Source organism: Hyphomicrobium sp. (genome assembly GCF_003987855.1).
Classification (GTDB): Bacteria; Pseudomonadota; Alphaproteobacteria; order Rhizobiales; family Hyphomicrobiaceae; genus Hyphomicrobium_B.
The window spans coordinates 500,452-555,092 of record NZ_RXIZ01000015.1 but is presented as its reverse complement, the minus strand read 5'-3'; the positions used below and the strand labels follow the sequence as shown (position 1 = coordinate 555,092).

At 61.4% G+C, this 54,641-nt stretch carries 61 protein-coding genes and 1 pseudogene (1 of these 62 running past the window's edge); 10 read left to right on the top strand and 52 right to left on the bottom strand.

Annotated features, from left to right (window positions below):
* A protein-coding gene (locus tag EKK30_RS15615; RefSeq protein WP_290986467.1) for a heavy metal translocating P-type ATPase crosses the window boundary here: on the top strand, window positions 1-2,030 show its 3' portion. The gene continues 403 nt to the left of window position 1, outside the view; only the last 2,030 of its 2,433 coding nucleotides appear in the window; its start codon lies off the left edge, out of view; it ends in the stop codon at window positions 2,028-2,030.
* On the opposite strand, the gene EKK30_RS15610 is transcribed toward EKK30_RS15615, so the two are convergent.
* Window positions 2,027-3,325: an MFS transporter gene (locus tag EKK30_RS15610; protein WP_290986466.1), complete on the bottom strand. Its 1,299-nt coding sequence runs from the start codon at window positions 3,323-3,325 to the stop codon at window positions 2,027-2,029. The two genes, EKK30_RS15615 and EKK30_RS15610, sit on opposite strands and share 4 nt — an antisense overlap.
* Window positions 3,326-3,618: 293 nt before the next feature.
* On the opposite strand from EKK30_RS15610, the gene EKK30_RS15605 reads away from it, so the two are divergent.
* The 3 genes from EKK30_RS15605 (at window position 3,619) to EKK30_RS15595 (ending at window position 7,909) form a co-directional block, all read left to right on the top strand.
* Window positions 3,619-5,406, top strand: coding sequence for a hypothetical protein (locus tag EKK30_RS15605; protein WP_290986464.1), 1,788 nt, complete (start codon window positions 3,619-3,621; stop codon window positions 5,404-5,406).
* Window positions 5,407-5,557: 151 nt separating this feature from the next.
* Entirely contained in the window at window positions 5,558-6,436 is an 879-nt protein-coding gene (locus tag EKK30_RS15600) for an NAD(P)-dependent oxidoreductase (protein ID WP_290986463.1), read from the top strand.
* Between the two features lie 117 nt (window positions 6,437-6,553).
* Window positions 6,554-7,909 carry a cytochrome P450 gene (locus tag EKK30_RS15595; RefSeq protein ID WP_290986462.1) on the top strand — a complete coding sequence of 452 codons (1,356 nt, stop codon included), beginning with the start codon at window positions 6,554-6,556 and terminating at the stop codon, window positions 7,907-7,909.
* On the opposite strand, the gene EKK30_RS15590 is transcribed toward EKK30_RS15595, so the two are convergent.
* On the bottom strand, window positions 7,910-8,902 hold the full coding sequence (locus EKK30_RS15590; protein WP_290986460.1) for a hypothetical protein: 993 nt from the start codon (window positions 8,900-8,902) through the stop codon (window positions 7,910-7,912).
* Between the two features lie 149 nt (window positions 8,903-9,051).
* On the opposite strand from EKK30_RS15590, the gene EKK30_RS15585 reads away from it, so the two are divergent.
* Together EKK30_RS15585 and EKK30_RS15580 are read left to right on the top strand one after the other, a co-directional pair.
* A complete protein-coding gene (locus tag EKK30_RS15585) occupies window positions 9,052-9,813 on the top strand; it encodes a glucose 1-dehydrogenase (RefSeq protein ID WP_290986459.1) in 762 nt (253 codons plus the stop codon).
* A 72-nt stretch (window positions 9,814-9,885) separates the two neighbouring features.
* Window positions 9,886-10,746, top strand: coding sequence for an SAM-dependent methyltransferase (locus EKK30_RS15580; protein ID WP_290986458.1), 861 nt, complete (start codon window positions 9,886-9,888; stop codon window positions 10,744-10,746).
* A gap of 95 nt (window positions 10,747-10,841) precedes the next feature.
* Here EKK30_RS15580 and EKK30_RS15575 read toward each other — a convergent pair whose 3' ends face one another.
* Window positions 10,842-11,021: a DUF1328 domain-containing protein gene (locus tag EKK30_RS15575; protein WP_045835916.1), complete on the bottom strand. Its 180-nt coding sequence runs from the start codon at window positions 11,019-11,021 to the stop codon at window positions 10,842-10,844.
* Window positions 11,022-11,282: 261 nt separating this feature from the next.
* Between EKK30_RS15575 and EKK30_RS15570 the strand changes: the two genes are divergently transcribed.
* On the top strand, window positions 11,283-11,990 hold the full coding sequence (locus tag EKK30_RS15570) for a ParA family protein (RefSeq protein WP_290986456.1): 708 nt from the start codon (window positions 11,283-11,285) through the stop codon (window positions 11,988-11,990).
* A gap of 144 nt (window positions 11,991-12,134) precedes the next feature.
* The gene (locus EKK30_RS15565) at window positions 12,135-12,386 is read left to right on the top strand and encodes a hypothetical protein (RefSeq protein WP_290986455.1); all 252 of its coding nucleotides are present in this window, start codon (window positions 12,135-12,137) and stop codon (window positions 12,384-12,386) included.
* Between the two features lie 82 nt (window positions 12,387-12,468).
* On the opposite strand, the gene EKK30_RS15560 is transcribed toward EKK30_RS15565, so the two are convergent.
* Window positions 12,469-14,001 carry an acyl-CoA carboxylase subunit beta gene (locus EKK30_RS15560; protein WP_290986453.1) on the bottom strand — a complete coding sequence of 511 codons (1,533 nt, stop codon included), beginning with the start codon at window positions 13,999-14,001 and terminating at the stop codon, window positions 12,469-12,471.
* A gap of 125 nt (window positions 14,002-14,126) precedes the next feature.
* Window positions 14,127-14,834, bottom strand: a complete 708-nt coding sequence (locus tag EKK30_RS15555; protein ID WP_290986452.1) for a DUF2750 domain-containing protein — start codon at window positions 14,832-14,834, stop codon at window positions 14,127-14,129.
* 267 nt (window positions 14,835-15,101) lie between these two features.
* On the opposite strand from EKK30_RS15555, the gene EKK30_RS15550 reads away from it, so the two are divergent.
* Window positions 15,102-16,403: a hemolysin family protein gene (locus EKK30_RS15550; protein WP_290986450.1), complete on the top strand. Its 1,302-nt coding sequence runs from the start codon at window positions 15,102-15,104 to the stop codon at window positions 16,401-16,403.
* Here EKK30_RS15550 and EKK30_RS15545 read toward each other — a convergent pair.
* The 14 genes from EKK30_RS15545 to EKK30_RS15480 all read right to left on the bottom strand — a co-directional run bounded on the left by EKK30_RS15545 (window position 16,396) and on the right by EKK30_RS15480 (window position 28,284).
* On the bottom strand, window positions 16,396-17,199 hold the full coding sequence (locus EKK30_RS15545) for an ATP12 family chaperone protein (RefSeq protein ID WP_290986449.1): 804 nt from the start codon (window positions 17,197-17,199) through the stop codon (window positions 16,396-16,398). The two genes, EKK30_RS15550 and EKK30_RS15545, sit on opposite strands and share 8 nt — an antisense overlap.
* Window positions 17,196-17,876, bottom strand: coding sequence for an HAD-IA family hydrolase (locus tag EKK30_RS15540; RefSeq protein WP_290986447.1), 681 nt, complete (start codon window positions 17,874-17,876; stop codon window positions 17,196-17,198). The genes EKK30_RS15545 and EKK30_RS15540 overlap by 4 nt, the downstream gene beginning before the upstream one ends.
* A 37-nt stretch (window positions 17,877-17,913) precedes the next feature.
* Window positions 17,914-18,225, bottom strand: a complete 312-nt coding sequence (locus EKK30_RS15535) for a DUF1272 domain-containing protein (protein WP_290986445.1) — start codon at window positions 18,223-18,225, stop codon at window positions 17,914-17,916.
* Window positions 18,222-18,740: a DUF6790 family protein gene (locus EKK30_RS15530; RefSeq protein WP_290986444.1), complete on the bottom strand. Its 519-nt coding sequence runs from the start codon at window positions 18,738-18,740 to the stop codon at window positions 18,222-18,224. Before EKK30_RS15530 ends, EKK30_RS15535 begins: the two co-directional genes overlap by 4 nt.
* Before the next feature lie 15 nt (window positions 18,741-18,755).
* On the bottom strand, window positions 18,756-19,751 hold the full coding sequence (locus EKK30_RS15525; protein ID WP_290986442.1) for an RluA family pseudouridine synthase: 996 nt from the start codon (window positions 19,749-19,751) through the stop codon (window positions 18,756-18,758).
* A gap of 137 nt (window positions 19,752-19,888) precedes the next feature.
* Window positions 19,889-20,578 carry a VIT family protein gene (locus EKK30_RS15520; RefSeq protein ID WP_290986441.1) on the bottom strand — a complete coding sequence of 230 codons (690 nt, stop codon included), beginning with the start codon at window positions 20,576-20,578 and terminating at the stop codon, window positions 19,889-19,891.
* 19 nt (window positions 20,579-20,597) lie between these two features.
* On the bottom strand, window positions 20,598-21,245 hold the full coding sequence (locus tag EKK30_RS15515) for a ParB-like protein (RefSeq protein WP_290986439.1): 648 nt from the start codon (window positions 21,243-21,245) through the stop codon (window positions 20,598-20,600).
* A 96-nt stretch (window positions 21,246-21,341) separates the two neighbouring features.
* Window positions 21,342-22,664 (bottom strand): replication-associated recombination protein A, encoded by a 1,323-nt coding sequence (locus EKK30_RS15510; protein WP_290986438.1) that lies wholly within the window; start codon window positions 22,662-22,664, stop codon window positions 21,342-21,344.
* A gap of 105 nt (window positions 22,665-22,769) precedes the next feature.
* Window positions 22,770-23,324 carry an AAA family ATPase gene (locus EKK30_RS15505; RefSeq protein WP_290986436.1) on the bottom strand — a complete coding sequence of 185 codons (555 nt, stop codon included), beginning with the start codon at window positions 23,322-23,324 and terminating at the stop codon, window positions 22,770-22,772.
* Window positions 23,324-23,974, bottom strand: a complete 651-nt coding sequence (locus tag EKK30_RS15500; protein WP_290986435.1) for a polymer-forming cytoskeletal protein — start codon at window positions 23,972-23,974, stop codon at window positions 23,324-23,326. The genes EKK30_RS15505 and EKK30_RS15500 overlap by 1 nt, the downstream gene beginning before the upstream one ends.
* A gap of 130 nt (window positions 23,975-24,104) precedes the next feature.
* Window positions 24,105-25,538: a Do family serine endopeptidase gene (locus EKK30_RS15495; RefSeq protein WP_290986433.1), complete on the bottom strand. Its 1,434-nt coding sequence runs from the start codon at window positions 25,536-25,538 to the stop codon at window positions 24,105-24,107.
* Window positions 25,539-25,638: 100 nt separating this feature from the next.
* Window positions 25,639-26,667, bottom strand: a complete 1,029-nt coding sequence (locus EKK30_RS15490) for an NAD-dependent epimerase/dehydratase family protein (RefSeq protein ID WP_290986432.1) — start codon at window positions 26,665-26,667, stop codon at window positions 25,639-25,641.
* A 44-nt stretch (window positions 26,668-26,711) separates the two neighbouring features.
* A complete protein-coding gene (locus EKK30_RS15485; protein ID WP_290986431.1) occupies window positions 26,712-27,455 on the bottom strand; it encodes an acetoacetate decarboxylase in 744 nt (247 codons plus the stop codon).
* Window positions 27,456-27,501: 46 nt separating this feature from the next.
* Window positions 27,502-28,284 carry a 3-hydroxybutyrate dehydrogenase gene (locus tag EKK30_RS15480; RefSeq protein ID WP_290986430.1) on the bottom strand — a complete coding sequence of 261 codons (783 nt, stop codon included), beginning with the start codon at window positions 28,282-28,284 and terminating at the stop codon, window positions 27,502-27,504.
* 199 nt (window positions 28,285-28,483) lie between these two features.
* On the opposite strand from EKK30_RS15480, the gene EKK30_RS15475 reads away from it, so the two are divergent.
* On the top strand, window positions 28,484-29,665 hold the full coding sequence (locus EKK30_RS15475) for a patatin-like phospholipase family protein (RefSeq protein ID WP_290986428.1): 1,182 nt from the start codon (window positions 28,484-28,486) through the stop codon (window positions 29,663-29,665).
* A 202-nt stretch (window positions 29,666-29,867) separates the two neighbouring features.
* On the opposite strand, the gene rplQ is transcribed toward EKK30_RS15475, so the two are convergent.
* The 33 genes and pseudogenes from rplQ to EKK30_RS15310 form a co-directional block, all read right to left on the bottom strand.
* A complete protein-coding gene (gene rplQ / locus EKK30_RS15470; protein WP_290986427.1) occupies window positions 29,868-30,293 on the bottom strand; it encodes a 50S ribosomal protein L17 in 426 nt (141 codons plus the stop codon).
* A 159-nt stretch (window positions 30,294-30,452) separates the two neighbouring features.
* Complete coding sequence (locus EKK30_RS15465; protein WP_290986426.1) at window positions 30,453-31,475, bottom strand: DNA-directed RNA polymerase subunit alpha; 1,023 nt, start codon at window positions 31,473-31,475, stop codon at window positions 30,453-30,455.
* Between the two features lie 106 nt (window positions 31,476-31,581).
* Window positions 31,582-31,983, bottom strand: coding sequence for a 30S ribosomal protein S11 (gene rpsK / locus EKK30_RS15460; protein ID WP_290986424.1), 402 nt, complete (start codon window positions 31,981-31,983; stop codon window positions 31,582-31,584).
* 100 nt (window positions 31,984-32,083) lie between these two features.
* On the bottom strand, window positions 32,084-32,461 hold the full coding sequence (gene rpsM / locus EKK30_RS15455) for a 30S ribosomal protein S13 (RefSeq protein ID WP_290986423.1): 378 nt from the start codon (window positions 32,459-32,461) through the stop codon (window positions 32,084-32,086).
* A 190-nt stretch (window positions 32,462-32,651) separates the two neighbouring features.
* Window positions 32,652-33,245, bottom strand: coding sequence for an adenylate kinase (locus EKK30_RS15450; protein WP_290986422.1), 594 nt, complete (start codon window positions 33,243-33,245; stop codon window positions 32,652-32,654).
* Entirely contained in the window at window positions 33,242-34,585 is a 1,344-nt protein-coding gene (gene secY, locus EKK30_RS15445) for a preprotein translocase subunit SecY (protein ID WP_290986421.1), read from the bottom strand. Before secY ends, EKK30_RS15450 begins: the two co-directional genes overlap by 4 nt.
* Before the next feature lie 131 nt (window positions 34,586-34,716).
* Window positions 34,717-35,271, bottom strand: coding sequence for a 50S ribosomal protein L15 (gene rplO / locus EKK30_RS15440; RefSeq protein ID WP_290986419.1), 555 nt, complete (start codon window positions 35,269-35,271; stop codon window positions 34,717-34,719).
* 65 nt (window positions 35,272-35,336) lie between these two features.
* Window positions 35,337-35,525: a 50S ribosomal protein L30 gene (gene rpmD, locus EKK30_RS15435; protein WP_290986418.1), complete on the bottom strand. Its 189-nt coding sequence runs from the start codon at window positions 35,523-35,525 to the stop codon at window positions 35,337-35,339.
* Between the two features lie 62 nt (window positions 35,526-35,587).
* Window positions 35,588-36,163 carry a 30S ribosomal protein S5 gene (gene rpsE, locus EKK30_RS15430; RefSeq protein ID WP_290986416.1) on the bottom strand — a complete coding sequence of 192 codons (576 nt, stop codon included), beginning with the start codon at window positions 36,161-36,163 and terminating at the stop codon, window positions 35,588-35,590.
* A 25-nt stretch (window positions 36,164-36,188) separates the two neighbouring features.
* Window positions 36,189-36,551: a 50S ribosomal protein L18 gene (gene rplR / locus EKK30_RS15425; protein WP_290986415.1), complete on the bottom strand. Its 363-nt coding sequence runs from the start codon at window positions 36,549-36,551 to the stop codon at window positions 36,189-36,191.
* An 11-nt stretch (window positions 36,552-36,562) separates the two neighbouring features.
* Window positions 36,563-37,105 (bottom strand): 50S ribosomal protein L6, encoded by a 543-nt coding sequence (gene rplF / locus EKK30_RS15420; protein ID WP_290986413.1) that lies wholly within the window; start codon window positions 37,103-37,105, stop codon window positions 36,563-36,565.
* 42 nt (window positions 37,106-37,147) lie between these two features.
* On the bottom strand, window positions 37,148-37,546 hold the full coding sequence (rpsH, locus tag EKK30_RS15415) for a 30S ribosomal protein S8 (protein WP_290986412.1): 399 nt from the start codon (window positions 37,544-37,546) through the stop codon (window positions 37,148-37,150).
* Between the two features lie 12 nt (window positions 37,547-37,558).
* Window positions 37,559-37,864 (bottom strand): 30S ribosomal protein S14, encoded by a 306-nt coding sequence (gene rpsN / locus EKK30_RS15410; RefSeq protein ID WP_290986410.1) that lies wholly within the window; start codon window positions 37,862-37,864, stop codon window positions 37,559-37,561.
* Window positions 37,865-37,907: 43 nt separating this feature from the next.
* Window positions 37,908-38,594 (bottom strand): 50S ribosomal protein L5, encoded by a 687-nt coding sequence (rplE, locus tag EKK30_RS15405; RefSeq protein WP_290986409.1) that lies wholly within the window; start codon window positions 38,592-38,594, stop codon window positions 37,908-37,910.
* A 3-nt stretch (window positions 38,595-38,597) separates the two neighbouring features.
* The gene (gene rplX, locus EKK30_RS15400; protein WP_290986408.1) at window positions 38,598-38,924 is read right to left on the bottom strand and encodes a 50S ribosomal protein L24; all 327 of its coding nucleotides are present in this window, start codon (window positions 38,922-38,924) and stop codon (window positions 38,598-38,600) included.
* Window positions 38,924-39,292 carry a 50S ribosomal protein L14 gene (rplN, locus tag EKK30_RS15395; protein ID WP_013215056.1) on the bottom strand — a complete coding sequence of 123 codons (369 nt, stop codon included), beginning with the start codon at window positions 39,290-39,292 and terminating at the stop codon, window positions 38,924-38,926. Before rplN ends, rplX begins: the two co-directional genes overlap by 1 nt.
* Before the next feature lie 163 nt (window positions 39,293-39,455).
* On the bottom strand, window positions 39,456-39,686 hold the full coding sequence (gene rpsQ / locus EKK30_RS15390) for a 30S ribosomal protein S17 (RefSeq protein ID WP_290986406.1): 231 nt from the start codon (window positions 39,684-39,686) through the stop codon (window positions 39,456-39,458).
* A gap of 14 nt (window positions 39,687-39,700) precedes the next feature.
* The gene (gene rpmC, locus EKK30_RS15385; RefSeq protein WP_290986405.1) at window positions 39,701-39,907 is read right to left on the bottom strand and encodes a 50S ribosomal protein L29; all 207 of its coding nucleotides are present in this window, start codon (window positions 39,905-39,907) and stop codon (window positions 39,701-39,703) included.
* A gap of 15 nt (window positions 39,908-39,922) precedes the next feature.
* The gene (gene rplP, locus EKK30_RS15380; RefSeq protein ID WP_290986403.1) at window positions 39,923-40,333 is read right to left on the bottom strand and encodes a 50S ribosomal protein L16; all 411 of its coding nucleotides are present in this window, start codon (window positions 40,331-40,333) and stop codon (window positions 39,923-39,925) included.
* An 18-nt stretch (window positions 40,334-40,351) separates the two neighbouring features.
* Window positions 40,352-41,188, bottom strand: coding sequence for a 30S ribosomal protein S3 (rpsC, locus tag EKK30_RS15375; RefSeq protein ID WP_290986402.1), 837 nt, complete (start codon window positions 41,186-41,188; stop codon window positions 40,352-40,354).
* A gap of 1 nt (window position 41,189) precedes the next feature.
* Window positions 41,190-41,630: a 50S ribosomal protein L22 gene (rplV, locus tag EKK30_RS15370; protein ID WP_290986400.1), complete on the bottom strand. Its 441-nt coding sequence runs from the start codon at window positions 41,628-41,630 to the stop codon at window positions 41,190-41,192.
* A complete protein-coding gene (gene rpsS / locus EKK30_RS15365; protein ID WP_290986399.1) occupies window positions 41,630-41,908 on the bottom strand; it encodes a 30S ribosomal protein S19 in 279 nt (92 codons plus the stop codon). Before rpsS ends, rplV begins: the two co-directional genes overlap by 1 nt.
* A 24-nt stretch (window positions 41,909-41,932) precedes the next feature.
* On the bottom strand, window positions 41,933-42,757 hold the full coding sequence (gene rplB, locus EKK30_RS15360) for a 50S ribosomal protein L2 (RefSeq protein WP_290986397.1): 825 nt from the start codon (window positions 42,755-42,757) through the stop codon (window positions 41,933-41,935).
* A gap of 9 nt (window positions 42,758-42,766) precedes the next feature.
* Window positions 42,767-43,063: a 50S ribosomal protein L23 gene (locus EKK30_RS15355; RefSeq protein ID WP_290986396.1), complete on the bottom strand. Its 297-nt coding sequence runs from the start codon at window positions 43,061-43,063 to the stop codon at window positions 42,767-42,769.
* Entirely contained in the window at window positions 43,060-43,677 is a 618-nt protein-coding gene (rplD, locus tag EKK30_RS15350) for a 50S ribosomal protein L4 (RefSeq protein WP_290986394.1), read from the bottom strand. The genes EKK30_RS15355 and rplD overlap by 4 nt, the downstream gene beginning before the upstream one ends.
* Window positions 43,677-44,378 (bottom strand): 50S ribosomal protein L3, encoded by a 702-nt coding sequence (gene rplC / locus EKK30_RS15345; protein WP_290986393.1) that lies wholly within the window; start codon window positions 44,376-44,378, stop codon window positions 43,677-43,679. The genes rplD and rplC overlap by 1 nt, the downstream gene beginning before the upstream one ends.
* A gap of 62 nt (window positions 44,379-44,440) precedes the next feature.
* Entirely contained in the window at window positions 44,441-44,749 is a 309-nt protein-coding gene (gene rpsJ, locus EKK30_RS15340; protein ID WP_013215045.1) for a 30S ribosomal protein S10, read from the bottom strand.
* 78 nt (window positions 44,750-44,827) lie between these two features.
* Window positions 44,828-46,036 (bottom strand): elongation factor Tu, encoded by a 1,209-nt coding sequence (tuf, locus tag EKK30_RS15335; protein ID WP_290986389.1) that lies wholly within the window; start codon window positions 46,034-46,036, stop codon window positions 44,828-44,830.
* A 115-nt stretch (window positions 46,037-46,151) separates the two neighbouring features.
* The gene (fusA, locus tag EKK30_RS15330) at window positions 46,152-48,242 is read right to left on the bottom strand and encodes an elongation factor G (protein WP_290986387.1); all 2,091 of its coding nucleotides are present in this window, start codon (window positions 48,240-48,242) and stop codon (window positions 46,152-46,154) included.
* A gap of 28 nt (window positions 48,243-48,270) precedes the next feature.
* On the bottom strand, window positions 48,271-48,741 hold the full coding sequence (gene rpsG, locus EKK30_RS15325) for a 30S ribosomal protein S7 (RefSeq protein WP_290986386.1): 471 nt from the start codon (window positions 48,739-48,741) through the stop codon (window positions 48,271-48,273).
* Window positions 48,742-48,812: 71 nt separating this feature from the next.
* Window positions 48,813-49,184 carry a 30S ribosomal protein S12 gene (gene rpsL, locus EKK30_RS15320; protein WP_290986384.1) on the bottom strand — a complete coding sequence of 124 codons (372 nt, stop codon included), beginning with the start codon at window positions 49,182-49,184 and terminating at the stop codon, window positions 48,813-48,815.
* A 496-nt stretch (window positions 49,185-49,680) separates the two neighbouring features.
* Entirely contained in the window at window positions 49,681-53,901 is a 4,221-nt protein-coding gene (gene rpoC, locus EKK30_RS15315) for a DNA-directed RNA polymerase subunit beta' (RefSeq protein WP_290986383.1), read from the bottom strand.
* A gap of 109 nt (window positions 53,902-54,010) precedes the next feature.
* A pseudogene (locus tag EKK30_RS15310) lies at window positions 54,011-54,641 on the bottom strand (DNA-directed RNA polymerase subunit beta); the annotation flags it as partial.

Genomic DNA, 54,641 nt, shown 5'->3' with positions numbered 1-54,641 from the left:
CTGAACTGGTAAGCGCAGAGCCTGAGCCCGATGGCGAGCTGCAGGACATGACGCGGCGGCTCTGGGTCGGCTTGGCGCTCGCGCTGCCGGTCTTCCTACTCGAGATGGGCGGGCACATATTCAACCTTCATCACGTCATCAGCCCCACGGTTTCGAACTGGGTGCAGCTTGTGCTCGCGACACCTGTCGTACTCTGGGCCGGTTTTTCGTTCTTCGAGCGCGGTTGGAAATCGGTTCAAACACGCAACCTCAACATGTTCACGCTGATCGCGCTCGGAACGGGCGTGGCGTGGGGGTATAGCGTCGTCGCGACACTGGCGCCGGGCATGTTCCCCGCAAGTCTTCGCAGCATGGATGGCGCGGCGCCGGTCTACTTCGAGGCCGCGGCAGTCATCACGGTTCTGGTTCTTGTCGGCCAGGTCTTGGAGCTGCGGGCGCGCGCGCAAACGAGCGGAGCGATCCGGGCCCTTCTGAAGCTTGCTCCCAAGACTGCGCGTCGGCTGAAGCCTGACGGCTCCGACGAAGAGGTGGCGATCGATGCCATCGCCGTCGGTGACAGACTCCGCGTTCGACCGGGTGAGCGCATCCCGGTCGACGGCGATGTGGCGGAGAGCAAAAGCAACGTGGATGAATCTATGGTGACGGGCGAACCCATGCCCGTCAGCAAGAGCATTGGCGCGAAGGTCATCGGCGGAACGATCAATGGCTCGGGTGCGCTCATCATCGAAGCGCAGAAGGTCGGCCGCGATACGATGCTGTCGCGCATCGTGCAGATGGTTGCCCAATCCCAGCGTAGTCGCGCACCGATCCAGCGTCTCGTCGATCGTGTCGCGGGTTGGTTCGTGCCGCTGGTCATCGGCGTCGCGGTTCTCGCGTTCGTCGCGTGGATGATGTTCGGGCCGGAGCCGCAGTTCTCCTACGCTTTGATCGCCGCGGTTTCCGTGCTCATCATTGCTTGTCCGTGCGCGCTCGGCCTCGCGACGCCGATGTCGATCATGGTCGGGGTTGGACGCGGCGCGCAATCGGGTGTGCTGATCAAGAACGCGGAAGCGCTCGAGCGCCTCGAAGCCATCGACACGCTCGTCGTCGACAAGACCGGCACGCTCACCGAAGGCAAGCCCAAAGTCGTTACAATCCGAGCTGCCTCCGGCATTGAGGAAGCCGAGCTGCTGCGCCTCGCGGCAAGCCTCGAGCAGGCGAGCGAGCATCCGCTTGGCGCCGCCATCGTCGCATCGGCGCGCGAACGCAAGCTGAGTCTTTCGTCCGTCACGAATTTCGCCGCGCCTTCCGGCAAGGGCGTTTCGGGGCACGTCGACGATCGCGACGTCCTCATCGGCAACGCCAAGATCTTCGATGAAGCGGGGATAGCCACTGGTTCTTTGGAGGCGGACGCGGACAAGCTACGCTCGGATGGATCAACAGCGGTCTACGTTGCTATCGACAACAAAGCAGCCGGTCTCATCGCCATCGCCGACCCCATCAAGGCGACGACGCTTTCGGCCTTGCGGAAGTTGAAAGAGCGTGGCGTGCACGTGGTTATGCTGACCGGCGACAATGCCACCACCGCGCAGGCTGTCGCAAAGAAACTCGGCATCGACGATATCAAGGCCGATGTTCTGCCTGAGGACAAATCCCGCATCGTCGAAGATTTGAAGCGTCAGGGCCATGCTGTCGCCATGGCGGGAGACGGCGTCAACGATGCGCCGGCGCTGGCGGCCGCGGACGTCGGCATCGCGATGGGCACCGGCACCGATGTTGCAATCGAAAGCGCGGGCGTGACCTTGCTTCGAGGCGATCTCGAAGGCATCGTGAAAGCACGTAGGCTTTCGGAAGCCACGATGTCCAACATCCGGCAGAACCTGTTCTTTGCCTTCATTTACAACGCCGCAGGCGTTCCGATCGCAGCGGGCATTCTCTATCCGGTCTTCGGCCTTCTGCTGTCGCCGATCATCGCTGCGGCGGCGATGGCGCTGTCTTCCGTGAGCGTGATCGGAAACGCCTTGAGACTTCGCACGGTCGATATCGACTAGACAGTTTTGGCGTCGAGAACCGCCATTCGCGGGGCTTTTTCGAGCGAAAGCACCAGCACCGCCGCGACGATGCAGGCGACCCCGGCGGCAAAGAACGCAGGAAGATAGGTCGAGAATTCCGTGCGCGTGAAGCCGGCGCCGTAGGCTGCTGTCGCGGCGCCGAGCTGGTGACCAGCGAAGATCCAGCCGAACACGACGTTGGTTTTCTCGGCTCCAAAATAGCGCGTCGTCAGCTTGACCGTCGGCGGCACCGTCGCGATCCAATCGAGGCCATAGAACATCGCGAAGAGCGACAGCCCGTAAAAGGTGAAGTCGGTGTACGGCAGGTAGAGCAGCGACAAACCTCGCAGGCCATAATACCAAAACAGCAGCCAGCGATTATCGAACCGGTCGGACAGCCAGCCCGATCCGATCGTGCCGAAGAAATCGAACATGCCCATCATCGCGAGCACGCTTGCAGCCGTTACCGACGCTAAGCCATAATCTCCGCAGAGGGCGATGAAGTGCGTCTGGATGAGCCCGTTGGTGCTCAACCCGCAGATGAAGAACGTCGCGAACAAGACCCAGAACGCGGCCGTTCCCGCCGCTTCTTTCAGGACCACCAGCGGCGTCGCCAGAAGCACGGTGAAGCTTTCGGAATGTGCGGGCGTCGGCACGACATCCTTTGCGCCGTACGGCGGAAGACCGATATCCGCGGGCCGATCGCGCATCAGAAAAAACACCACGGCCGCCGCAATAGCGATCATCAGACAGATAAAGCACAGCGAAACCCGCCAGCCGTAAAGCGCCGTCATCTTGGCGAGCAGCGGCAGAAAGATAAGCTGGCCGGTCGCGGTGCTGGCAGAAAGCATGCCCATCACCAAACCTCGGCGCTCGGCGAACCATCGCGTCGCGACCGTCGCTCCCAGCACCATGGCGGTAAGTCCCGTGCCGAGACCGACGCCGATGCCCCATAGCAGAACGAGTTGCCAGAGCTGCGCCATCGCGAGCGAGGCGGCGAGCACCGTGGCGACAATCGTCAACGCCGTCAGAACGATCCGGCGCACGCCGAAGCGGTTCATGAATGCGGCCGCGAACGGGCCCATCAGGCCGAACAGAACAAAGCGGATCGCGAGTGCAGAGGAAATCTCGGACGTCTTCCAGCCGAACTCCTTCTCCAGCGGCACGATGAACACGCCCGGCGCGCCAACCGCGCCCGCAGTGACGAGCATGGTCAGGAACGTTGCCGCGACGACGACCCAGCCGTAGTGGAGGTTTCGCTTCGCAAAGGCAGAAACAAACGGCGATGCCATCATGGTCAGGAGGTCCGAGGGATGAATTTCGATGCGCGCCTTATATGATGATCATAATTAAAAACCAGCGCGACCGAGCGATACGAGCCATGCTCGTGGCGCAGTCGGAAAAACGCCGGAGCGCCTGCCGCTTCCGCCCGAACCAAATTCTTTAACAATGTCATAAGCTTCCTTTGATACTGGCAACATCGGCTTCCTTTGCGGTCCAAACTGAAGGCATTCTAGCATCGCCTCAGGAAGCGGGGATAAGTTCGCGTCATTTTTAATGTTGGGCCGCCGGCGAGAGCACACGACAGATGATTTGGAAGCGGGTTCTGCTCTTCGGGTTGGTGGTCTGGGCGCTCGCGATGATCGTGCCGGATTTCGCACGCGTCGTTCGCCCGCTCGGCTCATTCGGCTTTTACGCCGACAGCAACGGGCTGATCTACGACGTTGCGGGTCCATTTCTGGTCGAGGATAAATCGCCCGCATGGAAGGCCGGAGTGCGCGAGGGCGATCGCATCGATTTCTCGCGCATGCGTTGCATCCCCTATGACCGCGAGGTTTGTGCGGCGACCATTTCGGCCGTCGGCGGGAATGAATACGTGCTCCCCGGCGTCGAGGCGACATTCGATCTACTGCCGAATGGCACCGAAGCTGCGCGGCAAGTTCATCTCACCGCCGCTCCGCGACCGACCAGTCTGCTTGTGAAGATCGTTCTCGCCCTGCAGCAGCTGGCGGGTATCGCTGTCATTTTCGGCGCCGCGTGGCTCGTGTGGACGAGGCCCGGCGTCATGAGTTGGTCCTTCTTCCTCTACGCGATCTGGTTCAATCCCGGTCAGGCTTATGAGTTTTATGCGCACTTGCAGCGCTGGCCGATCCTGCTCATTGCTCAAAACGCTTTCGGCTGCATCATTCAGGCTGCGGGCTATGTCGGATTGCTCATCTTCGCGATCCGCGCCCCGACCGGCACTTTGCAGCCGGAATGGGCACGCACCGAGCGGGCGCTGCCTTGGCTCGGCGGCGTTCTCGCGGTGGCGCTGATGGCGTCGTATGGCAGCGCGTTCGGATACCCGACGGAGCTGCTGAGCCGCATCACCATCCTGTTCGGCATCGCAGTCAGCGCGGCGGCGGTGACGATACTGCTGATGCGGCGTCACACGCTATCGCCGAAGGACAACCAGCGTTTGCGATGGGTGATGTGGGGATGCCTGATCGGACTGCCTGCGTTCGTCATCGCCGACCTCAATGAATACACGACCCTGCTTACCGATTGGGACGGGCTGTTCCTGCCGGAGGACGTCGCGGGACTGCTCTACCTCGTCAACGGCGTGCTCTGCCTCTTCGTCGTCGAAGCGGTTCGGCGGCAACGGGTCGTCAGCGTGGCGATCCCGTTGCGTCGCGTCACGCTCCTGGCGCTGATCACCAGCTTGCCGGCTCTGCTCCTGCATGAGCAGACCGAACATCTGCACCATCTCGTCGAGCTGCCAAGCTGGGCGTGGCTACTCGTCGGCGCAGCCATCCTCTTCGTGATCAGCCGGCTGCATGAATGGTCGGTCGAGGTCGCCGACGAATTCTTCAATCGCTCGCTCGACCGGGCGGAAGAGCTTCTCGATGAAGCCATACGCGAAGCAAAAACCAGCGACGAGATCGACCGCATTCTGTCAGCAAGGCTTGCGGGCCTTCTCAAGCTGTCATCGGCGGCGACGTACCGGCGTCACGACGATGGCTTCAGCCGTTATGTGCCCGGGGCGCACTGGAGCGGGGGCGCGAATGACCTAAAACTCAACGATGCCGATCTCGGCAATCTGCTGCGCGGCGTTCCCTGCGTGATCAACGAGGCCGCGGCCAAAGACGCAGGCCTGCCGGCAGGTCTCGACATGCCGCTCCTCGCCATTCCGGCCGCGAGCCGCGTGCATTGCTTCGCCATTACGTTCTACGGCCCGCACGAGTCTGGAACCGCCATCGACGCCAACGAGAAGCGTACGATGCAGAACCTTGGCCGGCATGCCGCCGATGCCTACGCACGTCTCGAAAACGCGGAGCTTCGCAGAGCGGTCGCCGAACTCAAAGGTCAGGCCGGCCTGCGCGGCGCAATCGCCTAGCACCGGTCGCATCATCTCCGGTGATGCTGAAAGCGATCGGTATTTCGTATTGGAACGTTCGCCGTCCGGCAGGCATGTAAGGGCAGCAGGAATACTGTCGCTCCATATGAGCTATAGTTCGTTCCATCAATGCGAATGAGTGTGAGGACGCATGAAAGTCGGGTTCATCGGCCTGGGCCAGATGGGTACAGGCATCGCCACAAATCTCATCAAGGCGGGCCATGAAGTCACCGTCTACAATCGCACGCGCGCAAAGGCTGAGGCTCTCGCGGCGATTGGTGCAAAAGTTGGCGCGACTGTCGCAGAGGCGTGCAAAGCGGATGCCGTCTTCACGATGCTGGCAGACGACCAGCCCGTCGAAGCCATCGTGTTCGACAAGGGCGGCGTTATCGAGAGCTTGCCTGCCAATGCCGTCCACGTCTCTTTGAGCACCATCAGCGCCGCGCTGTCGAAGCGGTTGGCGCACGCACATAGCGAAGCGGGTCAAGGTTACGTCGCAGCTCCGGTGTTCGGACGCCCCGACGCCGCAGCCGCCGCGAAACTGTTTGTGGTCGCCGCAGGGAAGCGCGAGGCTATCGAGACGGTGTCGCCATTGCTCGATGCGATCGGACAGAAGACGTTCGTAGTTTCCGATGACGCGCACGCCGCGAATATCGTCAAGCTAAGCGGCAACTTTCTCATCGCATCGGTCATCGAGTCTCTAGGCGAGGCGATGGCTCTGGTTGGCAAAGCCGGCATCGACAAACACGCGTATCTCGAAATCCTGACGTCGACGCTGTTCGGCGCGCCCGTGTACAAGACGTACGGCAATATGATTGCGGGCGGGACGTTCACGCCTGCGGGTTTTGCCGCGCCTCTGGGATTGAAGGACATTCGGCTGGCGCTCGCAGCGGGCGAAGACCTTCGCGTTCCGCTTCCCCTTGCCAGCCTTTTGCGCGACAGATTTTTGACGCTGCTCGCCAACGGGGGTGACGAACTCGATTGGTCGGCAGTCGGAGGACTGGCTGCGAAAGACGCGGGTACGAACTGAACGCGTGTCTCCTCGCGTGACAGCTCGCGCGCTTTCCGCATAATTGGTTGTGTGCAAATCTGAGCGCCCTGCTTTCGTCTGAATTGCCAGATCAGCTTCGGATTTCGAGGCCGCGAGATGAGCGTTTCGATTGCCACCTTGAGCGAGCGTCTGCCACCGGGGCCAAAGGGCAGCTGGATCTACGGCAATCTCGCTCAAATCGGCCCGCGTCGCGTCGACTTCTTTCATGATCTTGCACGCACCTATGGACCGGTCGCAAGTTTCCGCATCGGGCGCTGGCGGCTGTTTCTCGTCAGCGATCCTGAGCTGATCCAGCAGGTTCTCGTCACAGATGCGCGAAGCTACATCAAGCACTTCGGCGCGCGCACCTTCAAGCCGCTCCTCGGCAACGGACTCGTCACAAGCGAAGGCGATTTCTGGCTTGCCCAGCGCCGCCTTTTGCAGCCGGCTTTCTTGAAGGCGCAGGTGCTGTCGTACGCGCCGATCATGTCCGAGCTGACCGAAGCCATGCTCGAGAGGTGGACGCCCGGCCGTTCCGTCGACATCGAATTCGAGTTCAGCTCGCTGACGAGCGCCATCGCGCTGAAGACGCTCTTCGGCCTGGATGATCATGGCGATCGCGCGCGTATCGACGAGAGCTTGCGCAAGGCGATCGAACTCCTCACTCACCGGCTCGACATAGCCGTGCAATGGCCGCTTTGGCTGCCCACACCGGCGAATTACCAACTGCGGCGCTCACTCGACCGGCTGAACGCCGTGGTCGACGGATTCATTGCGGAAAAGAAAAGGCAGCCGCTCGGAAATGACCTGCTGTCGACGATGATCGCTGCTCAGCATGAAGACGGCACGCGCATGAGTTCGCAGCAGCTGCGCGATGAAGCCATGACGCTGTACCTCGCGGGTCATGAAACGACGGCGCTCTCTCTCACGTGGAGCTGGTATCTGCTGTCGCAAAACCCGCAGGTGGAGGCAAAGCTTGTCGAGGAGTGGCGGCGTGTTCTCGGCGGCCGCGCGGCGCAGGCAAGCGACATCGCGTCTCTTCCCTACACGAGCGCGGTCATCAACGAATCGATGCGTCTTTATCCGCCGGTGTACGTCATCGGCCGCGAGGCGACGGAAGATCTGGAACTTGGCGGCTACGTCGTCAAGAAAGGCTATACGGTGCTGATGAGCCAATGGGTCAGCCACCGCGATCCGAAGTATTTTCCGGAGCCGGAGCGCTTCCTGCCCGAGCGATGGCTCGACGGTCTCGCGACGCGCCTTCCGAAGTTTGCCTATTATCCGTTTGGGGGCGGGCAACGGCTTTGCATCGGCGTGCATTTCGCGCTGATGGAAGCCGTGATTGTTCTTGCGACGGTCGGTCAGAAGTATCGGTTCACGCTCAACGCCGATGCTGTGATCGACATCATGCCTCAAATCACGATGCCGCCAAAGTACGGCATTCCGGCCACCCTGACGCGGCGAGATGATTGATCATGCCGGGACGGCTGCATCCTCCCGCTGCCGGCGGAACGAAAAGCGCCGCTTCACGGCCGGCTCCCCAACCGAGGCAAGAGAAGAGATCAGATCAGCCGTGCCGCGAATGACGCGCCGGTTGTTCCAATATCCGGTGTGCGCGCGATAGGCGGCGAGCGGCTGCGACAAACGTCCAACGCCGCGCATGAGCCAGCCTTCCGAGGCGACCTCGATATCGTCGAGCAGCGCCTCGTTGGCGTAGGCCTCGTTCAGCGGCTTCAAGGGATAGCCGAGCAGATCGTTGCGACTGTAATAGTTTAGCCATCGGGCGCGGGCGCGCATGCCGAGATCAAGGTTTCTGCCAGGAAATGCCGGCGGCGTGCCCGGGTCTCGCGATGAGGTGATCGGCATGATGCGGCTCGGGCCGAACGTGAATGTGAAAAGCGGCATGTTGGAGCCCATCATCACGAGCCCTGCGAGCGTATCGAGACGGCGAAAGGCTGAACCGTTTCGTAAGTAGTCGGAGAACTCGCGGATCTCCTCGCCTTCCAGCGCCAAACGCGCCTCGTCCCAGCTTTTGATCGTATTCACGTCCCAGATGAAGGACGAGATGATGTGGCAGCCCAGCGAATGACCAACGAAGATCAGCGGGCGGTTCGGAAGGTTGTCCGAGTCGAGACTTTCGAGAACCGCGCGCACGTCGGACTGAATTTCGTAGTAGCAGGAATTGCGGAAGCTTTTGGTCTTCTGGTAGGCGGCCGCATCGCCCAGCCCCTGCACGACCAGGCTGCGATACGCCGTCACCGGAAAGAGGCGCTTCTCGGAAACCGCATCGAGGTATTCCTTCTGGCGCTGACGGACGCGTTCAGCCCAGAAAACGGAGCGGAAGGTGACAAGATCGCGAACCCGCTTCGGCAGCCTGGCTTCGATCGCATCCTGCATCCGGGCGTGATAGCCGGGTGCGAACGTGTGGATGCCATGCACGAAAACGACTGCGACGGGTTGCGCCATTCTTTCCCTCCCCGGCGCCTGCGCTGCGACCTGCCGCAGGTGCTGGCATGGCTATCGTCGGAGGTTGCGGCGTTTAGATGGCGCGGCTACGACAGGCGTTCGCGCGCCGGTGGTTTCCGCCGCCATCACACGCTTATCGGGACATCGTCATGACGGAAAAGATCGTTGCTGTGACAGGCGGGGCGCAGGGTATCGGCAGGGGGATCGCCTATGCCTTTGCGGAGGCCGGATATGCGGTGTCGATTGCCGATACCGTGCGCGATGCCGGAGACGAAGCGCTGACGCATATTCAGAAGCTCGGCGGCAGGGCGCTTTATGATCACGTCGACGTCTCCCGGCCAGACGACGTGCAAAGATGGATTGCACGCACGGTCGACGAGCTTGGCTGCCCGAGCGTGCTTGTCAACAACGCGGGCATCAATGCGAACGCGCCGTTCTTGGACCTGAAGGTCGAAGACTTCGATCACGTTCAAGCGGTGAACGTGCGGGGCACGTTTCTTTGCTCGCAAGCCGTCGCGCGCGAGATGATCAAGCGACACCAAGGCGGCGCTATCGTCAATATCGCGTCGACCCGGGCATTCATGTCGGAGGCCGATACCGAAGCCTACAGCGCCTCCAAGGGCGCCATCGTCGCGCTGACACACGGTATGGCGATCAGCCTTGGTGGCACGGGTATCCGGGTCAATTCGATCAGTCCGGGCTGGATCGAGACCAGCGACTGGCAGTTTTCCGGCCGCGCGAAGGCGCCGCACCACTCCGACGCCGACAAGTCCCAGCATCCCGTTGGGCGCGTGGGCGTACCGGACGACATTGCGCGCGCGTGCCTGTTCCTTGCTGACGACGCGGGCTTTGTTACGGGGCAGAACATCATCATCGATGGCGGCATGAGCGTAAAGATGATCTACGTGTGAGCGGCGTCGCGGGGGTGACGCAATCGCTGCTTTAGGTCTTTTCACATCCAATCACTCGCGGGAGTTTGTTTCGTGACGAACGTTACGATCGAGAACGTGTCGGATACCGCATTCTGGGTTGCGCATTATCGCGGCGTAGAGGGCAAGCAGAAGTCGCCTTTGTTCGAGGATCCACTCGCAGCCGTTCTTGCGGGAGAACGCGGGCGGCGGATTGCGGAGTCGATGCCGCGGCCGTTCATCACGGCGTGGGTCATTTCGGTCCGTACGCGTCTCATCGACGACCTCATCCGGGGTTGTCTCGCGCGCGGCGTCGATACCGTCCTCAATCTCGGCGCCGGACTCGATACGCGCGCCTATCGCATGGACCTGCCTTCGACGTTGCAGTGGATCGAAGCGGATTACCCGGCAATGATCGAATACAAGGAACGGCTGTTGGCGAAGGAGACGCCGCGGTTTCAGTTGACACGCGTGAAGTGCGATCTTGCAAACGACGCAGAGCGGCGCGCGCTCCTTGCCGACGCCAATGCGAAATCAGGAAAGATGCTGGTCCTGACGGAGGGCGTCATCCCATATCTCACCAACGACCAAGTGGGAACGCTCGCTGACGACCTTCGCGTCCTTGATCACGCGGCGTTCTGGATCGTCGATTATTTCTCGTCGGAGCTGTTGAAGTTTCGTCACCGGACGATGTCAAAGAAAACCGAGAATGCGCCGTTCCTATTTCAGCCGGCGGATTGGACTGAGTTCTTCCGCCAGCATCGCTGGTCTTGCGAGAAGATGCTCTACTTGGGTGAGCAAGCCGAGCGTTTGCAACGGAAGATGCAGCTTCCCGTGTTGGCTGGCGTGGTGATGGCGATGCGCGCTCTCTTCGTCCCCGCAGAGCGGCGGAACTTCAAGAACGACGCGGGCTACGCGCTTCCCGTTCCGGATTGATGCCGTGCAGGCAAAACAAAACCCCGGCGTGGCTGAGCGCCGGGGCTTGCGCGACCCTTTTGAGGGAGCCGCCATCTTGGCTTGCGCCAAGATTTTTAGACACCGCGTCGGAGTACGCCAGCCAGAAGTCCGACAACGATGAACACAACAGCGACCATCAACAACAGGTGGGCGCCTGAGATGGCCGTACCGGCAACGCCACCAAAACCAAGTGCTGCAGCTACGATCGCAACGATAAGAAAGACGATCGCGTAATAAATGAGATTACCACCCATGTGGTCCTCCATCCTCATATGTCGTTGCGGACCAAACGCGGTCAGGAGTCCTTCGGTTCCGTGTGTTGGTAGGCGCTGCGATTATTCTGCATCGCGAAACGGCCCAGTTGCCACACCAGCTCATTTGGCAATGCCGGCCGGCTCCCGAGGGCGGCGCGTCGGCGGGGTCTCGATATTCTCGCCCCTGCGCGAAGATTAACGCTCAGAGCGCACCGCGGGCGGATCAAACCACTTGGCCGCCCCGCTTCCGAGCGGTAGCGTGTGACCAGCGTTGATCATCTTCGTTGCCCGCATTGGTTCACTATGCCCGTCGTTCTATCCGTTATTGGCCAAAAAGGCGGCGTCGGGAAAAGCACGCTGGCGAGAGCCATATCGGTTGTAGCAACCCAGGGCGACCTGCGGGTGAGGCTTGTCGATCTCGACATCGGCCAGCAGACGTCGGTCCGCTGGTCCACGACGCGGGCGTCCATGCGCGCCAAACACCCGGTCGATGCCCAGGCATTTTCGTCCGTACGCGATGCGCTTGCGCAGGCTGAAGACTTCGATCTCGTCGTGGTCGATACGCCCGGTCATCTCTCGCCTGAGACTTTCGAAGTCGCGCGCGCGTCGGACCTCATCATCCTGCCAACCGGCACGAGTTCGGACGATCTCCACCCTGTGACCCTCCTGCTCTACGAGCTCGAGCAGATCGGCATTCCCAAAGACAGGCTGTTCGTTGCCCTCTGCCGGATATTGGATCCGAAGGAAGAACGGTGGGCGCGGCACTATCTCGACACGACCGGCTTCGAGGCTCTCGAAGGATCGCTTCCCGAACGGCTCGGCTACCGGCGCGCGCATAACCGCGGCAAGTCGGTGACCGAGACAAACGAGCTGGCGCTCAACGAGCGCGCGAACCAACTCATGGCGAGCGTGCTCAAAAGGGTTTTGCGCCATGTCCGCAGGGCGAATGGCGTGTACTCATCGCGTTGAGCGTGACGTTTTCTAAGTGGCGAGCAATTCGCCACGAGGCCAAGCTTCGCTTTCTTACAAATCGGTCAAAGAGAATCGCGTTGGGAAACTATCCCGCCGCGAGCTTGTTTTCCTGCCGCCGTAAGCAACAAGGAGGAAAGCCCGATGAAATTTGTCACGACGGCTGCGCTACTCGGAGCAACCATGCTCGGGTTCACTGCGACGACGGCCTCCGCCGATATCGTATGCAACGGCGAAGGCGATTGCTGGCACGTCCGGCACCGGTACAATTACGATCCCGGCTTCGGCGTCGTCGTGCATCCCGACAACTGGCGTTGGCGCGAGGCCGAGCATTATCGCTGGCGCGAACATGAAGGACGCGGTTATTGGCGCCGCGGCGTTTGGATCGGCTTCTGAGAGCCGCGCCGAGGTTTAGACTCGGCGCCACATTACGCATCACACGGCGGCTAGGTTTGGACCCTGCCGCCGTTTACTCCGCTTAAAGCGGAATATTGTCGTGCTTCTTCCAGGGATTTTCGAGCGTCTTGTTGCGCAGCATATTTAGTGCGCGGCATAGCCGCTTACGCGTCGCGGAGGGCGTGATGACCTCATCGATATAGCCGCGTTCGGCGGCGACGAAGGGATTGGCAAAGCGCTTCTTGTACTCGTCAATGCGTGCCTGGATCTTTACGGGATCCGACAGCTCCGACCGATAAAGGATCTCCGCCGCGCCTTTGGCGCCCATCACTGCGATCTCGGCGGTGGGCCATGCGTAGTTGACGTCACCGCGAATGTGCTTGGAACTCATCACGTCGTAGGCGCCGCCATAGGCCTTGCGCGTGATGACCGTAACCTTCGGCACCGTGGCCTCGGCATAGGCGAACAGCAGCTTCGCGCCGTGCTTGATTAGGCCGCCGTATTCCTGCGCCGTACCAGGCAGGAAGCCCGGAACGTCAACGAAGGTCACGAGCGGAATGTCGAAGCAATCGCAGAAGCGAACGAAGCGGGCCGCCTTGCGCGACGCGTCGCTGTCGAGCACGCCTGCAAGCACCATCGGCTGATTGGCGATGATCCCGACGGTAGAACCTTCCATGCGAGCAAAGCCCGTCACGATGTTCTTGGCGAAGGCTTCTTGAATTTCAAAGAAATCCGCTTCATCGACGACTTTGAGGATCAGCTCCTTGATGTCGTATGGCTTGTTCGGATTGTCCGGAATGAGCGTATCTAGCGAGTGATCGATGCGCTCCGGACTGTCGTTGGTCGGGATGATCGGCACGCCGGCCTGATTGCTCGAGGGCAGAAAATCCATCAGACGGCGCATCTGCAGGAGCGACTCGAGATCGTTCTCGTAGGCCTTGTCCGCAATCGAAGATTTTGTGGTGTGAACCTTGGCGCCGCCTAGCTCTTCGGCGGTCACTGTCTCGTTCGTCACCGTCTTCACCACGTCAGGTCCGGTCACGAACATGTAGCTCGTGTCTTTCACCATGAAGATGAAGTCGGTCATGGCAGGCGAGTAGACGTCGCCGCCCGCGCACGGTCCCATGATGACCGAGATCTGCGGGATGACGCCGGAGGCCAGCACGTTGCGCGTGAAGACTTCGCCATAGCCGCCGAGCGCGTCCACGCCTTCCTGGATGCGGGCACCACCGGCGTCGAACAGGCCGATGATGGGGGCGCGGTTCTTCAGCGCCATGTCCTGGATCTTGGTGATCTTCTTTGCGTGCGTCTCCGAAAGCGAGCCGCCCATCACCGTGAAGTCTTTGGCGAAGACGTAGACGACGCGGCCGTTGATCGTGCCCCAGCCCGTGACGACACCGTCGCCCGGAACCTTCGTCTTCTCCATGCCGAAGTCGGTGCAGCGGTGCTCGACGTACATATCGAATTCTTCGAACGAGCCATCATCCATCAAGAGCTCGATGCGCTCGCGCGCCGTCAGCTTGCCCTTGGCATGCTGGGCGTCAATGCGGGCACGTCCGCCACCGAGACGGGCATTGTCGCGGCGCTTTTCAAGCTCATCGATAATGTCTTTCATGGAACCCCTTGCCTGGCTCGGGCGAAATCTGCCGGAAGGGCTCTCTAGCATGGCTCCCATACGGCGCAAACGGTGAGTTGTCGCAAAGCGGAACCGGACCCTTAACCGCTTTCAAATGCCGGGAATCAGGCGGTTTTTATTACGCCTTCGGCTGCGTCTTCGGTGAGCCGGGTGGTCAGCTCAGGGGGCTTCACCTCGAGGAAGCCTGCGCCACGGATCGGCTCGATCATAACGGGGTACTTCCCCGCGGCTGCCCAGGGCAAGGTCGCCCCGATGAAATTGGGCAGCGGATCGACGATCACGCGTTTACCAGAGATCTTCTTCATGTGCGCTTCGGCGTCGGCGCGCGTGGCAAACACATGCAGCCGCTCCGGCGTGCGCGGCTTCTGGCTGCCCGGCGTCAGCATCGGACCTTCGGCATTGCCGACAAGGTAAACTTCGCGGCGCTCGCGGGCGGCGTTTGCATAATGAGGGATTGCTTCGGTTTTCAGCCGGATCAGAAGGTCACGGGGGTCAATCTCGGCTTCGATCGGATCGGACACCCAATCGGTGCCAACGAAGCCCTTGGCGGTCGCGATGCCCGGCAGGAGGTCGGTCGCAAAGACCTCGAGCGAGAGATCCTGCAGCTCTCGGTTGCCTGCCAGCGCCTCCGCCCAGCGGCCAGCCTCGATCGGGCTCGACCAGAAGAGCTGGACCGTGCGACCGGCGACTTTCTGAGACGGTACCGAGGCATTCTCCTCGTCCGCCAGCGTCAGCACGCGCCCTTCGGCAACCGCCCGGCGCACGAACCGGTCGCGTTGCGCTAGCTCAGGAATGCGCGGCGCGTTGAGCATTGGTCATCGACCTCGAATCACTTCGAAAGTGTTCTTGATAGTCAGCGGCAGGGCAAGTGAGAGCAAGCGGGAGGGCTCTGCTATTTGCTGCGAAGAGTGCAAGGTCGATACATCAGGGACCAGATTCCAGACTGAACGCCCCTTAACTAAGGAAAGCCTCGATTTTGCGAGGCCGGCGACGGCCTTGATTTGATCATGGCGAACCCCTAGCATTGGAATCTCAATAACTTGGAGTGGCTAGGACGCGATCCGTCGGCCGCGAATGTCGTGACCGAAGTCCTTATCGTCCTGGCTCTCATTCTGCTCAACGGCCTTTTTGCGCTTTCCGAGCTGGCAGTCGTGTCCGCGCGCCGGCCGCGGCTCAAGACAATGGCTGCCGCTGGCAGAGCCGGTGCCAGCAGCGCGCTCGCCCTTTCCGCACAGCCCGGTCGTTTCCTTTCAGCTGTTCAGATCGGCATCACGCTCATCGGCACTATCAACGGCGCCTATTCCGGCGAGACCTTCGGCGAGGACGCCTCCGGCCATCTGCAAGGCCTGGGGTTCAGTCCTCAGGTCGCCGACCCGCTCGGCTTCGGCATCGTCGTTGCGGTCATCACTTATCTCTCGGTCATCATCGGCGAATTGGTACCCAAGACGCTGGCGCTCCGAAATGCCGAGACGATCGCCTGCGTGGTCGCACCGATCATGACGGCTTTCGCAACTGCCGCGAGCCCACTCGTTTGGCTGCTCGAAGCCTCGACCAACCTGGTGTTCCGGTTGCTCGGGCTTTCGCAGGAGAACGCGAGCAAGGTCACGGACGAGGAGATCAAGACCCTCATCGCCGAAGCTGAAACCGCGGGCGTTCTCGAAAGCGGCGAAGGGGAACTCATTTCCGGCGTCATGCGTCTGGCGGATCGCGCCGTCGTCGGGATCATGACGCCGCGCACCGACGTCGTTTGGATCGACGTGACCGCTCCGGCCGAAGTCATTCGCGAGCGCTTGATTTCGACGCCTCATTCGCGCCTGCCTGTTGGCGAAGGCTCAGCCGACAAGCTGGTCGGCGTGGTGCAAACGCGCGAGCTGTTATCGAGTGTGCTGAAGGGCGAGGCGTTGGACATCAAGCCGTTCGTTCGCCGGGCGCCAATGATCCCGGAGACCGCGGCCGCGCTCGATGTCTTATCGGTACTGCGCGACGCCGAAGTGCCGATGGCCCTAATTCACAACGAATACGGGGACTTCGAAGGGCTGGTGACGCCCGCCGACATTCTCGAGGCGATCGCTGGCGTGTTCAAATCCGATGCGGAGGGGCTAGAACCTCACGCTGTCGAGCGCGACGACGGCTCTTGGCTCTTGTCCGGCGCTATGCCGGTCGATGAAATGGCCGAGAAGATCGGCATCACGATCCCCGAGAACCGCTCTTACGAGACGGTGGCGGGCTTCGTGCTCGCAGGCCTGCAGCATCTTCCGAAAACGGGAGAACATATCGACATCAGCGGATGGCGGTTCGAGGTGGTCGACCTCGATGCGCGGCGGATCGACAAGGTGCTCGCGAGCCGCCTCGTACCTCTGCGCCGGCGAATTCCTACGTAGGCTTCTCGATCAAAGCGAGAAACTTCACGGCGGCATCGAACTCGGTGCGACGGCCGCGACGCCGTGCGGCGGCTTCGAAATCCTCACCCCAATGGGCGATCTGGTAATCCTCGTCGACGTGCGCGGCGGCCCACGCCACGTCTGGACTGAGCCACTGTCTATCGACGGCGAGTGCAATCAGCGCGGAACCCGTCAACGTGGTGAGGACATGCATGGCCGTCAGGCGCATGGCCTCGTGCGGCAGCAGCGCATGCGCGAAGGACGCGATCGCCTCGCCCGGCTGGGCAACGTGCACGATGCCGAAACCGACCCTGAAGTGCGCATTGAGGGTCTCATTCGCCCACGCGACGATCGGGTCCCAATGCTCGGCCTGAAGTTCGACCAACTTTTCAGGGGCTTCCGCACGGTAGCAAATGAGATCGCTACCAGCGTAGGCGGCAATATCGTCAGCCACCGCATCGAGCGTTTCCACGACCGCATCGATGGCGGTGTTGGCAAAGCGGGTAAGCGGCATATGAGCCGGATTGATCACCTCCGCCTGCGCACGCCACTCTTCGGCAATCGCCTCAGCGAGAGCCTTCGTGGGGAGGGCAAGCGCGCGTTTCTTGGGAGTCTTGATCTGACGGCCGTCGAGCAGGACGTGGAAAGGCGCGCTGTCGCCGATGCTTACCTCTTTGTAGAAGCGGCGCGGAAGCGGCTTCGCAAGGCTGTCGGTCAATGTCTTCCCCGGGCCGCCGGTAGGGCGAGGTCCCCATTCGTCCGAGGCAGGCTTGTCGCTTTCGTTCTCACCCGTCATGCGGCTCGGCTTTCGATTGCGAAGACATCTTCGATCGCTTGCGGCAGGTCCGTGAAGCGCTCGACTATAATATGCGCACCGGCCCCCATTAGATCCGCGACTGTGTGATAACCCCAGGCGACGCCAATTGCCGCTATCCCTGCCGAACGCGCCATTGCCATATCGTAGGTCGTGTCGCCGATCATCACCGCAACTTCCGGCGCGGTATCGGTTTCGAGCATGGCCCGATGGAGCATGGAGGGATGAGGCTTCGAGGGGTGGTCGTCGGCCGTCTGAATGGTCGCGAAGCTGCCGTGCCAGCCTTCACGATCGAACAACCGATCGATACCGCGGCGGGACTTGCCGGTCGCGATGCCGAGCAGATGATCGTCGCGCGCAGCCAGCTGGGCGATGATCTCTTTCGCCTGGGGGAACAAAATTTCCGTTTCGGCCGGGTCGTGTTTCAGCTCCCGGAAGGCCGACTTGTATCGTTCTGCAAGTTCGGCGCGGGTCGCCTTTTCGACGTCGGGAGCCAGTACCGCGAAGGCCTCAGGAAGCGACAGGCCGACGACGGAAAGCGTGGCTTCCCGGGTCGGCGGCGTCATCTGCAGCGACGTGAATGCATGCACCATCGAAAGCACGATGCCGGCCTGGCTGTCGACGATCGTGCCGTCGCAATCAAACACTACGAGTTTCATGAGGGGTATTTAGCGATGCCTGCGACAGTGCGCAATGTCAGCGGCGCTCCGGCGGTATTCCCATGATTTTGGCTAAGAATTCCGCATGCTTCGCGGCGTCGACAGGGCGATGCTTGATGACCGTGCTTGCAGGGTCCTTGCCCAGGTAGTTGTCGCCGTTCCAGTTTACCGATGGACGCACCGGCCTCAGCGCGAACCCGCCTCCGCAATTGGGGCAAACATTCTTCAGAACCTCATCAACGCATTGCGCACAAAACGTGCATTCGTAGGAGCAGATGCGAGCCTCGCTCGAATCTGGGGGCAAGGGGCGATTGCAGTTTTCGCACGTCGGCCGCAGTTCCAGCATCACGGCTCTCCTTTCAGGCTGTAGCGATGCGCCAGCCAGAGCAGAAGGAATCCGAACAGTGGGATCAGAATATCGAGATAGAAAATTACGCCGGCATTGCCGGGTGCGAAATCATGGGCGGTCATCATCTGATAGATGTGCCCCACCGCGGCTCCTAAAGTGAAGATCGCCGGACCAACAATCGCCGCGAGCCGAAGATCGAAGCTGCGAAACGCCGCCAAAAAGCCGACCACCGAAAAGCCGAGGCTCGCCGTTCCGACCTCGAATTGAAACGGACTGTCGGGCCAGCCGATGAATGCAGCCGCCGTCTTGCCGAAAATCGAATGCATCACAAAATTGTAGAAGAAGCAGACGCCGATGGCCCAGAAGACGTGCCAGGAGATCAGCTTCTCGACGACCATCGCGGCCGTCACCGGCTTTAGCGCGCGTGCGATCGCGACCAGCGAGAACAGCAGACCGATCACGAGGAACGTCAGGGTGAAATTTGACAGAATGAACCTGACGATTTCCTCGATCATCAAGGTGGCTTCTTCCTATTCGAACTTCTCTTCGTCGAAGCCCAACAGCTCCCAGCTCCGCCGCATGTGATCCGGCAAGGGCGCCGTAACATCGATCGTCTTGCCGCCTTTGGGATGCGGAATGACGAGACGGCGGGCGTGCAGATGCAGCTTCTTGTCCATGTTCTCGGCGGGCATGTTGACGTCGCCCTCGTACTTGTTGTCGCCGACGATCGGATGACCGATGAGATGCATGTGCGCGCGCAGCTGGTGCTGACGCCCGGTTACAGGCTTCAACGAGACCCACGCCACCTTGTGAGCGGCGCGGTCTACCACCGAATAATGCGTCGTCGCGTGCATGGCGACGTCCTGCTCGCCAGGCTTGGCTTTGCGAACGCGGTCGCCGTCCGGGCCGGAAGCCTTCACCAGCGCTGCTTCGACCTTGCCTTGCGGAGGCTTTGGCACACCCTTGACGAGCGCCCAATATGTTTTGGCAGCAGACCGCGTCTGGAACGTGCGGCCGAGCTTTGCCGCCGCATCGCGCGTCTTGGCGACGAGCAGCACGCCCGTCGTATCACGATCGAGACGATGGACGAGGCGCGGACGCTCGCCGCCGAACCGGTCCGCCATGCCCTCGAGCATGCCGTCGATGTGCTTCTTCGTTCCTGTCCCGCCTTGCACGGCGAGACCGAACGGCTTGTTCAAGACGAGCACGTGCTCGTCCTCGAACAGGATCATTTTCTCGATGGCGTCGCGATCACCCTTGGACACGCCGGGAGGAGCCTGCAAACCGGTGCCTGATTTCTTCGGCTGGCGCACAATTGCCGGCACCCGGATCTCGGCGCCAGCGTTCAAGCGATCATTCGCCTGCGCGCGCTTGGAATCGACGCGCACCTGGCCCGAGCGCAGGAGCTTCTGAAGGTAGGTGTACCCGACCTCCGGAAAATGCACGCGGAACCAGCGATCGAGGCGCATATCGGCCTCGCCATCGGCGACGCGGAGGGTTTCAACCTTGGAAGTCGTGGTGGTCATTACATAGTCCAACATCGGGCAGCCGCGAAAACGTTCGGCCACCGGCGCAATGCGCAAATCATACGAGAAATCCAGTACGGATGCAGTCCGTATAGCTCCGATAGTCCCGGCAAGGAAGTGCGTATGGCAAACGGCCGCTAAACCGTCTGGCCGGAGAGGTGGCCGATCAATGCGGTGATCGCCATTGCCAACGCCCCCCAGAAGGTCACGCGCATCGTCGCGCGCCAGACGTTGGCGCCGCCGGCCTGCGCGCCCACCGCCCCCAATATCGCCAGACAGATAAGCGAGGCGGCGGTAACCAGTATCGTCGCCCGACCCTCCGGCGAGAACAGAGCCACCAGCACCGGAACGGCAGCGCCAACCGCGAACGACGCGGCAGAGGCGAGCGCGGCGGTAATCGGGCGTGCGGTCGTCAGTTCGGAAATGCCTAACTCTTCGCGCGCATGCACGCCGAGCGCATCCCGCGCCATCAGCTGCTTGGCGACCTGCCGCGCAAGCGAGGGCTCGACGCCGCGCTTCACGTAGATGTCCGCAAGCTCCTGAAGCTCGAACTCGGGCTGGGTCGCGAGCTCCTTGCGTTCGCGATCGAGATCGGCGTTCTCGGCATCGCGTTGTGAACTCACCGATACGTATTCGCCTGCTGCCATCGACAGCGAGCCGGCAACGAGGCCAGCGACGCCCGCGATAAGGATTGACTGCTGAGAGCCGTTGGCCGAGGCGACGCCAGCGATCAGGCTCGCCGTCGACAGAATGCCGTCATTGGCGCCGAGCACCGCTGCGCGCAGCCAGCCGACGCGTTCCACCACGTGCTGCTCGACCATGGACATTTCAGAATTCCCATCTCTTCTACGAACGCGGATGCGGTCCGCACCAGCCGGGAAGATACGACGCGTCGGGACTTTTCGCGAATTGCAAAGCCTGCGTCAGCGCAGTCTCGGGATCGCCCTTTGCCGCTTTCGCATCGACGCGCACGCGCAGGGCGTCGGCCCAAAGGAATTCGCTGAACGGCGTCGCGTCCTTGGCGTATCCGCCGGCGTAGCGCAGTTCGCCCGCAAGGCTGCGGTACGGATCATCCTGCAGATCGGCGACCGATTTTGGAAGCTCGCTGCGGGTCTGGCGTTCGCCATTGCTGTCGAACGGATGCATCCAGCCACGATTGTCCATGAAGCGCCAGAATTCGTCTTTGCCCAACGCGCGCAGATCGGCGACAGGCGAGATCAGTATCTGCTCGACACCCTCGTCGTGAAGGGCGCGCGCAAGGTGGTGATGATCGATGACGTAGTAGCGGCTCTTTGGACCTCGCACGACAGGTATCATGTGACGGCCAAGGAAGGTGCCCGTCTTGTTCGATGCGAGCTTTTTCCAATCCGCGCGCTTGCGTTCAACTTCGCGCATGCCCACCGTCATTTGCGTGGGGCGAAGATCGGCGATGGCGATGGCGTGGAGAAGCGGCTGCGGCGATTGCGGGTTGGGTTCCGTCGTTTGCTCTGCCATCTGACGCTCCTCGATGTGGCTTAGGTCCTAGCCCTTCTAGCGGAAAACAGATCGCGTGAGACTTACGAAAAGGTATAACAGAAGGTCGGCAGACGATTATTTCCCCTGCCGCTCGGCGCGAAGCTTGGCCCAATAATCGAGCCGCTTGCGGATCTCGCGCTCAAAACCGCGTTCGGGCGGGTCGTAGTATTGCGGGCGCTTCTTGAACGCATCGGGAAAGTAGTTCTGGCCCGAGAATGCATCCGGCTGATCGTGATCGTAGAGATACTCCGAGCCGTAGCCTTCCTCTTCCATCAGCTTCGTCGGCGCGTTGAGGATCGTCTTGGGCGGCGCCAGAGAGCCGTGCTCCTTCGCGGCGCGCATCGCGGCTTTGTAGGCGACGTAATTGGCGTTCGACTTCGGCGCGGTCGCGACGTAGATCACCGCCTCCGCCAACGCAAGCTCACCTTCCGGGCTGCCGAGAAAGTCGTAGGCGTCCTTGGCGGCGTTGGCAACGACGAGCGCTTGCGGATCGGCGAGGCCGATGTCTTCGACGGCCATCCGCACGATGCGGCGTGCAAGAAACAGGCGATCCTCGCCGCCGTCGAGCATGCGGCAGAAGTAATAGAGCGCTGCGTCCGGATCGGAGCCGCGGACGGCCTTATGCAGCGCGGAGATCAGGTTGTAATGGCCTTCGCGCGACTTGTCGTATAGGGGCGCGCGACGCTGCACGAGTTTGACGAGGGCTTCGCGGTTGAGAGGCTTGCCCTTTCCCTTTGCCGGAACCGCCGCAAACACATCCTCGACGAGGTTGAGGATCGAACGGCCGTCGCCGTCGGCCATGCCTTTCAAGGCGTCGCGTGCATCATCATCAAGCGGCAGCGGACGGCCGACTTCCTTCTCCGCGCGCTCGAGAATGGTCTCGAGGTTCTCGTCCGTGAGCCGGTTCAGGACCAGCACGCTCGCCCGCGACAGCACAGCGGCGTTGAGTTCGAAGGACGGGTTCTCGGTCGTGGCACCGACAAGAGTGATCGTGCCGTCTTCCATGTAGGGCAGGAAGCTGTCTTGCTGCGAGCGATTGAAGCGATGGATCTCGTCGATGAACAGCAGCGTGCCTTTGCCCTGCTCGCGCATGATCTTGGCGCGATCGAAGGCTTTGCGCAGTTCGGCGACGCCGGAGAAAATCGCCGAGAGCTGCTCGAACATGAGGTTCGTCTCGCCGGCCAGAAGTCTCGCGATAGTCGTCTTGCCGGAGCCCGGCGGGCCCCAGAAGATGAGGCTCGGCACGCGCCCGCTCTTGAGCATGCGCGTCAGCGTACCTTCCGGCCCGACAATGTGTTCCTGGCCGACGACCTCGGACAAGGATTTGGGGCGTAACCGGTCGGCAAGCGGCCGCGGCGCGCTTTTCTCCAATCCGGCGGCTTCGAAGAGGTTGGTCATGCGGGCGTTATATAAGCCCAGTGTCTCTTCCGTCCAAATGGTTAGTGCTCGTCCAGGAAGAGCGATCGCCGACCTACACGTCTGTCAGCATGCTGTTCGGATTTGTCACCGAAAACGCTTTGCCAATTCAAACAGAACGAGATCTGCTCGCTTTTCGACGCTGATGCGGGGAAGTTCAATAACGTCATATCCTAGGCGAGGATACGAGCTCTTGAGCCAACTGTACTCGGCAATCGCCTCGGCGAGGGCATGCCTACGCTCCGCATCCGCCGCGTAAATTTCCGGCCACGGAGGAGCCAGAAATACAGTTCGGTTGTAAGGGTGTAATCGCCCAAGTCGCTCGACGACGGACTCTCCAAGCGCGCGCTCCAACGCGACTGCCGCATCGACCAGACCGCGATCGAAGAAAACCCAGCCGGGGAAATCCGCCGCCGCCTTACGATCTTCGATAGACACGGCTATTGCGCGCCGGGCGAATGCCGCCATATCGACCCACGGAAGTGCAGTTCCGCCCGTTTCGGTTTCGACGCGAACAATCCGCCGCCCCGGCTCGTCTACGGTGTTGTGACCGCGCCGACCAAGCTCCGCCAGGAGCGTCGACTTCCCGCCGCCGGAACAGCCCGAGAGAACAACGTATCGCGTCCAGCAATTACGCTCCATCAGCCCCGGACAGCGACGTTTACGGTCTGTGGCGCGCCGGACGTGGCGCCGGAGATGTCGCTCACCTCCACGTCGAAGCGCGCCGTATCAGCGTTCGAGCCGTCGTGGGCGAAGTACACGATGCCGCTTTCGAGGTTGGCCTGCGAGAAAGCGTCCACGGGCCGGGCAGGATCGCTGGAGAGCGCCACATAGCCTCCCGAAGCGTTGGAGATATGGAAGGTGAGGTTTTCCGGCTTGTCATCCGGATCAAGTGCATTGAGGTCGGCCGTCGTGATGCGCACAACGCCGGCTTTCGGCACCGTCAAGTCGAGATCGCCCGCAAGCGTCGGCGGTATGTTGCGGACGTGAGCGGTGAGTTCGCCTCCCTCCTCCATCGACAGGCGACCATATTTGATTTTGCCGGAGGCCTGGCCGGTCCTCTTGATCTGGATCAGCTGCTGGACACGCACGTCTCCTTGGATCGTGCCGCGGATTTCGGCGTTTTCCGAATTGAGGGTACCAAAAAGCTTGCCGCCTTCGTGGACGATGACATCCGATGCCCTCACGCCGCCTTCGACGTAGCCCCCAATCTCGATGCGGTTGCCGTTTTTCACTTCGCCTTTGAGAACGGCGTCTTCGCCGATGATCAACACCCCACGATTGTCGGCCATCGAGCTTACTCCGTTACGCATCACCAAACCCGGCAAGCTTGCCGCAGGGCAACCTCTGCCACGAATTTGTCAGCTTCTCGGCGAGCGCGCGGCCATCGAGCCCGATGGTCGCAAAAAACGAGGTTAACGATCAGCCCGGCACCTGCAATTGAAGCACGCGGTTGCCGCGTTTGACAGAAATCTGCCAGACGCGCTGACGATCGGAAAGCGCGTGCTCGGCTTCATCGACCGTCGCGATTTTCGTTCCGCCGATCGCAACGATGATGTCGCCCGGCTGGAAACCGAATTGCTGCGCCGTCGACCCGTCTCGGACCGAGGTCACCACGACACCTCCGACCTCATCGAGTTCAAACTCGTCGGCAATCGAAGGAAGGATGTTCGATATCCGGGCGCCGTCGAGCGGGTGGTTGCCCGAAAGATTCTTGGCGTCGTTTTTCCCGGGCTTGGGCGCGACGACGAGCGGCAGTTCGATTTCAGCGGCTTTGCCATTCCGAATGACGCTGAGGCGCGCGGTCTGGCCGATGCCCTTCGTCGTCAGCCGATAGTAGACTGCGCGGGCGTCGACGACCTCGACACCATCGACGTGCGTGATGACGTCACCCGCTTGGAGACCCGCAGTGGCAGCCGGTCCCTTATCGTAGAGGCGCGTCACGACCGCACCAGCGACCCGGTTGAGACCGAGGCCTTCCGCGATCTCACGCGACATGGCTTCGAGCTTCGCGCCGAGCCACGGCTTCTCGACCTTCCGCCCGGATGCAGCGCTGTCGGCGTAAACGCGCACGAGGTTCGAGGGAATGGCGAAGCCGATGCCGACCGACCCGCCGGATTGGGAGTAAATCATTGTGTTGATGCCGACGAGACGGCCCGACATGTCGACGAGCGCACCGCCGGAATTACCAGGATTGATCGCAGCATCCGTCTGAATGAAAACCTGATTTTCGGATTGGCCCACTTCCGTGCGAGACAGCGCCGACACGATGCCACTCGTCACCGTCTGGCCGACGCCGAACGGGTTGCCGATCGCCAGCACCTGATCGCCGACTTCGAGAGAATCCGAGTCATCGAAACCCAGATACGGGAAGTTGCCGTCGCCGCCCTCGATCTTCAGGACGGCGATGTCGGCTTTGTCGTCCTGGGCGATGACCTTCGCGTCGTATTCGCGCTTGTCAGCCAGCGCCACCCGAATGGCAGCATCGCTGCCGCCCTTGATGACGTGCGTATTGGTGACGACAAGACCTTCACGATTGACGATGACACCTGAACCCAGAGAACTCATCACGCGTTCGGAGGGCCGGCCGAATGCGCGACCGAAGAACTGGCGAAAGAACGGGTCATTCGCAAAGGGCGAGTCGAACGTCTGCACACGGCTGCGCACATACACGTTGACGACAGCGGGCGCGGCCTTCTTCACGATCGGCGCGTACGAATACTGTACAGCCTCGCGCGATGGCGGGACGATCTTTTCCTGCGCGAAGGATTCTTCGGTCGGCGCGAACACCTTGGGCGCCACGGCGGCGCCGATTGCGATAGCTGCACAGACGAGGAACCACTTTTTCATTGTCATCGATCAGCTCTTCGAATTGAAATCTCGCGACACACCCAAACACCCGCGCGGCCGCCTGTTCGAGGCGAATCCGGCCCGAGAAATATGTTCAGACGTGCGGTCAGATCAACCTAAGGTCTCGTAATGATCGGACAGCAGCGGTGGCCGCTTCATCCGCGCCCCGAAGCGTAAGTCCAAGGTCCGTCTTCACTTTGGCGTTGGAATAGGCCTTCTTCTGTCCGAGTTCCGGCAAAACCGTCTGCAACTTCCTGTCGAAGGTGGCGGCTAAGCGCACGGCAAAGTCGGGGAGCTCGAATTTCGGGACTTTCGACGCCAAGTCCGGGCACTCGCGCGCCAAGATGCGTCCAAGTCCAAAAAGCGTCAGCTGACCCTCCCCGACGAGATAACGCTGGCCGCCGATCCCCGGCCGGAAAGCCGCTTCGACGTGCGCCACGGCAACATCGCGAACGTCGGTCACCGGAAACATTATGCTCGGCGCGGCCGGATAGGTGCCCTTCGCCAATACCCGATAAAGTTCGTGCGAGGTGGAGAGATCGCTATCGACGGCCGGCCCCTGCACAAAGCTCGGGTTGATCGCGACCATCTTAGGAGCGCCGGGCGTGGATTCCGTGAAGTCCCACGCCGCTTTCTCCGCAATCGTCTTCGATTTGAAATAGGCCGTCAGGTCAGGGCGGGTCTCATCCGTGAAATCCTCCTCGGAATAGATGTGCTCCTTCGGCCTTCCGCTCGGATAGAAGATCGCGACCGTCGAGGATGTCAGAACGACACGTGCCACGCTCGCTTTCGTCGCTGCTCGCAATACACGCAGAGTACCGTCGCGCGCTGGAGAAATCAGGATCTCTGCGTCGTCGGGCTGTGAGATGGGAAAGGGCGAAGCCGTGTGTACGACGACGCTGGCTGCGGCGACAGCATCATCCCAACCGGCATCCGTGGTGAGATCGGCGACGGCGAACGAGAGCCTGCCGGGATCGGCACCGAGGCGATTGACGGCGCTGCGTACTGCGTCAGCCTTGCCCATGCTTCGCAGCGTGCCGCGCACCGAGTGGCCGCGACGTAGAAACTCCGCGATAATGTATTTCGCCAGAAAGCCGCTTGCGCCGGTTACGACGACTTGAGGTTCGGATGACATGCGGGCGCACCAATTGTTCTTGCGGTGCGCCCCAAGCGCTCCACCTATTTCAGATAGTCGTGCAGAAGGCGGCCGAATGGCAACGTCAGATCGGCAATAAAATGCCGCGCGCCGACGATTTTCCGCACCGGCAGATCGGCGACGGGAGCGTTGACGTGCGGGACGAGATGAAGCCGTCCCGGCCCCATCCAAGAACCCTTGATCGTTATTTCAGTCAGATTGTAGGCAACCAGCTGACAGATCTCGAGCTTGCCATCGACGCCGGGGATCACCTTGAGGTTTACCTGGGTCTTCGACAGGATGGCGGTCGTCGCCGCCCCGTTCCCGGCCATCGATAGATGCTTATAGCCCATCGTCCCCATGGCGACGAGTTGGCCGGCGTATTCGAGCGTGCCGGTGAGCGTATCCTTCACGACCTCAAGCTTGGGATGTGCGTACTTTTTTGGAAAGCCCCATATTTCCCGGCCGGCGACAATCGGCGGGTCGTCGTCGAGATACATCTGCGCGACGAAGTTCATGTCTTCGCCCTGGTAGCGGCAAGGGATCACCAGGCCGGATTCCGTGTAGCTGCCGAAGCCCGATGAATCCGGCATCGAGATCCATTCATAGTGCACGATGGGCGTGTCGACCGGCTCCAGCGGTTCGGGTAATTGCTCGCGGATGATCTCGCGATCGGTTTCGTAAGAGATGATCATGTACTCGCGATTGACGAAGCGGTACGGCCCGGCCGGATAGCTTGGGCCCGCCAGCGGCATCGAGGGCAAGGATCGGATGTCTTCGGCGCGCATGTCAGTTCTCCCGTTCGCTCGGCGTGGTTGGCTTAGCGCTGCTGCTTCAGTGGGCCGTCCAACCGCCATCGATCGGGATGATCGCGCCGGTGATCGAGGTCGTTTGTTCGTCGGCGAGGAATGCCGCGAGGGCTGCGACCTCCTCCACTTTGATGAAGCGCTTCGTCGGCTGCGCCGCCAGAAGCACATCGCGAACGACCGCTTCTTCCGAGATACCGCGGGCGTGCGCCTGATCGGGAATTTGCTTTTCGACAAGCGGCGTCAGAACGTAACCGGGGCAGATGGCATTGACGGTGATGCCGTGCTCGGCGGCTTCCAGCGCCACCGTCTTGGTCAGACCGGCGATGCCGTGCTTCGCCGAGACGTATGCCGCTTTGAATGGAGAGGCGACCAGCGCGTGCGCGGACGCAACGTTGATGATGCGGCCAAAGCCACGCTGTTTCATGCCGGGCAGCGCGAGGCGAATGAAATGAAACGCTGACGCGAGATCGATCGCGATAATGGCGTTCCATTTCTCGATCGGGAATTCCTCGATCGGAGAGACGAACTGAATGCCCGCGTTATTGACGAGGATGTCGATCTCGCCGATATCGGCTTTCGTCTGCTCTACGGCGCCCGCAATTGCTTCGGGATTGCTGACGTCGGCATTGGTGTAGCCGACCCTGACGCCATAGGTGGATGAGATTTCGGCTTTCAAATGCTCGATTTCTTCACGATCCGCGAAGCCATTGAGCATGATGTTATGGCCAATCGCGGCAAGGCCACGTGCAATACCAAGACCAATTCCGCTCGTCGAACCCGTGATCAGCGCATTTCGTTTGACCGTCATAAACCCCTCCCGATGGCGAGCGAAATCGAGCCATTGCCGGTGCGGGCTTGACGCATTTCGGTTTCATGTCTGTGACAGGCGTGAATTGAACGGTCTTTGCGCGGTCGAAATATCCGGCTGGGCTGCAAAATTTGGCAACGTCATACGCGTGCAATACCGCGCGACTTAGAGTCCGGCGCCTGCTGAGGGAGGAATGCCGATGGACGCGAAAGTCGCCGACAGGCCTACCGTGCCCGACTTTTCGAGGCAGCCCGGCGAAGAACATGCATGGCGGCCGCGCGGATGCGGACGCATCGCCCTTATCTTCCAGGGCGGCGGCGCGCTCGGCGCGTATCAGGCTGGTGTCTACCAAGCTTTATCGGAAGCCGGCATCGAGCCCGATTGGGTGACCGGCGTTTCCATCGGCGGCATTAACGCGGCGATCATCGCCGGCAACAAGCCCGGACAACGCACCGCTAAGCTCAAAGAATTCTGGCGGCGGATCACTGACCGCCGCGTCTGGGCCTATACACCCGACGGAGACATCTACCGTCAGCTTCGCAACATGACGAGCGCGATGATGACGATGAGCCAAGGCCAACCTGGCTTCTTCAAACCGCATAAGGCGAACGCGTGGTTCAGCCCGGCGGGAGCAGCCACTGCAACGAGCTTCTATGATTGCGAGCCACTTCGCGAGACGCTGTTGGATCTCGTCGACTTCTCGCTCATCAATCAGCGAGTGAAGCGCTTCTCCGTCGGCGCGGTGAACGTGCTCACCGGCAATTTCATCTACTTCGACAATCGCGACGAAGAGATCGGACCCGAGCACGTGATGGCAAGCGGCGCGCTGCCTCCCGCGTTTCCGATGGTCAAGATCGGCACCGACTATTACTGGGACGGCGGCATCGTCTCAAACACGCCTTTGCAGCACCTTCTCGACCAGGAAGATCGAGTGAATTCGCTCGTCTTCCAGGTCGATCTTTTTTCCTCGAGGGGTGCGCTGCCGCGAGACATGGGCGACGTACTCGGGCGGCATAAGGACATCATGTATTCGTCGCGCACACGCTACAACACCGATGTTTACCGCCGGCTACATACGCGCAAAACGCAGCTCTACGCGGCGCTGTGCCGGATACCCGAAGCCGATCTCACGCACGAAGAACGCAAGCTCAAGGACGAGCTCAGCAATCTTCCACAATTCACGATCATGCAGCTCATCTATCAGCAGAAGTCGTACGAAGGTCACGCAAAGGATTACGAGTTCTCGGCGACGTCGATGCACGAGCATTGGCAGAGCGGATATGAGGACACCAAGCGGAGCCTGAAGCAACGACACTGGCTCGAGCTGCCCAGCGCTGAAGAGGGCATCATTGTCCACGACGTGCATCGCTTGCAGGATTAAATCCCGCTTCTGCAAACGATCGCGTCGCACCGCCCTCAAAGCAAGGCCCCGGCGTTCCCGCGACGCCGGGGCTTTCGTTTCATTGTGCGGATGATGGCCCGGCCGGCAGGAGCAGCTGCATAAACGCGAATGGCCGGGGTTTGCCCGGCCACGTCGTCATTGCGGTGCCTCAGAAGCGCGATGCTTCAGCAGCTGAAATTTCTTAGCCCTGAGCCTGCTCGGCGAGCATGGCTTCGTGGCGAGCCTTGTCCTCGGCACCCTTCACGCTCTCGTCGCGATCGACGAGTTCGATGACTGCGCGCGGCGAGGCATCGCCGTAACGGAAACCGGCCTTCAGAACGCGCGTGTAACCGCCGTTGCGGTCCTTGTAACGCGGGCCAAGCACGTCGAAGAGCTTCTTGACCATGTCCTCGTCGCGAAGACGGGCGATGGCGAGACGGCGTGAGTTCAGGTCGCCGCGCTTTGCGAGCGTGATGTACTTGTCGACGACGCGCTTCAGGTCCTTCGCCTTCGGCAGCGTGGTGATGATCTGCTCGTGCTTGATGAGGGCGGCGGCCATGTTGGAAAACATTGCCTGGCGGTGGCCTACGTGGCGGCCAAAGCGGCGGCCGAGCTTCTTGTGACGCATTGGTCTTCATCCTTACATTGTGAGATTGACCGGCGGCACACTGCCGTCCGGTTCGGGCGCGGGAGTTTCTGTGGCCTCACCTTCGCCCATAGAACCCGGTGCTCTCAGAGCTATCCGGATATTCGGCCGGCCCGCGAGTTCGCGGGCCAACCGGAATTCTCAGTATTGGTCTTCGAAACGCTTCGCCAGTTCGTCGATGTTATCCGGCGGCCAGTTCGGAACTTCCATGCCGAGATGGAGACCCATCGTGGCGAGAACTTCCTTGATCTCGTTGAGCGACTTGCGGCCGAAGTTCGGCGTACGCAGCATCTCGGCTTCCGTCTTCTGGATCAGGTCGCCGATGTAGACGATGTTGTCGTTCTTCAAGCAGTTCGCAGAACGGACCGACAGCTCGAGTTCGTCGACCTTCTTCAAGAGCGCGGCGTTGAAAGCCAGCTCCGGATGGCGCTGCTCTTCCTGTGCCTTCTTCGGCTCTTCGAAGTTGATGAAGACTGCGAGCTGATCCTGGAGGATACGGGCTGCAAGAGCTACGGCATCCTCGGGGCGGACCGAGCCGTCCGTCTCGACGACCATCGTCAGCTTATCGTAGTCGAGGATTTGGCCTTCGCGCGTATTCTCGACCTTGTAGGAGACCTTCTTGACCGGCGAGTAGAGGCTGTCGACCGGGATCAGGCCGATGGGCGCGTCTTCCGGACGGTTGCGGTCGGAGGCGACGTAGCCCTTGCCGATGTCGGCCGTGAACTCCATGCGGATCGATGCACCCTGGTCGAGGTGGCAGATCACGTGGTCAGGGTTCAGGACTTCGACTTCGGAAGACATTTCGATGTCGCCCGCGGTCACGGGGCCGGCGCCTTCCTTCTTCAGCACCATGCGCTTCACGCCTTCCGAATGGATGCGGAGCGCGATTTCCTTGATGTTGAGGATGATGTTCGTCACGTCCTCGCGGACGCCGGGAACGGAGGAGAATTCATGCAGCACGCCATCGATCTGCACGGTCTTGATGGCGGCGCCTTGAAGCGACGACAGCAGAACGCGGCGGAGCGCGTTGCCGAGCGTCATGCCGAAGCCACGCTCGAGCGGCTCAGCGACGACGGTCGCGATGCGCGAACGATCGCGGCCAGTCTGAATCTCAAGCTTCGACGGCTTGATCAGGTCTTGCCAGTTCTTCTGGAGAACGTTCACGAGATACCTCGTTTAGTTTGCGCGGACGGGGGAGCGGGCCGCGGAATCTCTTATGCGGTACATCCGTTGCAGCGCGCCTGACGAGCGGCGCGCTTGCAGAAACTTCTTAGACGCGACGGCGCTTGCGCGGGCGGCAACCGTTGTGCGGGATCGGCGTGACATCGCGGATCGAGGTGATCTGGAAGCCGACGGCCTGCAGGGCCCGGAGAGCGGATTCACGACCCGAGCCCGGACCGCAAACCTCAACCTCGAGCACCTTCATGCCGTGCTCCTGAGCCTTCTTGCCGGCGTCTTCGGCGGCGATCTGCGCCGCGTACGGCGTCGACTTGCGCGAGCCCTTGAAGCCCTTCGTGCCCGACGAAGACCAGGCAATGGTGTTGCCCTGCGCGTCGGTGATCGTGATCATCGTGTTGTTGAACGACGCGTTGACGTGCGCGACGCCCGACGTGATGTTCTTCTTCTCGCGCTTCTTGACTTTGCCGCGAGCTGCTGCTGCTTCCTTGGCCATTACCGTCGTTGCTCCATGCCTCTTTCAAGCAGAGGCTAAAAAACGTTGCGCGCGCCGAAGACCAGGGATCCAAACCGGCGCGCAGAATTCAAATGACGAACTACTTCGTCGCCTTCTTCTTGCCGGCGATCGGAACAGCCTTGCCCTTGCGAGTGCGGGCGTTCGTGTGCGTACGCTGACCGCGGACCGGGAGGCCCTTGCGGTGACGGAGGCCACGGTAGCAGCCGAGGTCCATCAAGCGCTTGATGTTGGTCTGGACTTCGCGGCGAAGATCGCCTTCGACCGTATAGTCGCGGTCGATCGTTTCGCGGATCTGCAGAACCTCGGCATCGGTCAACTGGCTGACCCGGCGCTCCGCAGGGATGCTGCACTTCTCGCAAATTTCTTTCGCGAACTTGGGGCCGATGCCATGAATATAGCGGAGCGCGATTTCAACGCGCTTGCCTGTCGGAATGTTGACGCCTGCGATGCGGGCCACTTCAGTCTCCTGCCTTTAAATCTCGTGTCGAATTAACGATGCCGTTCTTGTCGTATTCTCAAGTGCCAATAGGCGCAACGACCGCGAAACCCGGGGTTTCAAGCCCTGGTCGGATCAAGTTGAGCCCTAGAAGAAAGTTGCGTGTTCTACCTCGGGTCTTCTTTTCCGTCAATGCGTGCTTTTTACGATGTCAAGCATCCTGGAATTGATTCAAAACTGCGCCAATCTGCCTGCTCACCTCTTGAATCGGCGCCATACCGTCGACCGTCTTTAAGAGCTTGTGAGCATAATAGTAACCAATGAGCGGAGCCGTCTCACGATAGTAGGCGATGAGACGCGTCTTCAGCGCTTCGGCGTTGTCGTCCGCGCGGACCGTGCCGCCAGCCGCCAGTGTTTCGCGGGCGCGGGTCTCGATGCGCTCGACCAGTTTGGTGTCGTCAACCTTCAGCTCGATGACGCAATCGATGTGCCGGTTCTTGGAGGCCAGCAGGCCATCGAGTGCATCGGCCTGGGCCAGCGTGCGCGGAAAGCCGTCGAGGATGAAGCCCTTGGCGCAGTCCGGCTCGGAAATGCGGTCGGCGATGATGCCGATCACGATCTCGTCGCTGACGAGGCCGCCCTCGGCCATGATCTTCTTGGCCTTGAGGCCGACCGGGGTGCCTGCCTTAACGGCGGCGCGAAGCATGTCGCCGGTCGAGAGTTGGGGCAGCCCGAGCTTCTCGGAAATGAGCTGGGACTGCGTGCCCTTTCCAGCCCCGGGAGGGCCGAGAAGCATCAGGATCATCGACGCGCTCCCCGTAGCTTGGCCTTCTTGATGAGACCTTCATACTGCTGGGCAATGAGGTGGCTCTGGACTTGAGCGACCGTGTCCATCGTGACGCTGACCGCGATCAGCAGCGAGGTGCCGCCGAAGTAGAGCGGGATGCCGGCGTAGGACGTCAGGATCTCGGGGAGAACGCAGACTGCAGCCAGATAGAGAGCGCCGACAACGGTGATGCGGGTCAGGACGTAGTCGATGTATTCGGCGGTCTTTTCGCCGGGACGGATGCCGGGCAGGAAGCCACCGTACTTACGCAGGTTGTCGGCGGTTTCCTTCGGGTTGATCACGACCGCGGTGTAGAAGAACGCGAAGAACAGGATCAGCAGCGCGTAGACGAGCATGTGCAGCGGCTGGCCCGAGCCAAGCGCGGCGACGGCTTCGTTGAGCCACTCGGGCCCCTGTCCCGCCGTGAACTGCGCGACCGTGATCGGAAGCAGCAGCAGCGAAGACGCAAAGATTGGCGGGATGACGCCCGATGAGTTGAGCTTCAGCGGCAAGTGCGAAGCCTCGCCCTGGAACATCTTATTGCCGACCTGTCGCTTTGGATATTGGACCAGCAATCGCCTCTGCGCGCGTTCGAAGAAGACGATGGCGGCGACGACGGCAAGAGCAAGCGCCAAGAAAAACACTAAGATGCCCGGCGAGATCGAACCGGTGCGCGACAACTCGAAAAGTTGTACGAGCGCGCCGGGAAGTCCAGCCACGATACCGGCGAAAATGATAAGCGACGTGCCGTTACCGACGCCGCGCTGCGTGATCTGCTCGCCCAGCCACATCAGGAAGACGGTGCCGCCGACCAGCGTGATCACGGTTGTGGCGCGGAAAAAGATGCCGGGGTCGAGAACGACGGCGCCCGCAGCGTTGCGCGAGCCCTCAAGACCAACCGCAATGCCGTAAGCCTGGAGTGCAGCGAGCACGACCGTCAGGTAACGGGTGTACTGGTTGATTTGCTTGCGGCCCGCCTCGCCCTCTTTCTTCAGGGCTTCGAGCTTCGGCGAAATCGAACTCATCAACTGCATGATGATCGACGCCGAGATGTAGGGCATGATGTTCAACGAGAAGATCGCGAGGCGCTGCAGCGCTCCGCCCGAGAACATGTTGAACATGCCAAGGATGCCGCCGGCCTGAGACTTGAACGTCTCGGCGAACGCGGCCGGATTGATGCCGGGCAACGGGATGAACGTGCCCAGACGGAAGACGATCAACGCGCCAAGCGTGAACCACAGGCGCCGCTTCAAATCCTCCGCCTTCGCGAAGGCGCTGAAGTTCAGGTTCGAAGCAAGCTGCTCGGCAGCGGAAACCATTGGTGTCTTCTCCTAGCCGTCGCGATCTGCCCAACAGGCAAACCGCAACTTGGGTCCGGAAGGTGTCGTTTCCAGCGCCTTCCAGCCTTCGACGCTCGGCCAGCAGTCCCCCGCCCGGCCGTGCGCGCAGTTTATTCTTCCGATTTCGCGGCGCCGGGCTTCTTGCCCTTGGCTGCCTTCTTCGCCTCGGACTTCTTACGCTTCTCTTCGTCCGCGGCGATGACCTTGGGTTCGATTAGCGTGATCTTGCCGCCGGCCTTCTCGATGGCTTCCTTCGCCTTTGCAGACGCATGGTTCACCGTGATGGAGATCTTAGCCTTGATCTCGCCGTCGCCCAAGAGCCGCAGACCATGCTTCGGCCGACGTACGATGCCGGCTTCGATCAGGGTCGCGAGATCGACTGGCTTGGAGCCGTCGAGACGCTTGTCTTCGATCGCCTGCTGCAGCGAACCGACGTTGATCTCGTTGAAGTCCTGCGGGCGCCACTTGTTGAAGCCGCGCTTCGGCAAACGGCGATGCAGTGGCATCTGACCGCCTTCGAAGCCACCGATCGCGACGCCGGTACGAGCCGTCTGGCCCTTGCCGCCGCGGCCGCCCATCTTGCCGAGGCCCGAACCGATACCGCGGCCGATGCGGACGCGCGTCTTCTTGGCGCCGGGGTTGTCTTTAATGCCATTGAGCCGCATGGGACTCAGATCCTTCTATGCTGCGCCCGGCGACTCCCATTCCGGGAGCCGGCCGCCGAGCGGGGTTATTTTCCTTCTTCGACCTGCACGAGATGCTGAACCTTCTTCAGCATGCCGCGAACGGCCGGGGTATCTTCAAGCGTCGAGGTGCGACCGAGCTTGTTGAGCCCGAGGCCGATCAGCGTTTCCGCCTGGCGCTCGGGGCGCCGATTGGGGCTGCGCACCTGCTTCAGCGTGATCGTCTTCTTTGCCATGTCGTAACCTCAGATCCTTTTTTGAAGCGGCAGCCTTGCAACGGCCGCTCCGTTATTTCCTATCAGACGTCGGCGCCAGCTTCCGCAACCGACGAGCCGTCGCGGCGGCGCGCCACGATGTCGGATACCTTCTTGTTCCGGCGCGCGGCGACGCCACGCGGATTTTCCTGTGCCTTCAGCGCGTCGAACGTCGCGCGGACGACGTTGTAGGGGTTCGTCGAGCCCATCGACTTGGCGACGATGTCGTGGACGCCAACCATCTCGAATACGGCGCGCATTGCACCGCCCGCGATGATGCCGGTACCGGCCGGAGCCGAACGGAGGATCACCTTGCCCGAGCCGTGACGGCCGACGCTGTCGTGATGCAGCGTACGGGCATCGCGAAGCGGAACGCGAAGCAGGTTGCGCTTGGCGCCTTCGGTCGCCTTGCGGATCGCTTCCGGCACTTCGCGCGCCTTGCCGTGACCGAAGCCGACGCGACCCTTCAGGTCGCCGACGACGACGAGTGCAGCGAAGCCGAAGCGCTTACCGCCCTTGACGACCTTCGCAACGCGATTGATGTGCACGAGCTTATCCGAAAACTCGCTATCGCGTTCCTCGCGGTCTTTGCCACGCTCTCTCTGGGGTCCACGTGCCACGATCTAGTTTCCTCTCGAGTATCTCTTAAAACTTCAGACCGCCTTCGCGGGCGGCATCGGCGAGCGCCTTGACGCGCCCATGAAACAGGAAGCTGCCGCGATCAAAGACGACCTCGGTGACGCCAGCCTTTAGTGCGCGCTCAGCGACGAGCTTGCCGACCGCAGCGGCTGCTGCCTTGTCGGCGCCGGTCTTGACCGAGCCTTTGACGTCCTTTTCAAGCGTCGACGCGGCCGCGAGCGTCACGCCCTTAGCATCGTCGATCACCTGCGCGTAGATGTTCTCCGACGAGCGGTGAACGGAAAGCCGAGGGCGGCCGTTGGCGGCTGCCTTGACGGCACGGCGAACGCGCGCACGGCGGTTCGCAAGCTTTTGATTGATGTTGGCCATCGCTGCCGATCCTACTTCTTCTTGCCTTCCTTGCGGAGGATGTATTCACCCTTGTAACGCACGCCCTTGCCCTGATAGGGCTCAGGCTTGCGAGAAGCGCGGATGACGGAAGCCACCTGGCCGACCGCCTGCTTGTCGATGCCGGACACCGACACCAATTCCTGCTTCGCGCCGCCGACCTTGACGTCGACGCCGGCCGGAATCTTCAGCACAACGTCGTGGCTGTAGCCGACCGAGAGGGTCAAGGTGTCCTTGCCCTTCATCGCCGCCTTGAAGCCGACGCCGTGAATTTCAAGATCCTGGCTGTAACCGTCGGTCACGCCCTTGATGAGGTTCGCGATCTGCGTCCGCGACATGCCCCACTTCGAGCGCGCAAGCTTGGTGTCTTCGAGAAGGCTGACGTCGATGCCTTCATCCGTCCGCTCGACCTTCAATGCGTCGGGAACCGTAAAGACGAGTTCGCCCTTGGGTCCCTTCATCTTGACGGTCTGACCGGTGATCGTCGCCGTTACGTTCGACGGGACCGGAACAGGTTTCTTACCGATGCGCGACATGGCTTCTTCAAACCTTGTTTCGCCGAGGCCGGAGCCTCAGCCTTAGAATACGTTGCAGATGACTTCGCCGCCGACGTTGGCTTCGCGAGCCCTCGTGTCCGACATGACGCCCTTGGGCGTGGACAGGATGGCGACGCCCAAACCATTGGCGACCGTCGGGATGCCTTTCACCGGCGAGTAGACGCGGCGGCCAGGCTTCGAAATGCGCTCAATCTCGCGGATGGCCGGCTGGCCATTGTAGTACTTGAGCTCGATTTCGAACTGCGGAAGCTCGCCCTTCAATTCGACCCGGCTGTAGCCACGGATGTAGCCTTCCTCGGCGAGAACGTCGAGGACGCGCGCGCGGAGATTGGAAGCAGGGGTGGAGACCTTCGGCCGGCGGCGCATCTGGGCGTTCCGGATACGGGTCAGCATATCGCCGATTGGATCATTCACGGACATCGATGAATCCTCTTACCAGCTCGACTTGACCATGCCGGGGATACGTCCCTGGCTCGCCAGCTCGCGGAGCTGGTTGCGGCACATCCTGAGCTTGCGGTAGTTGCCGCGGGGGCGGCCGGTGATTTCGCAGCGATTGCGAACGCGAACCTTGGAACCGTTGCGCGGCATCTCGGCGAGCTTCAGACGGGCGGCGAAGCGCTCTTCCGGCGTCTTCGTCTTGTCCTTGGCGAGCAGCTTCAAGCGCTTGCGCTTCGGTGCCTGCTCGGCTGCCATCTTGCGGCGGCGGTTGTTCTTCTCAATCGAACTGGTCTTTGCCATTTCTTCTCCTCCAAAGGCCTTTCGGCTTTGATGCCGAGGTCCTCTAGCTACGGAACGGGAAGTTAAAGCCCTTGAGCAATTCACGGGCTTCGTCATCGGTCTTGGCCGACGTGCAAACGATCACGTCGAGGCCCAATACGTTGTCGACCTTGTCGTAGTCGATCTCGGGGAACACGAGGTGCTCCTTAAGACCGGTCGCATAGTTGCCGCGACCGTCAAAGCTCTTCGGGTTCAGACCCCGGAAGTCCTTCACGCGCGGCAGCGCGATCGTGACGAAACGGTCGAGGAATTCGTACATGCGGTCGCCACGGAGCGTCACCTTGGCGCCGATCGCCATGCCTTCACGAACCTTGTAGGTCGCGATGGCCTTGCGAGCGCGCGTCACGATGGGCTTCTGGCCGGAGATGAGTGCGAGATCCGCAGCGGCGTTGTCGACTTTCTTGCGATCGTTGACCGCTTCGCCGACGCCCATGTTGATCACGATCTTCTCGATCTTGGGGATCTGCATCACGTTCGAGTAGCCGAACTTCTCTTTCAGAGCGTTGCGGACAACCTTCTCGTAATGGGCCTTCAGACGCGGCTTGTAGTCAGCGGGACGCGGCGCAGCGGGTGCGCGCGGCTCGGACGAAGCCGCCTTCGCAGCCTTCGCTTTCTTCTCGCCGCCCTTCGCGGCTCCACCTTGGGGAGCGCCGCCAGCCGGCTTAGCAGCCTTTTTTTCTTCCTTAGCCATGGCCTAGTTCTTCTCCGGGATCTGCTCGCCCGAGCGCTTCGCGATTCGGACCTTCTTGCCGTCGGCAAGGATCTTGAAACCGACGCGGGTCGGCTTGCCGTCCTTGGGATCCTCAAGGGCGATGTTGGAAAGGTCGATCGGACCTTCCTTGGAAATGATGCCGCCTTCCTGGTTCGCCGACTGGCGCTGATGGCGACGCACCATGTTGACGCCACGGACGAGGGCGCGGTTCTCTTTCGGGCGAACCTCGATCACTTCCCCGCTCTTGCCTTTATCGCGGCCGGCGAGGACGACGACCTTGTCGCCCTTCTTGATCTTAAATGCGGACATCAAAGGACCTCCGGCGCAAGCGATACGATCTTCATATGGTTCTTGGCGCGAAGCTCACGCGTCACGGGTCCGAAGATGCGGGTGCCAACGGGTTCGCCGTTGGCGTTGATCAACACAGCGGCATTGCGGTCGAAGCGGATCAGCGAACCATCGGCGCGGCGAATACCCTTCGCAACGCGAACGATGACGGCTTTCATCACCTGGCCCTTCTTGACGCGGCCCTTCGGGATAGCCTCCTTGACGGAGACGACGATGGTGTCACCCACTGTCGCGTACTTGCGCTTCGAGCCGCCCAGCACCTTGATGCACTGAACGCGGCGCGCGCCCGAATTGTCGGCGACGTCGAGATTGCTCTCCATCTGGATCATCGCGTCGTTCCTTCTCTCACGGCTTCAAGAGGCGTACTCTCGAAACCCATCTGATCATTTGCCAAACCGGCTCGCGGGGTCTTGGGGCAATTCCCAACTCTCCGACGGCCTGAAAGGCGCTCTCGTTAGCGTCCGATCGCTTGTGCGAGCTGAGGCTTATGCCTCAATTCGCGACGGCAATCCAACGTTTGTTCTTGGAGATCGGCCGGGTCTCTTCGATCGAAACCTGGTCGCCAACCTTGAACGAATTCTTCTCATCATGGGCGTGGTACTTCTTCGTACGACGCACCGTCTTCTTCAGCAGCGGATGGGTGTAGCGACGCTCAACCTGAACGACGATGGTCTTGTCGTTCTTGTCGGATACCACGACGCCCTGCAGCACGCGCTTCGGCATAATCTCGTTCTCCCTTACGCGCCTTTTTTGACGCTGCCACCGCGCCGGGCACTGGCAGCGGTCTTGATGCGCGCAATGTCACGGCGGACCGTCCGGATGCGCGCGGTGTTCTCAAGCTGACCGGAAGCTCGCTGGAAGCGCAGGTTGAACTGCTCCTTCTTGAGCTTCGCCAGCTGGTCGTCGAGCTGATCGAGCGACATGCCCTTGAAATCGTCGGCCATGACTATCCTCAACTCCTATTCAATTCGCGTGATCACGCGGCACTTGATCGGCAGCTTCGCCGCGCCGAGTGCCAGCGCTTCCTTGGCGACCTGCTGATTCAAGCCGCCGAGTTCAAAGATGATGCGGCCGGGCTTGACGCGCGCCACCCAGAGTTCAGGCGAACCCTTGCCGGAGCCCATGCGGACTTCGGCCGGCTTCTTCGACACCGGCACGTCGGGGAAGATGCGCAGCCACATGCGGCCGGCACGCTTCGTGTGACGAGCGATGGCGCGACGAGCGGCTTCGATCTGACGAGCCGTCAGGCGCTCGGGCTCCATGGCCTTCAGACCGACTTCGCCGTAAGCGAGCGTGGTGCCCGACTTGGCGGCGCCGTGAATGCGGCCCTTGAACTGTTTGCGGAACTTCGTCCGTTTCGGTTGCAGCATGATGTGCCTCTGAATTCCTTACGCTTCGGGCGTCGACGAGCCGGCGTCGGACGCCGCCGGCGCATTGCCACCGCCGCCAGCACCGCCACGTCCGCCGCCGCCACCGCGACCGCCGCGGCCGGGACGACGATCACGGCGATCCTGACGGTCGCCATCGTCACGACGCGGGCGCGGAGCGCCGCTCTCTTGCATTTCCGTGAGCTTCTTGTCGGAGGCCATCGGATCGTGCTCGATGATCTCGCCCTTGAAGACCCAAACCTTGATGCCGATGATGCCATAGGCGGTGCGCGCAACGCCGTAGCCGAAGTCGATATCGGCGCGGAGCGTGTGCAGCGGCACGCGGCCTTCGCGGTACCACTCGGTGCGCGCGATTTCAGCACCGCCAAGGCGGCCTGCAACGTTGATACGAATGCCAACGGCGCCGAGGCGAAGAGCGGACTGAACAGCGCGCTTCATCGCGCGGCGGAAAGCAACGCGGCGTTCGAGCTGCTGGGCGATGCCTTCTGCGATGAGCGTCGCGTCGATTTCTGGCTTGCGGATCTCGAGGATGTTCAAATGAACTTCCGAGCTCGTCAGCTTCGCCAGGTCGGCGCGCAGGCGCTCGATCTTCTCGCCCTTCTTGCCGATCAGGATGCCGGGACGCGCCGTCATGACGGTGACGCGGCACTTCTTGTGCGGACGCTCGATGACGACCTTCGAGATGCCGGCTTCGCGCTGCTCTTTCATGATGTGAGCGCGGATGGCGCGGTCCTCGTGAAGCAGCTTGCCGTATTCACCGCGAGCGGCGAACCAGCGGCTGTCCCAGGTCCGGTTGATGCCAACGCGGAGGCCGACGGGATTGACTTTCTGACCCATATTACTTGGCCTCCTTAGCCGCGGCCTTCTTCGGCGCGGGCTTCTTTGCGGCTTTCTTCTCGGTCTTTTCTTCTTCGACCTGACGGACGACGACGGTGAGCTGCGAGAACGGCTTCATGATCGGCGCGCCGCGACCGCGGCCACGAGCGTGGAAGCGCTTCATGACCAGGTTCTTGCCGACGTAAGCTTCGGCGACGATGAGGTCGTTGACGTCGAGAGCATGGTTGTTCTCGGCGTTCGCGACGGCGCTCATCACGCACTTGCGGACGTCACCGGCGATGCGCTTCTCGCTGAATTCGAGTTCAGCGAGCGCCTGCTCGACCTTCTTGCCGCGGATGAGGCCAGCGACGAGGTTCAGCTTCTGCGGAGAGACGCGCAGCGATTTGACGACCGCTTGAGCCTCGGTGTCAGCGAGGCGGCGCTGATGACTTGGCTTGCCCATTATCTCTTCACCGCTTTCTTGTCGCCGCCGTGTCCGTGGAAAATGCGGGTCGGAGCGAATTCACCGAACTTGTGGCCGATCATGTCTTCCGTCACGGCGACGGGAACGTGCTTCTGGCCGTTGTGAACGCCGAAGGTCAGCCCGACGAACTGAGGCAGGATCGTGGAGCGGCGGCTCCAGATCTTGATCACCTCGTTGCGGCCGGACGAACGCGACTTCTCCGCCTTCTTGAGGAGGTAGCCGTCGACGAACGGACCTTTCCAAACTGAACGTGTCAAAGTCGAATCTCCTTCAGTTCGCCGCTACTTCTTCGCCTTCTGGCGCGAGCGGACGATATATTTCGTGGTCGTCTTGTTCTTGCGGGTCTTGAAGCCCTTGGTCGGCTTGCCCCACGGCGTCGCCCAGTGCTTACCGCCCTTCGTACGACCACCGTTGGGGTGATCGACCGGGTTCATCGCGATCGAGCGAACCGTCGGACGGCGGCCCAGCATGCGCGTGCGGCCAGCCTTGCCGACGACAGTGTTCATGTGATCGGGGTTCGAAACCGCGCCGACGGTCGCCATGCATTCGGAGCTGACCTTGCGCGTTTCGCCCGAGTTCAGCTTCAGCACGGCGTAACCGGAGTCACGGCCAACGAGCTGGACGAACGAACCGGCCGAACGTGCGACCTGACCGCCCTTGCCCGGCTTCATCTCGACGTTGTGCACGATCGTGCCGATCGGCATCGCCGACAGCGGCATGGCGTTGCCCGGCTTCACGTCGACCTTGGCACCCGCGACGACGGTGTCGCCGACGCCGAGGCGCTGCGGCGCCAGGATGTAGGCCTGCGTGCCGTCCTCGTACTTGATGAGAGCAATGAAGGCCGTACGGTTGGGATCGTATTCCAGGCGCTCGACGCTCGCGGGAGCATCGAACTTCCGGCGACGGAAGTCGATCTTGCGATACGCCTGCTTCGCGCCGCCGCCGATGTGGCGCGACGTGATGCGGCCGTCGCTGTTGCGACCACCGGTCTTCGTCTTGCCCTCGACAAGCGTCTTGACGGGCTTGCCCTTCCAGAGCGCGGAGCGGTCAACCTGGATCAGGTGACGGCGGCCGGGCGAAGTTGGGTTATATGTCCTAAGCGCCATGATCTATCCTCAGAGCCCTGTCGTCACGTCGATGGAATGGCCTTCCTCGAGGGTAACGACCGCCCTCTTCGTGTCGCTCAAGACGGCTTTCACGCCCTTGAACGCCTTTTGCTTGCCCTTGCGGACGATGGTGTTGACGGCCTTGACCTTCACCTTGAACAGGCCTTCGACCGCCGACTTGATTTCAGTCTTCGTCGCGTCAGGCTTGACCTTGAAGATCACCTGATTGGCCTCGGAGGCGAGCGTCGCCTTTTCCGTGATAACCGGCGAAACTATGACGTCGTATGCGGAGCGTTTGATGCTCATTTGAATCGCTCCTCGAGCGCAGCGACGGCGGCCCGCGTCAGAACCAGCTTCTTACGACGGAGGATGTCGTAGACGTTGATGCCCTGAACCGGAAGGACGTCGATGTTCGGAATATTGCGAGCGGCGCGCGCGAAGTTCACCTCGAGTTCCGCGCCATCGATGATGAGCGCGTTGTCGAGCGACAGCTTGGCGAACTGAGCCCTGAGAGCACCGGTCTTGCCTTCCGAGGTCGCCTTGTCGATCACGATGATCTCGCCGGCTTTCGCCTTCGAGGAGAGCGCGTGACGGAGCGCGAGGGCGCGGACCTTCTTGGGCAGATCGATCGCATGCGAGCGGGGCTTGGGACCGAAGGCTTTGCCGCCGCCGCGGAACTGCGGAGCAGACTTATCGCCGTGACGAGCGCCGCCAGTACCCTTCTGCTTGTACATCTTCTTGCCCGTGACCGCGACTTCCGAGCGGTCCTGAGCGTGATGCGTGCCGGCCATGCGCTTCAGGGTCTGATAGCGCACCATACGGTGGATGAGATCGTTGCGGACCTCGAGCCCGAAGATCTCGTCCGCAAGCTCGATATCGCCGGATTTGCCGGCATCGAGGCTGGTGACTTCGGCTTTCATCACGCGCCTTCCTTCTTCGCTTCGCCGCGTGCCTTGAATGCGCCGGGCTTCGGAGCATCCGCATGCGCGGCCTTCTTGACGGCGTCGCGAACGACAACCCAGCCACCCTTTGAACCAGGGACAGCACCCCGGACCATGACGAGACCGCGTTCCTTGTCGATCTTGGCTACGACGAGGTTCTGCGTCGTGACGCGCTCGTCGCCGAGATGGCCGGCCATCTTCTTGCCTTTGAAGACCTTGCCCGGATCCTGGCGCTGACCAGTCGAACCGTGGGCGCGGTGCGTGACCGAGACGCCGTGGGTCGCCCGCAGACCGCCGAAGTTCCAGCGTTTCATGGCACCCTGGAAGCCCTTACCCTGGGTGGTGCCCGTCACGTCGACGAACTGACCCGGGACGAAATGGTCGGCCGTGATCTCGGCGCCAACGTCGATGAGGTTCTCAGGACTGACACGAAACTCTGCGATCTTGCGCTTCGGTTCGACCTCAGCCTTCGCAAAGGTTCCGCGCTCGGACTTCGTCAGACGCGAGGGTTTCCTCGCGCCGCCGCCGACCTGGATGGCGGTATAGCCGTTCTTCTCCTCGGTGCGGTGCGAGAGAACCTGGAGGTTCTCAAGACGCAGCACCGTGACGGGGATGTGTTCGCCCGCGTCGGTGAAGATCCGGGTCATACCGATCTTCTGTGCTATCACTCCGGAACGCATCTGCATTCCTTCCTATCGTTAGGGCCATTCGCGTTTCCGCCAGAGGGCCCGGAAGTTCTTGTTTAGAGCTTGATCTCGACGTCTACGCCTGCAGCGAGGTCGAGCTTCATCAATGCGTCGACCGTCTGCGGCGTCGGATCGACGATATCGAGCAAACGCTTGTGGGTCCGCATCTCGAATTGCTCGCGGCTCTTCTTGTCGATGTGCGGCGAACGGTTGACCGTAAAGCGTTCGATGCGCGTCGGCAGCGGGATGGGACCGCGAACTTCAGCACCGGTACGCTTCGCCGTGTTCACGATCTCGCGGGTCGATGCATCGAGAATGCGATGATCGAACGCCTTGAGCCGGATGCGGATGTTTTGGCCGTGCATGGCTTTGTGCTTTCACTTCTCTCGTAGAAAAAGATTTGGGGAAGCGTGCCTTCGGGACGCTTCCCCGGAAATACCTGCCTACTCGAGGATCTTGGTGACGACGCCGGCGCCGACCGTACGGCCACCTTCGCGAATTGCGAAGCGGACCTTCTCTTCCATGGCGATCGGCTGGACGAGTTCGACGGTGACGGAAACGTTGTCGCCCGGCATGACCATTTCCGTGCCTTCGGCGAGTTTAACGGTGCCCGTCACGTCGGTCGTACGGAAATAGAACTGCGGACGATAGTTCGTGAAGAACGGCGTGTGGCGGCCACCCTCTTCCTTGTTGAGGATGTATGCCTCGGCAGCGAACTTCTTGTGCGGCTTCACGGAGCCCGGCTTGCAGAGAACCTGGCCACGCTCAACGGCTTCCTTGTCGATACCGCGCAGGAGGCAGCCGACGTTGTCGCCAGCCTCGCCCGAGTCGAGCAGCTTGCGGAACATTTCGACGCCGGTGACGACCGACTTCTGCGTATCGCGAAGACCAACGATCTCGACTTCTTCGCCGACCTTGATGACGCCACGTTCGATACGGCCCGTGACGACGGTGCCGCGACCCGAGATCGAGAACACGTCTTCGATCGGCATCAGGAACGGCTGATCCTTCGGACGCTCCGGGATCGGAATGAACTCGTCCATCGCTTCGTACAGCTTGATGATCGCTTCGTCAGCGAGGGGGCCCTTCTCACCGTTGAGGGCTTTGACAGCTGCGCCGCGGATGACCGGGGTGTCGTCGCCGGGGAAGTTGTACTTGGAGAGAAGCTCGCGGACTTCCATCTCGACGAGGTCCAGGAGCTCTTCGTCCTCGACGATGTCGCACTTGTTCAGGAACACGACGATCTTCGGCACGCCGACCTGGCGAGCGAGAAGGATGTGCTCGCGCGTCTGGGGCATCGGGCCGTCAACGGCCGACACGACGAGGATCGCGCCGTCCATCTGAGCAGCGCCGGTGATCATGTTCTTGACGTAGTCGGCGTGGCCGGGGCAGTCGACGTGCGCATAGTGGCGGTTCGGCGTCGCGTACTCGACGTGCGAGGTGGCGATCGTCAGAATCTTCGTCGGGTCGCGACGGCCCTGGCTCTCAGAAGCCTTTGCAACTTCGTCGTATGCGATCGAGGTTGCCGTCCAGCCGCGGTCGGCTGATACCTTCGTCAAGGCTGCGGTCAGCGTTGTCTTGCCGTGGTCGACGTGTCCGATCGTACCGACGTTGCAATGCGGCTTGTTCCGCTCGAATTTTGCCTTCGCCATCGTTGGCTCTCCTTAGTCCTACTACGGGTCCCAGCTCTTACGATCCGGGTATTCCAGCTTCGTTTCTTTCGAGTGCACCGGGCGGATACTCTCGCCGGCGAACCCAACTTTCCGTTTAGGCGTATTTGGCCTTGACCTCATCCGCCACGTTGCGCGGCACGTCCGCATAGTGTGCGAACTGCATCGTGTACTGAGCGCGACCCGTCGACATCGAGCGCAGCGTATTGATGTAGCCGAACATGTTGGCCAGCGGCACGTATGCGCGGATGACCGTCGCGTTGCCGCGCATCTCCTGCGTGCGGATCTGGCCGCGCCGCGAGTTGATGTCGCCAATGATGCCGCCGACGAATTCACCCGGCGACACAACCTCGACGTCCATCACGGGCTCGAGGATCTTGACGCCGGCCTTTTCGCAGCCTTCCTTCATCGCGGCGCGCGTCGCGATTTCGAAGGCGATCGCGGACGAGTCCACTTCGTGGAAGGCGCCGTCATAAAGGTTGACCTTCATGTCGACCATCGGGAAGCCGATGAGCATGCCGTTATCCCACACCGACTTGACGCCCTTTTCGACGCCGGGGATGTATTCCTTCGGAACCGTACCGCCGACGATCGAGGTGCTGAACTCGTTGCCCTTGCCGACTTCGTTCGGTTCGAGCTTCAGCTTGACGCGAGCGAACTGGCCCGTGCCGCCCGTCTGCTTCTTGTGCGTGTAGTCGATGTCCGTCGGACGAGCGAGCGTTTCGCGATAGGCGACCTGCGGTGCGCCCGTCGTCGCTTCGACGCCGTAGGTGCGCTTCAAGATATCGACCTTGATGTCGAGATGAAGCTCGCCCATGCCCTTCAGGATCGTCTCGCCCGATTCCGGATGAACCGAAACGCGGAACGAGGGGTCCTCGAGCGCCAGCGTGTTGAGGGCGATCGCCATCTTTTCCTGATCGGCCTTCGTCTTGGGCTCGACCTTCATTTCGATGACGGGCTCGGGGAAGTCCATCTTCTCGAGAATGACCGGCTTCGAAGGATCGCAGAGCGTTTCGCCCGTGCGCGTATCCTTCATGCCCTGCAGAGCGACGATGTCGCCGGCGAAGGCTTCCTTGATTTCTTCGCGATCGGCAGCGTGCATGAGGTACATGCGGCCGGCGCGCTCTTTCTTGTCGCGCGTCGTGTTCGCAAGCGCCATGCCCTGCTCGAGCTTGCCCGAGTAGATGCGGCAGAACGTGATCGACCCGACGTGCTCGAAGCTCATGATCTTGAAGGCGATCATGGCGAGCGGCTCGCTGTCGGACGGCTTGCGGAGCAGGTCTTCGCCCGTCTTGGGATCGATGCCCTTGTAGGCTTCACGATCGACAGGCGACGGAAGAAAGTCGACGACCGCGTCGAGGAGAAGCTGCACACCCTTGTTCTTGAAGGCCGAGCCGCAGAACATCGGGTAGAAAGCGCCCTTCACGGTCGCCTTGCGGATCAGCTTGCGCAGCGTGTCCTCGTCCGGCTCCTTGCCTTCGAGGAACGCTTCGAGAGCAACATCATCCATCTCGACCGCGGCTTCGATCATCGCGGCGCGATATTCGTTGGCCTTGTCGACGAGATCCGCAGGGATCTCGCTTTCGATCATCTTGGCGTCCTTGCCGTCGCCGTCCCAGGTGATCGCCCTCATCTTCACGAGGTCGACCACGCCCTGGAAGTTTGCTTCGGCACCGATGGGGATCTGCATCGGGACGGGGCGCGCGCCAAGCTTGGACTTGATGTCGTCGACGCACATGTAAAAGTCGGCGCCGGTCTTATCCATCTTGTTGGCGAAGATAATGCGCGGAACGTTGTACTTGTCGCCCTGACGCCAGACGGTTTCGGTCTGGGGCTCGACACCCTGGTTGGAGTCAAGAACGCAAACAGCGCCGTCAAGCACGCGCAGCGAACGCTCGACTTCGATGGTGAAGTCGACGTGACCTGGCGTGTCGATGATGTTAAGGCGACGCTTCTTGCCGTCGCGACCCGTCCAGAAACAGGTCGTCGCGGCCGACGTGATCGTGATGCCGCGCTCGGCTTCCTGATCCATGAAGTCCATCGTCGCGGCGCCGTCATGGACTTCGCCGATCTTGTAGGACTTGCCGGTGTAATAGAGGATCCGCTCGGTCGTCGTCGTTTTTCCGGCATCAATGTGAGCCATGATGCCGAAGTTGCGGTAGTCCTCGATCGGGTACTGTCGGGCCATGTGTGCCTCGAAATCCTTGTAACTTTTCCTACCAGCGGTAGTGAGAGAAGGCGCGGTTGGCTTCCGCCATCTTATGCGTGTCTTCCCGCTTCTTGACTGCAGTGCCGCGGTTGTTTGCGGCGTCGAGCAATTCGCCCGAAAGCTTATCGATGAGCGTCGACTCGTTGCGCGCGCGAGCGGCTGCGATCAGCCAACGGATCGCCAAAGCCTGGCGACGCTCGTTGCGAACTTCGACGGGCACCTGATAGGTGGCGCCGCCGACGCGACGGGAACGAACCTCAACCGAGGGCATTACGTTGTCGAGCGCCTGACGGAAAAGATCGATCGGGTTCGCCTTGCCCCGCTGCTCCATCTTCTCGAACGCGCCATAGACCATACGTTCGGCGACCGACTTCTTGCCGTGCTCCATCACCGCGTTCATGAACTTGGTGACGACGACGTCGTGGAATTTCGGATCCGGGATCACTTCCCGCTTTTGCGCCGCGTGACGACGAGACATCCTGACTGGCCCTTCGCTTCGAATTCTCTTTAGATCTCATGGGCCAGATTTTCCGGCCCAAATGCGGCCGATTACTTCGGACGCTTCGCACCGTATTTCGAACGCCGCTGACGACGCGCCGAGACGCCCTGCGTATCGAGCACACCGCGAATGATGTGATAGCGAACGCCGGGAAGGTCCTTGACGCGGCCGCCACGGATCAGGACCACGGAGTGTTCCTGAAGGTTGTGGCCTTCGCCCGGAATGTAGCCAATGACTTCGAACCCGTTGGTCAGCCTGATCTTGGCGACCTTACGCAGAGCGGAGTTCGGCTTCTTCGGCGTCGTCGTGTAGACGCGCGTGCAGACGCCACGCTTCTGCGGGCACGCTTCCATGTGGCGCGATTTCTCGCGGTAAGTTGGCTTTACCCGGGGCTTCCGGATCAACTGTTGTATCGTCGGCATTCGCCCAATCCTGACTTCGGGACACATCTCCGACAGCGGAAATGCGCCAAGCAAACATGCCAGGTGCGCGAAGTCCGCCCCTAGCAAGAAAAAACCAGAGGATCGTGCCGCCCGATAGGGTGACAGATCTTGGCCCGTCGATATGCTCTGCTTTATGGACGGGAGCGTTTAGGCCCAAAATTGGCGCTCAGAGCGCCGCGCGGCCTACCACCAACCCGTGAGAGTGGGCGGAGCTATATACACACCCGCCATATTGGTCAACAGGCGCGCCGCCGGCTTGCGAAATTATTTTCGCTGAACGACCGCGAAAAGGGCAAACGGAAGCTGCGACGTGTTGTCGGCTCTCGTGCGAGACGCAAGCCGAAGCCGTGAACGGCCAAAATATGAAGGTACGCTGCCGTTAAATAGGAAGTGTAATGGGCATTTAAAGATGAAGCGGCCGCCTCGGGATGAGACGACCGCTTGCAAGTGTCAGGTACTGAAGGACAGCCGAAGATTACTCGGCAGCCTCTTCCGCCGGACGGCGGCGGCGACGGGCCGCCGGACCCGAAGCGCCTTCCGGCGACGGCAGGTTCGACGTCTTCGCCTTTTCCTTGGCGATGAGATCGTCACGCTGCGTCGCGACCTTGCGGAGCTGACGCAACATGCCGCCGGTGCCGGCCGGGATGAGACGGCCGACGATGACGTTCTCCTTGAGACCATCGAGCGTGTCGGACTTGCCGTTGACGGCAGCGTCCGTGAGCACGCGCGTCGTCTCCTGGAAGGACGCGGCGGAGATGAAGGAACGCGTCTGCAGCGAAGCCTTCGTGATGCCGAGCAGAACCGGGTTCGCAGAAGCCGCACGCTTTCCAGCCTTCTGGGCTGCGGCGTTAACCTCTTCGAACTCGATGCGATCGAGCTGCTCGCCCTTGATCAATTCGGTCTCGCCGGCATCCGTGACCTCGACCTTCTGCAGCATCTGGCGAACGATCACCTCGATGTGCTTGTCGTTGATGGTCACGCCCTGCAGACGGTAGACGTCCTGGATCTCGTTGATCAGGTAGTTCGCCAGTTCCTCGACGCCCTTGATCGCCAGGATGTCGTGCGGCGCCGGGTTGCCGTCGTACACGAAATCACCGCGCTCGACGCGATCACCGTGCTGGACGGCGAGGCTCTTGCCACGCGGAATCAAGTATTCGACCGACTCCAACGTCTCGTCATCCGGCTTGATGTGGATGCGCTGCTTGTTCTTGTAGTCCTTGCCGAACTCGACGGTGCCGGAGACCTCCGCAAGGATCGCATGATCCTTGGGACGGCGGGCCTCGAAGAGTTCCGCAACGCGCGGCAGACCGCCGGTGATGTCGCCCGACTTCGCCGCCGCCGTCGGAATACGAGCAAGAACGTCGCCCGCCTTAACTTCCGTACCGCGATCGACCGACAGAACGGCTTCCACCGACAACAGGTAGCGAGCGTCACCGCCGCGCGCGACCTTGATCGGCTTGCCTTTCGAATCCTTGATCACGATCGCCGGCTTGAGCTCTGAGCCCTTCGGCGACGTACGCCAGTCGATGATGACCCGGTTCGACGTACCCTTCATTTCGTCCGTTTGCTCGCGGACGGAAGAGCCGTCGATCAGATCTTCGAAATCGACGACGCCGTCGGCTTCCGACAGGATGGGACGGGTATAGGGATCCCACTGCGCGATCTTGGTGCCGCGCTTCACGGTATCGCCTTCATCAACGAAGATGCGCGAACCATAGCTGATCTTGTGGGACGCCAGTTCCTTGCCGGACTGGTCGACGATGATGACCGACATGATGCGGCTCGTCGCGACGTTCTGGCCTTTGGAGTCCTTGGCGATCGCACGGTTCTTCAGCTTCACGGTACCGTTGAAGTTCGACTCGATGAAGGACGAGTCGACCAAGTTGGCCGTGCCGCCGATGTGGAAGGTACGCATCGTGAGCTGCGTGCCCGGCTCACCGATCGACTGTGCGGCGATGACGCCGACAGCTTCACCGATGTTGACCGGCGTACCGCGAGCAAGGTCGCGACCGTAGCACTTGGCGCAAACGCCGTTGACCGTCTCGCAGGTCAGCACCGATCGGATGCGGACTTCCTGCAACTCGGCCTTGGTGATCGCGTCGGCGTGCTTTTCTTCGATGAGCTCGCCGTTGGCCACGATGATCTCGCCCGTCGTCGGATGCTTGATGTCTTCCGCCGCGGTACGGCCGAGCGAGCGCGCCGCAAGCGACACGATCACCTGACCGGCGTCGACCACCGCCTGCACGTTGATGCCCGCGTCGGTGCCGCAATCGATCTCGGAGATGATGGCGTCCTGGGCGACGTCGACCAGACGACGCGTGAGGTAGCCCGAGTTCGCCGTCTTCAAGGCGGTGTCGGCGAGACCCTTACGGGCGCCGTGCGTCGAGTTGAAGTACTCGAGAACCGACAGACCTTCCTTGAAGTTGGAGATGATCGGCGTCTCGATGATTTCGCCCGAGGGCTTCGTCATGAGGCCGCGCATACCGGCGAGCTGCTTCATCTGCGCCGGCGAACCGCGCGCACCCGAGTGGCTCATCATGTAGACCGAGTTGATCGGCCGATCACGTCCCGTCACGCTGTCCTTCTGAACCGCTGAGATGCGGTCCATCATTTCCTTGGCGATCTGGTCCGTGCAGCGCGACCACGCGTCAACGACCTTGTTGTACTTCTCGAGCTGGGTGATCAGGCCGTCCTGATACTGCTGTTCGAAGTCGCGAACTTCGGCGTTGGTCTTCTCGACGATCTTTTCCTTCGTCTCCGGGATGAGCATGTCGTCCTTGCCGAACGAGATGCCCGCCTTGAAGGCGTGGTGGAAGCCGAGCGACATGATGCGGTCGCAGAAGATCACGGTCTCCTTCTGACCGCAGTTGCGATAGACCGCATCGATCAGGCCGGAGATGTTCTTCTTCGTCAGCAGCTGGTTCGCCATGGCGAACTTCATGCCCGGCTGCTTCGGCAGATGCTCAGCCAGAAGCAGACGGCCTGGCGTCGTCTCGTGGATCTCGGCGACCTTCTCGCCGTTCTCGTTGGTCGCCATGTAGCGACCCTTGACCTTGGCGTGCAGCGACACGGTCTTCGATTCAAGGGCGTGGAGCACCTCGTTGATCGAGCCGAACATCATGCCTTCGCCGGGCTCGCCGTCGCGCATCATCGACAGGTAGTAGAGACCCAGCACGATGTCCTGCGAGGGCACGATGATCGGCTGGCCGCTCGCGGGATGCAGGATGTTGTTCGTCGACATCATCAGCACGCGCGCTTCCAGCTGCGCTTCGAGCGACAGCGGGACGTGCACGGCCATCTGGTCGCCGTCGAAGTCAGCGTTGAAGGCAGCACAGACCAGCGGGTGAAGCTGGATCGCCTTACCCTCGATCAGTTGCGGTTCGAACGCCTGAATGCCGAGACGGTGCAGCGTCGGCGCGCGGTTCAGCATCACTGGATGCTCGCGAATGACCTCGTCGAGGACGTCCCAAACTTCGGGCTTCTCCTTCTCGACGAGCTTCTTCGCCTGCTTCACGGTCGCGGCCTGGCCGAGCGTCTGGAGACGCGCGTAGATGAACGGCTTGAACAGCTCGAGCGCCATCTTCTTCGGCAAGCCGCACTGATGCAGCTTGAGTTCCGGACCGACGACGATCACAGAACGGCCCGAGTAGTCGACGCGCTTTCCAAGCAGGTTCTGACGGAAGCGACCCTGCTTGCCCTTCAGCATGTCGGCGAGCGACTTCAGCGGACGCTTGTTGGCGCCGGTGATGACGCGGCCGCGACGGCCGTTGTCGAACAGGGCATCAACCGCTTCCTGAAGCATGCGCTTCTCGTTGCGGATGATGATGTCCGGGGCGCGCAGCTCCATCAGCCGCTTCAGACGGTTGTTACGGTTGATGACGCGACGATAGAGATCGTTGAGGTCGGACGTCGCGAAACGGCCGCCGTCGAGCGGAACGAGCGGACGCAGCTCCGGCGGAATGACCGGAACCTGAGTGAGGATCATCCACTCCGGACGGTTGCCCGATTCCATGAAGGCTTCGATGACCTTCAGGCGCTTGCCGAGCTTCTTCGGCTTCAGCTCGGTGGTCGCTTCGGCAATCTCCTGGCGGAGATCGGCGGCGATCTTCGGCAGATCCATAGCCGACAGCAGCTCACGGATCGCCTCCGCGCCGATGCCGGCGGTGAAGGTGTCCGCGCCATATTCGTCGATGGCCTGGTTATACTGCTCTTCCGTCAGCAGCTGGCGTTCGGCGAACGGCGTCGTGCCCGGCTCGATGACGATGTAGTTCTCGAAATAGAGGACGCGCTCCAGATCCTTCAGCGCCATGTCCATCAAGAGACCGATGCGCGAGGGCAGCGACTTCAGGAACCAGATGTGGGCAACGGGCGCAGCGAGCTCGATATGGCCCATGCGCTCACGACGAACCTTCGCGAGCGTCACCTCGACGCCGCACTTTTCGCAGATCAGGCCCTTGTACTTCATGCGCTTGTACTTGCCGCACAAGCATTCGTAGTCCTTGATCGGTCCGAAGATGCGCGCGCAGAACAGACCGTCACGCTCCGGCTTGAACGTGCGGTAGTTGATTGTTTCGGGCTTTTTGATCTCACCGTACGACCAGGACAGGATGTCCTCGGGCGAGGCGATCGAGATCCGGATCTGATCGAATACCGGAGCGGGAGCCTGCGATTTAAAGATGTTGGTAATTTCGTTCATCAGGTGTCTCCTCGGGGGCGCGGTTGGGGCGACCGTGCCCGTGGAAATCTAGTGGTCGTGATTGCCGATCTCCGCCGTTCCCGGGCGGCGGAGATCGTCTTGCTGTTTCTTATTCAGCCGCAGGCGGAAGCTGCGCTTGAGGCGCTTCCGGCGTTTCCGGCTGATCGTTTTCGGCTTCGATTTGCGGCAGCTCGCTGTTGACGAGTTCGACGTTGAGGCCCAACGCACGCATTTCCTTCACGAGCACGTTGAAGCTCTCTGGCACGCCGGCTTCGAACGCGTCGTCGCCACGGACGATCGCTTCGTAGACCTTGGTGCGGCCAGCAACGTCGTCCGACTTGACCGTCAGCATTTCCTGCAGCGTGTAGGCGGCGCCGTACGCTTCGAGCGCCCAGACCTCCATTTCGCCGAAACGCTGGCCGCCGAACTGCGCCTTGCCACCCAGCGGCTGCTGCGTGACGAGCGAGTAGGGACCAATCGAGCGCGCATGGATCTTGTCGTCGACAAGGTGGTGCAGCTTCAGCACGTACTTGTAGCCGACAGTGACCTTGCGATCGAACGGCTCGCCCGTGCGGCCATCGAACAGTGTCACCTGACCCGACGTATCGAAGCCGGCAAGCTGCAGCATTTCGACGATGTCCTTTTCACGAGCACCATCGAACACCGGTGTCGCAATCGGCACGCCCGTACGCAGGTTTTCAGCAACCCCGACGAGATCTTCGTCTTTCAGCGAGGGCTTG

Bases quoted from the DNA above. Each gene is read 5' to 3' on its own strand.
- EKK30_RS15610 (WP_290986466.1), bottom strand. From the start codon at position 3,325: ATGATGGCATCGCCGTTTGTTTCTGCCTTTGCGAAGCGAAACCTCCAC.
- EKK30_RS15605 (WP_290986464.1), top strand. From the start codon at position 3,619: ATGATTTGGAAGCGGGTTCTGCTCTTCGGGTTGGTGGTCTGGGCGCTC.
- EKK30_RS15600 (WP_290986463.1), top strand. From the start codon at position 5,558: ATGAAAGTCGGGTTCATCGGCCTGGGCCAGATGGGTACAGGCATCGCC.
- EKK30_RS15595 (WP_290986462.1), top strand. From the start codon at position 6,554: ATGAGCGTTTCGATTGCCACCTTGAGCGAGCGTCTGCCACCGGGGCCA.
- EKK30_RS15590 (WP_290986460.1), bottom strand. From the start codon at position 8,902: ATGGCGCAACCCGTCGCAGTCGTTTTCGTGCATGGCATCCACACGTTC.
- EKK30_RS15585 (WP_290986459.1), top strand. From the start codon at position 9,052: ATGACGGAAAAGATCGTTGCTGTGACAGGCGGGGCGCAGGGTATCGGC.
- EKK30_RS15575 (WP_045835916.1), bottom strand. From the start codon at position 11,021: ATGGGTGGTAATCTCATTTATTACGCGATCGTCTTTCTTATCGTTGCG.
- EKK30_RS15565 (WP_290986455.1), top strand. From the start codon at position 12,135: ATGAAATTTGTCACGACGGCTGCGCTACTCGGAGCAACCATGCTCGGG.
- EKK30_RS15560 (WP_290986453.1), bottom strand. From the start codon at position 14,001: ATGAAAGACATTATCGATGAGCTTGAAAAGCGCCGCGACAATGCCCGT.
- EKK30_RS15555 (WP_290986452.1), bottom strand. From the start codon at position 14,834: ATGCTCAACGCGCCGCGCATTCCTGAGCTAGCGCAACGCGACCGGTTC.
- EKK30_RS15545 (WP_290986449.1), bottom strand. From the start codon at position 17,199: ATGACGGGTGAGAACGAAAGCGACAAGCCTGCCTCGGACGAATGGGGA.
- EKK30_RS15540 (WP_290986447.1), bottom strand. From the start codon at position 17,876: ATGAAACTCGTAGTGTTTGATTGCGACGGCACGATCGTCGACAGCCAG.
- EKK30_RS15530 (WP_290986444.1), bottom strand. From the start codon at position 18,740: ATGATCGAGGAAATCGTCAGGTTCATTCTGTCAAATTTCACCCTGACG.
- EKK30_RS15525 (WP_290986442.1), bottom strand. From the start codon at position 19,751: ATGACCACCACGACTTCCAAGGTTGAAACCCTCCGCGTCGCCGATGGC.
- EKK30_RS15520 (WP_290986441.1), bottom strand. From the start codon at position 20,578: ATGTCCATGGTCGAGCAGCACGTGGTGGAACGCGTCGGCTGGCTGCGC.
- EKK30_RS15515 (WP_290986439.1), bottom strand. From the start codon at position 21,245: ATGGCAGAGCAAACGACGGAACCCAACCCGCAATCGCCGCAGCCGCTT.
- EKK30_RS15510 (WP_290986438.1), bottom strand. From the start codon at position 22,664: ATGACCAACCTCTTCGAAGCCGCCGGATTGGAGAAAAGCGCGCCGCGG.
- EKK30_RS15505 (WP_290986436.1), bottom strand. From the start codon at position 23,324: ATGGAGCGTAATTGCTGGACGCGATACGTTGTTCTCTCGGGCTGTTCC.
- EKK30_RS15500 (WP_290986435.1), bottom strand. From the start codon at position 23,974: ATGGCCGACAATCGTGGGGTGTTGATCATCGGCGAAGACGCCGTTCTC.
- EKK30_RS15495 (WP_290986433.1), bottom strand. From the start codon at position 25,538: ATGACAATGAAAAAGTGGTTCCTCGTCTGTGCAGCTATCGCAATCGGC.
- EKK30_RS15490 (WP_290986432.1), bottom strand. From the start codon at position 26,667: ATGTCATCCGAACCTCAAGTCGTCGTAACCGGCGCAAGCGGCTTTCTG.
- EKK30_RS15485 (WP_290986431.1), bottom strand. From the start codon at position 27,455: ATGCGCGCCGAAGACATCCGATCCTTGCCCTCGATGCCGCTGGCGGGC.
- EKK30_RS15480 (WP_290986430.1), bottom strand. From the start codon at position 28,284: ATGACGGTCAAACGAAATGCGCTGATCACGGGTTCGACGAGCGGAATT.
- EKK30_RS15475 (WP_290986428.1), top strand. From the start codon at position 28,484: ATGGACGCGAAAGTCGCCGACAGGCCTACCGTGCCCGACTTTTCGAGG.
- rplQ (WP_290986427.1), bottom strand. From the start codon at position 30,293: ATGCGTCACAAGAAGCTCGGCCGCCGCTTTGGCCGCCACGTAGGCCAC.
- rpsK (WP_290986424.1), bottom strand. From the start codon at position 31,983: ATGGCCAAGGAAGCAGCAGCAGCTCGCGGCAAAGTCAAGAAGCGCGAG.
- EKK30_RS15450 (WP_290986422.1), bottom strand. From the start codon at position 33,245: ATGATCCTGATGCTTCTCGGCCCTCCCGGGGCTGGAAAGGGCACGCAG.
- secY (WP_290986421.1), bottom strand. From the start codon at position 34,585: ATGGTTTCCGCTGCCGAGCAGCTTGCTTCGAACCTGAACTTCAGCGCC.
- rplO (WP_290986419.1), bottom strand. From the start codon at position 35,271: ATGCGGCTCAATGGCATTAAAGACAACCCCGGCGCCAAGAAGACGCGC.
- rpmD (WP_290986418.1), bottom strand. From the start codon at position 35,525: ATGGCAAAGAAGACGATCACGCTGAAGCAGGTGCGCAGCCCCAATCGG.
- rplR (WP_290986415.1), bottom strand. From the start codon at position 36,551: ATGGCCAACATCAATCAAAAGCTTGCGAACCGCCGTGCGCGCGTTCGC.
- rplF (WP_290986413.1), bottom strand. From the start codon at position 37,105: ATGTCGCGCATCGGTAAGAAACCTGTTCCGGTCCCGTCGAACGTAACG.
- rpsH (WP_290986412.1), bottom strand. From the start codon at position 37,546: ATGTCCGTGAATGATCCAATCGGCGATATGCTGACCCGTATCCGGAAC.
- rpsN (WP_290986410.1), bottom strand. From the start codon at position 37,864: ATGGCAAAGACCAGTTCGATTGAGAAGAACAACCGCCGCCGCAAGATG.
- rplE (WP_290986409.1), bottom strand. From the start codon at position 38,594: ATGGCTAAGGAAGAAAAAAAGGCTGCTAAGCCGGCTGGCGGCGCTCCC.
- rplX (WP_290986408.1), bottom strand. From the start codon at position 38,924: ATGTCCGCATTTAAGATCAAGAAGGGCGACAAGGTCGTCGTCCTCGCC.
- rplN (WP_013215056.1), bottom strand. From the start codon at position 39,292: ATGATCCAGATGGAGAGCAATCTCGACGTCGCCGACAATTCGGGCGCG.
- rpsQ (WP_290986406.1), bottom strand. From the start codon at position 39,686: ATGCCGAAGCGCGTGCTGCAGGGCGTCGTGGTATCCGACAAGAACGAC.
- rpmC (WP_290986405.1), bottom strand. From the start codon at position 39,907: ATGGCCGACGATTTCAAGGGCATGTCGCTCGATCAGCTCGACGACCAG.
- rplP (WP_290986403.1), bottom strand. From the start codon at position 40,333: ATGCTGCAACCGAAACGGACGAAGTTCCGCAAACAGTTCAAGGGCCGC.
- rpsC (WP_290986402.1), bottom strand. From the start codon at position 41,188: ATGGGTCAGAAAGTCAATCCCGTCGGCCTCCGCGTTGGCATCAACCGG.
- rplV (WP_290986400.1), bottom strand. From the start codon at position 41,630: ATGGGCAAGCCAAGTCATCAGCGCCGCCTCGCTGACACCGAGGCTCAA.
- rplB (WP_290986397.1), bottom strand. From the start codon at position 42,757: ATGGCGCTTAGGACATATAACCCAACTTCGCCCGGCCGCCGTCACCTG.
- EKK30_RS15355 (WP_290986396.1), bottom strand. From the start codon at position 43,063: ATGAGCATCAAACGCTCCGCATACGACGTCATAGTTTCGCCGGTTATC.
- rplD (WP_290986394.1), bottom strand. From the start codon at position 43,677: ATGAAAGCCGAAGTCACCAGCCTCGATGCCGGCAAATCCGGCGATATC.
- rplC (WP_290986393.1), bottom strand. From the start codon at position 44,378: ATGCGTTCCGGAGTGATAGCACAGAAGATCGGTATGACCCGGATCTTC.
- rpsJ (WP_013215045.1), bottom strand. From the start codon at position 44,749: ATGCACGGCCAAAACATCCGCATCCGGCTCAAGGCGTTCGATCATCGC.
- tuf (WP_290986389.1), bottom strand. From the start codon at position 46,036: ATGGCGAAGGCAAAATTCGAGCGGAACAAGCCGCATTGCAACGTCGGT.
- fusA (WP_290986387.1), bottom strand. From the start codon at position 48,242: ATGGCCCGACAGTACCCGATCGAGGACTACCGCAACTTCGGCATCATG.
- rpsG (WP_290986386.1), bottom strand. From the start codon at position 48,741: ATGTCTCGTCGTCACGCGGCGCAAAAGCGGGAAGTGATCCCGGATCCG.
- rpsL (WP_290986384.1), bottom strand. From the start codon at position 49,184: ATGCCGACGATACAACAGTTGATCCGGAAGCCCCGGGTAAAGCCAACT.
- rpoC (WP_290986383.1), bottom strand. From the start codon at position 53,901: ATGAACGAAATTACCAACATCTTTAAATCGCAGGCTCCCGCTCCGGTA.